This is a genomic window from Bradyrhizobium cajani (genome assembly GCF_009759665.1).
Classification (GTDB): Bacteria; Pseudomonadota; Alphaproteobacteria; order Rhizobiales; family Xanthobacteraceae; genus Bradyrhizobium; species Bradyrhizobium cajani.
In genome coordinates, this window is the sequence record NZ_WQNE01000015.1 from 1 (window position 1) to 56,780 (window position 56,780).

The 56,780-nt window shown below is 64.4% G+C and carries 54 protein-coding genes and 1 pseudogene (1 of these 55 running past the window's edge); 27 read left to right on the forward strand and 28 right to left on the reverse strand.

The annotated features are described in order from the left end of the window. From GPL20_RS18845 to GPL20_RS18905, 13 genes are all read right to left on the reverse strand, one after another. A partial coding sequence (locus GPL20_RS18845; protein WP_246250702.1) for a xanthine dehydrogenase family protein molybdopterin-binding subunit occupies positions 1-1,555 on the reverse strand: 1,555 nt, incomplete at its 3' end. Positions 1,556-1,564: 9 nt separating this feature from the next. Beyond that, entirely contained in the window at positions 1,565-2,041 is a 477-nt protein-coding gene (locus tag GPL20_RS18850; protein WP_157331004.1) for a (2Fe-2S)-binding protein, read from the reverse strand. 17 nt (positions 2,042-2,058) lie between these two features. Continuing rightward, the gene (locus GPL20_RS18855) at positions 2,059-2,877 is read right to left on the reverse strand and encodes an FAD binding domain-containing protein (RefSeq protein ID WP_157331005.1); all 819 of its coding nucleotides are present in this window, start codon (positions 2,875-2,877) and stop codon (positions 2,059-2,061) included. Between the two features lie 2 nt (positions 2,878-2,879). Beyond that, positions 2,880-3,323 (reverse strand): SRPBCC family protein, encoded by a 444-nt coding sequence (locus GPL20_RS18860; RefSeq protein WP_254125321.1) that lies wholly within the window; start codon positions 3,321-3,323, stop codon positions 2,880-2,882. An 87-nt stretch (positions 3,324-3,410) separates the two neighbouring features. Beyond that, positions 3,411-3,848: an SRPBCC family protein gene (locus tag GPL20_RS18865; protein ID WP_157331006.1), complete on the reverse strand. Its 438-nt coding sequence runs from the start codon at positions 3,846-3,848 to the stop codon at positions 3,411-3,413. 10 nt (positions 3,849-3,858) lie between these two features. Continuing rightward, positions 3,859-6,765, reverse strand: a complete 2,907-nt coding sequence (locus GPL20_RS18870; RefSeq protein ID WP_157331007.1) for a flotillin family protein — start codon at positions 6,763-6,765, stop codon at positions 3,859-3,861. Between the two features lie 26 nt (positions 6,766-6,791). Then, entirely contained in the window at positions 6,792-7,625 is an 834-nt protein-coding gene (locus GPL20_RS18875; RefSeq protein ID WP_157331008.1) for a phosphoenolpyruvate hydrolase family protein, read from the reverse strand. 3 nt (positions 7,626-7,628) lie between these two features. Then, entirely contained in the window at positions 7,629-9,839 is a 2,211-nt protein-coding gene (locus tag GPL20_RS18880; RefSeq protein ID WP_157331009.1) for an ABC transporter permease, read from the reverse strand. Next, positions 9,832-10,614: an ABC transporter ATP-binding protein gene (locus GPL20_RS18885; RefSeq protein ID WP_157331010.1), complete on the reverse strand. Its 783-nt coding sequence runs from the start codon at positions 10,612-10,614 to the stop codon at positions 9,832-9,834. Before GPL20_RS18885 ends, GPL20_RS18880 begins: the two co-directional genes overlap by 8 nt. Next, complete coding sequence (locus GPL20_RS18890; RefSeq protein WP_157331011.1) at positions 10,607-11,689, reverse strand: branched-chain amino acid ABC transporter permease; 1,083 nt, start codon at positions 11,687-11,689, stop codon at positions 10,607-10,609. The genes GPL20_RS18885 and GPL20_RS18890 overlap by 8 nt, the downstream gene beginning before the upstream one ends. Position 11,690: 1 nt before the next feature. Further along, entirely contained in the window at positions 11,691-12,701 is a 1,011-nt protein-coding gene (locus GPL20_RS18895; RefSeq protein ID WP_157331012.1) for a branched-chain amino acid ABC transporter permease, read from the reverse strand. Between the two features lie 281 nt (positions 12,702-12,982). Next, positions 12,983-13,810 (reverse strand): AraC family transcriptional regulator, encoded by an 828-nt coding sequence (locus GPL20_RS18900; RefSeq protein WP_157331013.1) that lies wholly within the window; start codon positions 13,808-13,810, stop codon positions 12,983-12,985. A gap of 124 nt (positions 13,811-13,934) precedes the next feature. Next, complete coding sequence (locus GPL20_RS18905) at positions 13,935-15,185, reverse strand: ABC transporter substrate-binding protein (RefSeq protein WP_157331014.1); 1,251 nt, start codon at positions 15,183-15,185, stop codon at positions 13,935-13,937. A gap of 389 nt (positions 15,186-15,574) precedes the next feature. Here GPL20_RS18905 and GPL20_RS18910 point away from each other — a divergent pair, with 389 nt between their 5' ends. Next, a complete protein-coding gene (locus tag GPL20_RS18910; RefSeq protein WP_157331015.1) occupies positions 15,575-17,551 on the forward strand; it encodes a methyl-accepting chemotaxis protein in 1,977 nt (658 codons plus the stop codon). A 47-nt stretch (positions 17,552-17,598) separates the two neighbouring features. Here the strand turns inward: GPL20_RS18910 and GPL20_RS18915 are convergent, their stop codons facing one another. Both GPL20_RS18915 and GPL20_RS18920 read right to left on the reverse strand, forming a co-directional pair. Beyond that, positions 17,599-18,333 carry an SDR family NAD(P)-dependent oxidoreductase gene (locus GPL20_RS18915; protein WP_157331016.1) on the reverse strand — a complete coding sequence of 245 codons (735 nt, stop codon included), beginning with the start codon at positions 18,331-18,333 and terminating at the stop codon, positions 17,599-17,601. A 15-nt stretch (positions 18,334-18,348) separates the two neighbouring features. After that, a complete protein-coding gene (locus GPL20_RS18920; protein WP_157331017.1) occupies positions 18,349-19,383 on the reverse strand; it encodes a LacI family DNA-binding transcriptional regulator in 1,035 nt (344 codons plus the stop codon). A 188-nt stretch (positions 19,384-19,571) separates the two neighbouring features. Here GPL20_RS18920 and GPL20_RS18925 point away from each other — a divergent pair, with 188 nt between their 5' ends. From GPL20_RS18925 to GPL20_RS18960, 8 genes are read left to right on the forward strand one after another with little or no spacing between them, the layout of a single operon-like run. Next, positions 19,572-20,873, forward strand: a complete 1,302-nt coding sequence (locus GPL20_RS18925; RefSeq protein WP_157331018.1) for an ABC transporter substrate-binding protein — start codon at positions 19,572-19,574, stop codon at positions 20,871-20,873. 60 nt (positions 20,874-20,933) lie between these two features. Then, positions 20,934-21,821 carry a carbohydrate ABC transporter permease gene (locus GPL20_RS18930; RefSeq protein ID WP_157331019.1) on the forward strand — a complete coding sequence of 296 codons (888 nt, stop codon included), beginning with the start codon at positions 20,934-20,936 and terminating at the stop codon, positions 21,819-21,821. An 8-nt stretch (positions 21,822-21,829) separates the two neighbouring features. Then, a complete protein-coding gene (locus GPL20_RS18935) occupies positions 21,830-22,657 on the forward strand; it encodes a carbohydrate ABC transporter permease (protein ID WP_157331020.1) in 828 nt (275 codons plus the stop codon). 7 nt (positions 22,658-22,664) lie between these two features. Next, positions 22,665-23,669, forward strand: coding sequence for a zinc-dependent alcohol dehydrogenase family protein (locus tag GPL20_RS18940; RefSeq protein WP_157331021.1), 1,005 nt, complete (start codon positions 22,665-22,667; stop codon positions 23,667-23,669). Between the two features lie 6 nt (positions 23,670-23,675). Beyond that, positions 23,676-24,749: an ABC transporter ATP-binding protein gene (locus GPL20_RS18945; RefSeq protein WP_157331022.1), complete on the forward strand. Its 1,074-nt coding sequence runs from the start codon at positions 23,676-23,678 to the stop codon at positions 24,747-24,749. Beyond that, positions 24,746-25,705 (forward strand): sugar kinase, encoded by a 960-nt coding sequence (locus GPL20_RS18950; protein WP_254125317.1) that lies wholly within the window; start codon positions 24,746-24,748, stop codon positions 25,703-25,705. The genes GPL20_RS18945 and GPL20_RS18950 overlap by 4 nt, the downstream gene beginning before the upstream one ends. Beyond that, entirely contained in the window at positions 25,702-26,739 is a 1,038-nt protein-coding gene (locus GPL20_RS18955; RefSeq protein WP_157331023.1) for a tagatose 1,6-diphosphate aldolase, read from the forward strand. The genes GPL20_RS18950 and GPL20_RS18955 overlap by 4 nt, the downstream gene beginning before the upstream one ends. Before the next feature lie 48 nt (positions 26,740-26,787). Beyond that, on the forward strand, positions 26,788-27,912 hold the full coding sequence (locus GPL20_RS18960) for a mandelate racemase/muconate lactonizing enzyme family protein (protein ID WP_157331024.1): 1,125 nt from the start codon (positions 26,788-26,790) through the stop codon (positions 27,910-27,912). Positions 27,913-27,996: 84 nt separating this feature from the next. Here the strand turns inward: GPL20_RS18960 and GPL20_RS18965 are convergent, their stop codons facing one another. The 3 genes from GPL20_RS18965 to GPL20_RS18975 form a co-directional block, all read right to left on the reverse strand. Then, positions 27,997-30,048, reverse strand: coding sequence for a LuxR C-terminal-related transcriptional regulator (locus GPL20_RS18965; RefSeq protein ID WP_157331025.1), 2,052 nt, complete (start codon positions 30,046-30,048; stop codon positions 27,997-27,999). Between the two features lie 121 nt (positions 30,049-30,169). Continuing rightward, a complete protein-coding gene (locus tag GPL20_RS18970; RefSeq protein WP_157331026.1) occupies positions 30,170-30,322 on the reverse strand; it encodes a hypothetical protein in 153 nt (50 codons plus the stop codon). Between the two features lie 305 nt (positions 30,323-30,627). After that, complete coding sequence (locus GPL20_RS18975) at positions 30,628-31,149, reverse strand: GNAT family N-acetyltransferase (RefSeq protein WP_157331027.1); 522 nt, start codon at positions 31,147-31,149, stop codon at positions 30,628-30,630. Between the two features lie 159 nt (positions 31,150-31,308). Here GPL20_RS18975 and GPL20_RS18980 point away from each other — a divergent pair, with 159 nt between their 5' ends. The 5 genes from GPL20_RS18980 (at position 31,309) to fabI (ending at position 37,680) form a co-directional block, all read left to right on the forward strand. Next, entirely contained in the window at positions 31,309-32,400 is a 1,092-nt protein-coding gene (locus GPL20_RS18980; RefSeq protein WP_157331028.1) for an AI-2E family transporter, read from the forward strand. A 63-nt stretch (positions 32,401-32,463) separates the two neighbouring features. Next, positions 32,464-34,683 carry a DUF3141 domain-containing protein gene (locus GPL20_RS18985; protein ID WP_157331029.1) on the forward strand — a complete coding sequence of 740 codons (2,220 nt, stop codon included), beginning with the start codon at positions 32,464-32,466 and terminating at the stop codon, positions 34,681-34,683. A gap of 29 nt (positions 34,684-34,712) precedes the next feature. Then, the gene (locus GPL20_RS18990) at positions 34,713-35,675 is read left to right on the forward strand and encodes a phosphate acetyltransferase (RefSeq protein WP_157331030.1); all 963 of its coding nucleotides are present in this window, start codon (positions 34,713-34,715) and stop codon (positions 35,673-35,675) included. Between the two features lie 5 nt (positions 35,676-35,680). Beyond that, complete coding sequence (locus GPL20_RS18995; protein ID WP_157331031.1) at positions 35,681-36,895, forward strand: acetate/propionate family kinase; 1,215 nt, start codon at positions 35,681-35,683, stop codon at positions 36,893-36,895. Then, positions 36,892-37,680: an enoyl-ACP reductase FabI gene (fabI, locus tag GPL20_RS19000; RefSeq protein WP_157331032.1), complete on the forward strand. Its 789-nt coding sequence runs from the start codon at positions 36,892-36,894 to the stop codon at positions 37,678-37,680. The genes GPL20_RS18995 and fabI overlap by 4 nt, the downstream gene beginning before the upstream one ends. Positions 37,681-37,861: 181 nt before the next feature. Here the strand turns inward: fabI and GPL20_RS19005 are convergent, their stop codons facing one another. From GPL20_RS19005 to GPL20_RS19025, 5 genes are all read right to left on the reverse strand, one after another. Then, positions 37,862-38,320, reverse strand: a complete 459-nt coding sequence (locus tag GPL20_RS19005; protein ID WP_157331033.1) for a MaoC family dehydratase — start codon at positions 38,318-38,320, stop codon at positions 37,862-37,864. A gap of 11 nt (positions 38,321-38,331) precedes the next feature. Then, positions 38,332-38,982 (reverse strand): 3-oxoacid CoA-transferase subunit B, encoded by a 651-nt coding sequence (locus GPL20_RS19010; protein ID WP_157331034.1) that lies wholly within the window; start codon positions 38,980-38,982, stop codon positions 38,332-38,334. Positions 38,983-38,985: 3 nt separating this feature from the next. Then, the gene (locus GPL20_RS19015) at positions 38,986-39,633 is read right to left on the reverse strand and encodes a CoA transferase subunit A (protein ID WP_157331035.1); all 648 of its coding nucleotides are present in this window, start codon (positions 39,631-39,633) and stop codon (positions 38,986-38,988) included. An 84-nt stretch (positions 39,634-39,717) separates the two neighbouring features. Then, complete coding sequence (locus GPL20_RS19020; protein ID WP_157331036.1) at positions 39,718-40,314, reverse strand: hypothetical protein; 597 nt, start codon at positions 40,312-40,314, stop codon at positions 39,718-39,720. Beyond that, positions 40,311-41,237 carry an alpha/beta fold hydrolase gene (locus tag GPL20_RS19025; protein WP_157331037.1) on the reverse strand — a complete coding sequence of 309 codons (927 nt, stop codon included), beginning with the start codon at positions 41,235-41,237 and terminating at the stop codon, positions 40,311-40,313. Before GPL20_RS19025 ends, GPL20_RS19020 begins: the two co-directional genes overlap by 4 nt. 131 nt (positions 41,238-41,368) lie before the next feature. On the opposite strand from GPL20_RS19025, the gene GPL20_RS19030 reads away from it, so the two are divergent. The 3 genes from GPL20_RS19030 to GPL20_RS19040 all read left to right on the forward strand — a co-directional run bounded on the left by GPL20_RS19030 (position 41,369) and on the right by GPL20_RS19040 (position 45,376). Beyond that, on the forward strand, positions 41,369-43,876 hold the full coding sequence (locus GPL20_RS19030; protein ID WP_157331038.1) for an alpha/beta hydrolase: 2,508 nt from the start codon (positions 41,369-41,371) through the stop codon (positions 43,874-43,876). Between the two features lie 8 nt (positions 43,877-43,884). Further along, complete coding sequence (locus tag GPL20_RS19035; RefSeq protein WP_157331039.1) at positions 43,885-44,748, forward strand: alpha/beta fold hydrolase; 864 nt, start codon at positions 43,885-43,887, stop codon at positions 44,746-44,748. A 169-nt stretch (positions 44,749-44,917) separates the two neighbouring features. After that, positions 44,918-45,376, forward strand: coding sequence for a potassium channel family protein (locus GPL20_RS19040; RefSeq protein WP_157331040.1), 459 nt, complete (start codon positions 44,918-44,920; stop codon positions 45,374-45,376). A 41-nt stretch (positions 45,377-45,417) separates the two neighbouring features. Here the strand turns inward: GPL20_RS19040 and GPL20_RS19045 are convergent, their stop codons facing one another. Then, positions 45,418-46,101, reverse strand: a complete 684-nt coding sequence (locus tag GPL20_RS19045) for a helix-turn-helix domain-containing protein (RefSeq protein WP_157331041.1) — start codon at positions 46,099-46,101, stop codon at positions 45,418-45,420. 315 nt (positions 46,102-46,416) lie between these two features. On the opposite strand from GPL20_RS19045, the gene GPL20_RS19050 reads away from it, so the two are divergent. Further along, positions 46,417-47,040 (forward strand): response regulator transcription factor, encoded by a 624-nt coding sequence (locus GPL20_RS19050; protein ID WP_254125315.1) that lies wholly within the window; start codon positions 46,417-46,419, stop codon positions 47,038-47,040. A 190-nt stretch (positions 47,041-47,230) separates the two neighbouring features. Then, positions 47,231-47,599, forward strand: coding sequence for a response regulator transcription factor (locus GPL20_RS19055; protein ID WP_246250708.1), 369 nt, complete (start codon positions 47,231-47,233; stop codon positions 47,597-47,599). A gap of 14 nt (positions 47,600-47,613) precedes the next feature. On the opposite strand, the gene GPL20_RS19060 is transcribed toward GPL20_RS19055, so the two are convergent. Further along, positions 47,614-48,198, reverse strand: coding sequence for an invasion associated locus B family protein (locus GPL20_RS19060; protein ID WP_157331043.1), 585 nt, complete (start codon positions 48,196-48,198; stop codon positions 47,614-47,616). Between the two features lie 24 nt (positions 48,199-48,222). Beyond that, positions 48,223-49,067, reverse strand: a pseudogene (locus GPL20_RS19065) (alpha/beta hydrolase family protein). 215 nt (positions 49,068-49,282) lie between these two features. On the opposite strand from GPL20_RS19065, the gene GPL20_RS19070 reads away from it, so the two are divergent. From GPL20_RS19070 to GPL20_RS19085, 4 genes are all read left to right on the forward strand, one after another. Then, the gene (locus tag GPL20_RS19070; RefSeq protein ID WP_347340038.1) at positions 49,283-49,522 is read left to right on the forward strand and encodes a YoaK family protein; all 240 of its coding nucleotides are present in this window, start codon (positions 49,283-49,285) and stop codon (positions 49,520-49,522) included. Beyond that, positions 49,519-51,213 carry a SulP family inorganic anion transporter gene (locus GPL20_RS19075; protein WP_157331044.1) on the forward strand — a complete coding sequence of 565 codons (1,695 nt, stop codon included), beginning with the start codon at positions 49,519-49,521 and terminating at the stop codon, positions 51,211-51,213. The genes GPL20_RS19070 and GPL20_RS19075 overlap by 4 nt, the downstream gene beginning before the upstream one ends. A gap of 83 nt (positions 51,214-51,296) precedes the next feature. After that, a complete protein-coding gene (locus tag GPL20_RS19080; RefSeq protein WP_157331045.1) occupies positions 51,297-51,458 on the forward strand; it encodes a hypothetical protein in 162 nt (53 codons plus the stop codon). 20 nt (positions 51,459-51,478) lie between these two features. Beyond that, complete coding sequence (locus tag GPL20_RS19085; RefSeq protein WP_157331046.1) at positions 51,479-51,913, forward strand: hypothetical protein; 435 nt, start codon at positions 51,479-51,481, stop codon at positions 51,911-51,913. A 54-nt stretch (positions 51,914-51,967) separates the two neighbouring features. Here GPL20_RS19085 and ppk2 read toward each other — a convergent pair whose 3' ends face one another. Beyond that, positions 51,968-52,768, reverse strand: coding sequence for a polyphosphate kinase 2 (gene ppk2, locus GPL20_RS19090; protein WP_157331135.1), 801 nt, complete (start codon positions 52,766-52,768; stop codon positions 51,968-51,970). A gap of 8 nt (positions 52,769-52,776) precedes the next feature. Next, positions 52,777-53,232, reverse strand: a complete 456-nt coding sequence (locus GPL20_RS19095) for a hypothetical protein (protein ID WP_157331047.1) — start codon at positions 53,230-53,232, stop codon at positions 52,777-52,779. Between the two features lie 178 nt (positions 53,233-53,410). Here GPL20_RS19095 and GPL20_RS19100 point away from each other — a divergent pair, with 178 nt between their 5' ends. The 4 genes from GPL20_RS19100 to GPL20_RS19115 form a co-directional block, all read left to right on the forward strand. After that, positions 53,411-53,821, forward strand: a complete 411-nt coding sequence (locus tag GPL20_RS19100) for a hypothetical protein (protein WP_157331136.1) — start codon at positions 53,411-53,413, stop codon at positions 53,819-53,821. Beyond that, positions 53,814-55,046: an HlyD family secretion protein gene (locus GPL20_RS19105; protein ID WP_157331048.1), complete on the forward strand. Its 1,233-nt coding sequence runs from the start codon at positions 53,814-53,816 to the stop codon at positions 55,044-55,046. The genes GPL20_RS19100 and GPL20_RS19105 overlap by 8 nt, the downstream gene beginning before the upstream one ends. A 22-nt stretch (positions 55,047-55,068) precedes the next feature. Further along, positions 55,069-55,479 (forward strand): hypothetical protein, encoded by a 411-nt coding sequence (locus GPL20_RS19110; protein ID WP_157331049.1) that lies wholly within the window; start codon positions 55,069-55,071, stop codon positions 55,477-55,479. A 125-nt stretch (positions 55,480-55,604) separates the two neighbouring features. Beyond that, a protein-coding gene (locus GPL20_RS19115; protein WP_157331050.1) for a sensor histidine kinase crosses the window boundary here: on the forward strand, positions 55,605-56,780 show its 5' portion. The gene runs 717 nt beyond the window's last position; the window shows 1,176 of its 1,893 coding nt (coding positions 1-1,176); it begins with the start codon at positions 55,605-55,607; its stop codon lies off the right edge, out of view.

Genomic DNA, 56,780 nt, shown 5'->3' on the forward strand with positions numbered 1-56,780 from the left:
GCGCGGCATCGGCATCGCCGAACCGCAGGCGTTGGTGATCGTAGACGTCGTGATAGATGAAGGCGTTCTTCGGATAGGTCTCGTTGACCACGGGCGCGCGGTCATAGGTCGTGCGCTGCTGCGCTGGCGCGGCGGGCCTTGCGCGCGAATCCGCCGGCGTCGGCGGGATCGCGGCGCGGCTGCCGCCGCCATCCTTGCGGGAGGAGGCGCGCCTGAACTCGTCGCGGATCGGCCATTTGGCCTTTTCGGCGGCGACCTGGACGCATTCGATCAGCGCGGTGTTCTTGGCCTCGCGCCGGTGCGCCTTCATGTCGCCGTCGCGATAGGCGTTCAGAATCCGGAACTCCATCGGGTCCATGCCGACGAGGTTTGCGAGCTTGTCCATCTGGCATTCGATGGCGAAGTCCATCGCGGTGACACCGAAGCCGCGCATGGCGGTTGCGGGGGTGCGGTTGGTGAAGACGCAGTAGACGTCGCCATAGACGTTCGGGATGGTGTAGGGGCCGGGCAGGTGCGCGGCGCATTTCACCGCGGCATAGCTCGACAGCCGCGTATAAGCGCCGCTGTCGAAATAGGCGCGGATCTTGCGTGCGACGATGCGGCCGTCCCGCATCACGCCGTCCTTGATGTAGATGCGTTCGGCACCACGCGGCGGGCCGTACTGCATCTCCTCCTCGCGTCCAAACACATAGCGCACGGGACGTCCGGTCAGCATCGCGCCGAGGATCGCGAGCGGCTCGGTCAAGGTATCCACCTTGCCGCCGAACCCGCCGCCGACGGTGCCGCCGATGAAGTGGAAGGTGTTGGAGGGCACGTCCAGGATCTTGGCGCAGGTGTCGACCGAGAAGAACAGCGCCTGGGTCGAGGTGTAGACGACATAGCGGCCGTTGGTGTCGGGTGCTGCGATGGCGCCATTGGTTTCGGTCGGCGCATGCTCGATCGGCGACATCTGGTAGCGCTGTTCGAGCACGTGGTCGGCACTAGCGAGCGCGGCATCGGCATCGCCGAACCGCAGGCGTTGGTGATCGTAGACGTCGTGATAGATGAAGGCGTTCTTCGGATAGGTCTCGTTGACCACGGGCGCGCCGGGCTTGAGCGCATCCTCGACGTCGAACACGGTCGGCAGCGGCTCGTAGTCGACCCTGACCTTTGCGATGGCCTCAAAGGCTTCGCGCTCGCTGTCGGCGACGATGGCGACGATCGGCTCGCCCTTGTAGCGAACCTTGTCGACGGCAAGCGACGGCTCGTCGTCCTTGCCGAAGTTGATCAGGCTCAAGAGCGTGTTGAGATTGACCGGCACATCGGTGCCGCGAATGATCCGGCGTGCGCCGGCCGAGCGTTCCGCATCCGTGGTGTCGATGCGGCGCAGCCTTGCATGGGCCTGGGTCGAGCGCACGACCTTGAGGTGCAGCATGCCCTGGAGCTTGTGATCGCCAAAATAGCTCGACGTGCCCGTGATGTGGCCGAGCATGTCCTGGCGCTGCGTGCCCTTGCCGATTTCCTTGAGATTGTCGTCGCGCTCGTCGGCGAAGATGTCCTTGCGTAGTTCCAGCATGGTCTGACCTCAGGCGCTGGCCCGGCCGCCCGCGGCGGCGAGGATGGCATTGATGATCGGCTCGTAGCCGGTGCAGCGGCAGATGTTGCCGGAGATCGCCTCGATCACGTCGGCCCGGCTCGGGGAGGGATTGCGATCGAGTAGCGCCTTCGCGGCCATCAGCATGCCCGGCGTGCAATAGCCGCATTGGGCGGCAAAATTGTCGGCGAACGCACGCTGCAGCGGATGCAGGTTCGGTCCCTGCTTGAGACCATCGAGCGTCTCGACGGAGCGGCCGGCGACCGTCTCGGCGAGCGTCAGGCAGGAGAGGTGGAGTTCCCCGTCGATCAGCACGCTGCAAGTGCCGCAGCCGCCCTGGCCACAGCCGAATTTCGGCGTCATGTCGCCGATCAGTTCGCGCAGGGCGACCAGCAGATTGGTGCCGCCGTCGACGAAGATCGCGACGTCGCGGCCGTTGTGACGAAATTGCAGAGGCGTCTTGGACATGGCGGCCTATTCCTCGGCTATTCCTGACCGGACAAGAGGCGGCGCAGGTGCACGCCGATGATCTCGCGGCGATACCAGGCGCTGCCGAGCGCGTTGTCGGCGGGCGATGTTCCTTCGGTCGCAGCAGAGGCGGCCGCATCGATCGTTGCGGAATCGAGCACGCGTCCTTCGAGCGCACGTTCCGCCCCCTTGGCGCGGATCTGGATCGGCGCCATCGATCCCAGCGCAACGCGAGCACCAGCAATGCGCCCCCCGCTGATCGGCAGGTGTGCGGCCAGCGTGATGACCGAGCCGCCCTTCGGCTTGATGCGGGCGATCTTGCGATAGCGAAATGCCTCCGCGCTGGCCGGCCGGGTGCAGGAGATCGACAGCACCAGCGCACCGGACTGCCGCTCGCGCGATTGCAGGAACTCCTCGATCGCGATGTCACGGGCACCGAAGCCGCCTTGCACGGCGACCGTGGCGTCGAGCGCCAGCAGCGCCACGGTGAAATCGCCATAAGGGTTTGGCGCGAAGAGATTGCCGCCGACCGTGCCCATGTTGCGCACGGCGGGCCCCCCGATCGAGCGGGCCGGCGCATGCAGGAAAGCGAGGTCGCGTTCGGCAAGGACGCGCGCGAAGGTGACGCCGGCGCCCAGCGTGACACGCGGGCCGGACGCATCGACCCGGGTCAGCGCCTGGTCGTTGGCGCGAACGACGGTCGAGATCGAGACGTCGCCCTCGTTGAGCGCCCGCATCACCAGCGTGCCGCCGCCGAGATAGCGCGCACTGCGATCTGAAGATAGTGCCCCGGCAGCTTCGCCGGCGCTGGCAAAGGTCTTTACGGTCACAGCCATGGCTAGGCGGCCTCCTTCAGATGGCGACGGATCGCCTCGAATCCCGCCTGGTAGATGTCTTCAGCGACCATGTGGGTGATGCGGTCCCTGTCCTCGGTCTTCGTGGTGAAGCGCGATTCCCAATGCCAGAAGGTGCGGTCACCATCGGTCACGGGCAGCAGGCGGACATGCGCGACGTAATTGAACATCGGGATCGGCGTATCGAGCAGGCAGTAGCTGAAGGTCTGTTCGAGGTCGGACAGCGCGAGCAACTGTTCGCGCAACTCGGAGCCATCCTTGAGCTTGAAGCGCCTGACGCAGCCGATCTTGTCGGAGGCCTGCGCGCGTTCGATCGAGGAGGTCGCAACCGCCGGATGCCAGCGGTCGTGACCGTTGAAATCGCGCAGCACATTCCACACCGCATCGGTCGGCGCGTCCAGGATGGTGCTTTTGACGATATGCGGCACGTCTAGGCCTCGGTTGTTTTCTTCACCTCGCCCCGCTTGCGGGGAGAGGGGGCGCAGTGTGACTTGATGGACGCGGCTGGGATCATTTCAGCCTCCGAACACACGCTTCAGGGCGTCGAAGCCGCCCTGGAACACGCCGCCGCCGATATTGTTGACGAGCTCGGTTTCCCGCTCCGGCGCGCAGTCGAACTCGGCGGTCCATTCCATGAAGGTCTGGTCGCCGTCGGTGACGGGCGTCAGCCGCAGCGTTGCGACGTAGTTCTCGACGCCCATCGGGGATTCCAGGATCGAATAGGTGCAGAACATGTCGTAGTCGGAGAGGCCCAAGAGCTTCTCGCGGATGCGGTCGCCGTTGCGGAGGCGGAAATCCCTGACGCAGCCGATCTTGTCGGAGGGCTCGCCGCCCTCGATGCGGCTTTCGGCGATCGCCGGATGCCAGTTCGGCATCCCATTGAAATCGCGCACCCGCGCCCAGACGCGATCGTTACGGGCGTTGACGACGGTGGAGACGTAGACGCGGGCCATGGGTCAGACCTCAGCTCTTCTTCCGCGGGCCACGCTCGGCCGGCGGCTCGCCACCTTCGGCCGCAGGCGGGGAGGCCGCCGGCTTGTCGCCGCCACCGCCGCTCTTGCGCGCGGAATCCTTGATGCCCTGCATGTCGCGGGCCTCCCGGATCAGGCCCGGCATCTTCGCGAGACTGCCGCCCTCGACGCCGATGTCGGACAGGATGGAATCGATCAGCGGTGCCTGGACGCGGTAGCGCAGCGCCGAGTCGATCACCTCATCGGTGGCGCTGCGGCCGCCATTGCCACCTCCGTGTCCGTTGCCGTTGAGGCCGTCGACCTGAAGGATGCGGATGCCCTCGATCTTCTCCATCGGCTTGACGCTCTCGCGGACGATGCCCTCGATGCGGTCGAGCAGCTTGCGGCGGAACAGCGAGTAGCGCGCCTGATCCGTCAGCACGTTCTCGGCCTCGTTGAGCATGCGCTGCGCCTCGGCCTCGACCGCGGCGCGCACCCGCTCGGCTTCCGCGGCAATTCGGGTCTCCTCGGCCTGTTTCTCGGCGAGCAGCACTTCGACGGTCTTGCGGCGCTTTGCGATCTCGCTCTCGCGCGCAGTGACCACGCGCTCGGTGGCTTCCGTTGCGCGAATCCGCGCCTCCTCGGCGGCGGCGCGTGCCGCCGACTCCTCCAGCGACTTCTGGTGGATCGCGATGGCTTTCTCCATCAGGACCGTCTCGACCTCCTTTTCGCGATTGACTTCGAGCTTGCGCAGCTCGCGTTCGCGGCCGATCCGGGCCTCGTCCAGGCCGCGGTCGGAGGCGATGCGGGCCCGCTCGACCTCCTCGCGTGAGGCGATTTCAGCCTCCTGGAGCGACTGGACGCGGGCGACCTCGAGCTGCTCGACCGCGCGGCGGCGTTCGATGCGGGCGGCTTCCAGCGCCTGCTCGCGCGAGACGTCGGTGGTCTCGACGTCCTTCCGCGCGACGATCTCGGCCTGCTTGACCTGGCGATCGGCATCGATGCGTTCGGAGCGCTTTGCGGAGAGTGCGATGACGCGGTCCTCGTCGGCGATCTCGATCACCTTCTTGTGCTCGATGTTCAGCACCTCGCGCGTCCGCGACGAACTGATCCGTTCGGCTTCGAGTGCGAGATCGACGCCGATGCGCTGGCGCTCGATCGCGTCACGCCGCTTCAGCTCGGCCGCCTCCAAGACGCCGGTCCGTTCGATCTCCAGCGCGCGGGTTTCGCGCTCGGCCTGGATACGCTCGGCCGCAACCGCCTTTTCCTGGGCGATGCGGGCCGCCTCGATGGCCTCGCGCGAGGCGATATCGGCTTCCTCGACGGCGCGGTTGCGGGCGATCTCCAGCGAGCGCACGCGTTCCTCCTGGGCGATGCGCGTCGCCTCCGTGGTCTCGCGCGCTGCGATGCCGGCGACGTCCAGCGTCTGGTTACGCTCGATCTCGAGTTGCCGCGTGTTCTGCTCGGCGGCGATGCGTTCGGCGGCGAGCGTCCGCTCGCGGGCGATGCGGGCGGCCTCGACCGCGCGCTGCGCCTCGATCTCGGCCTCCTGGATGGTGCGCACCTGCTGGATCTCCAGCGCGCGGGTGCGCTCGTCGGAGGAGATGCGCTCGACATTGACCGTCATGGTCTGGGCGATGCGGGCCTTTTCCGTGGCCTCGCGAGCGGCGATCTCGGCCTCGTCGACCGCGCGCGTCCGCTCGATCTCGCGGCGCCGCGTCTCCTCCTCGTTGGCGATGCGGGCGTCGGTGACGACACGATCCTGCTGTATCCGCGCCTTCTCGATCGCCTCGCGCGCGGCGATCTCGGCTTCCTCGACCGTGCGCATCCGCTCGATCTCGCGCTGGCGGACCTCGCGCTCCGAGGCGATGCGGGTGGTGTCGATCGAGCGCTGGTTGGCGATCCTTGTCTTCTCGATCTCCTCGCGTGCCAGCAGCTCCTTCTCCTCGATGGTGCGGGTCCGTTCGATCTCCTTCTGGCGGGTCTCGCGCTCGGAGGCGATGCGGGCCTCGGCGATCGCCTGATCATTGGCGATGCGGGCGCGTTCGATCGCCTCGCGGGCGGAAATCTGCGCCTGTTCGGCCTCGGTTTCGCGGAGCGCGCGTTCGCGGGCGACTTCCGTGCGCTGGAGGGCGCGGCGCATCTCGATGTCGCGCTCCTGCTCCAGTCGCGCGGTCTCGCTCTCGCGCTCGATCTCGAGCGCCTGCCGCTCGGCTTCCAGATTGCGCGAGCGGATCTTGATCATCGAGTCCTGCTCGATGTCGTTGCGCAGCTTTCGTTTTGCCTCGATGTCCTCCATCAGGCGGGTGAGACCCTCGGCATCGAACCGGTTCGATGGGTTGAAGAACTCCAGGTCGGTCTGGTCGAGGTCGGTGATCGCGACCGATTCCAGCTCGAGGCCGTTCTGGGCGAGGGCCTCGGCCGCATTGGTCTTGACCCGCGCGACATAGTCGCCGCGCCGCTCGTGCATCTCCTCAAGGGTCATTTCGGAGGCGACCGAGCGGATCGCGGAGATGAACTTGCCGGCGAGGAGTGCGTGGAGTTGTTCGGGCTCCATGGTGCGGCGGCCGAGCGTGGCGGCCGCGATCGACACGGCTTCGCGGGTCGCCTGTACGCGGACATAGAAGTCGGCCTCGATGTCGACGCGCATGCGGTCGCGCGTGATCACGGCATCCTGCCTGGAGCGGACGATGCCCATCGGCAGCACGTTCATGTTCACGGGGGTGTAGTCGTGGATGAACGGCAGCACGAAGGCGCCGCCATTGATCACCACGCGTTCGCCGAGGAAGCCGGTCCGGACGAACGAGACCTCCTTGGAGGAGCGATGATAGAGCCAGTTCACGATATAGACACCGACCACGATCACGATGATCGCGACGATCAGCCAGAGGATCAATTCACCGACCAAAATCCCTGACATCTTTCCCTCCCTCGAACCGTCCGGCGTTACCGCGCGCCGATCGCCTTGAATTGACGCACCTGATCCGTCAGCGCCCGCTCCACGGGCAATCGCTCCATCGAGGACGCGCCGTAGAAGCCGTGGCAATGGCGGGTGTTCTTCATGATGAAATCGGCATCGGCGGGATCAGCGATCGGGCCGCCGTGAGCCAGCACCAGGATGTCCGGATTGACGCTGAGGGCTGCGGAAGCCCATGTGTCGATCTGCGCGGGGCAGTCCTTGAGCTTTAGCGCGGTCTGCGCGCCGATTGTGCCGCCGGTGGTCAGACCCATGTGACAGACGATGATATCGGCGCCGGCGATCGCCATCGCGGCGGCCTCTTTCTCGCTGAACACATAGGGCGTGGTCAGCATGTCCTTGTCGTGTGCCTTCGCGATCATATCGATCTCCAGCGCATAGGACATCCCGGTCTCTTCGAGGTTGGCGCGGAAGGTGCCGTCGATCAGGCCAACGGTCGGAAAGTTCTGGACGCCGGCAAATCCGAGCGCCTTCAACTGGTCGAGGAACGCGTCCATGTCGCGGAACGGATCGGTGCCGTTGACGCCCGCAAGCACGGGCGTCCTGGTGACCACGGGCAGAACTTCGTTCGCCATTTCGAGCACGATCGCGTTGGCATCGCCGTAAGCCATCAGGCCGGCGAGCGAGCCGCGGCCGGCCATCCGGTAGCGGCCGGAATTGTAGATGACGATCAGATCGACCCCGCCGGCCTCTTCGCATTTGGCTGACAGCCCGGTGCCGGCGCCGCCGCCGACGATCGGCTCGCCGCGCCGCGCCATGTCGCGAAACCGCTTCAGAAGAGCCGTGCGTTCAAACCTGGCCATCGGTCACCTCGCTAGTCTTCGGCGCGCCCCGGCGCGGCCGAACAGGGTCCGGAACGCACTGACAACGGCGGCGGCGAACTCGGGATCGTTGATGTTCTTGGGGATTCGAATGAGCTGGCGGTTGCCGGTCTGCCGCACCGTGCGCTCCAGCGCGCGGAACAACGCGGCGTCGGCGTCCGGATCCCAGAAGGACTGGCCCCGCGCATCAAGCGCGGAGACACCGCCCTCGGGCAGCAGGAAGCGTACCGGACCGTCCATCTGGTTGAGCCGCTCGCCGAGCCAGCGGCCCATGCGCTCGTTCTCCTCGACTGTGGTCCGCATCAACGTCACCTGCGGATTGTGGACGTGGAATTTGCGGCCGCGGTAGCGCTCCGGAATGGTCTCGGGCGCGCCGAAATTGACCATGTCGAGCGCGCCGACCGAGCCGACATAGGGCAGGCGGCTGCGAATGATCGCGCCGAGGCGGTCTTCCGTCGCAGGAAATACGCCGCCCACGAGCAGATCGCAGATCTCGGTCGTGGTGAGGTCGATGACACCGGCAAGCTGGCCGGACTCGACCAGCTTCTCCATCGACCGTCCGCCGACCCCGGTGGCATGGAAGACCAGGCATTCGAAATCGCCGCGCAAATCGGATGCGATCCTCTGCACCGCCGGCGTGGTGACGCCGAACATGGTGATGCCGACCGCGGGCAGGCCGCCGGCCTCGCGCGCCGTAGCAGCGCGTGCATCGAGCCGCGCCTTGACCATGCCGGCGAGCGCATTGGCGCCGTTGGCCAGCACCACGCGCGAGATCGAGTTCAGGCCCTGCACGTCGGTGACCGAGTACATCATCGTGATATCGGCCGGGCCGACATAGGGCCCGACATCGCCCGAGGCGACGGAGGAGATGATCAGCTTGGGCACGCCGACGGGGAGGGCGCGCATGCCCGGCGCAACCAGCGACGCGGCGCCCGAGCCGCCGGCCGAGATCACGCCGGCGACATTGCCCTGGCGCCGCAGCCAGTTGGCGAAGGCATCGGCCATCGCCGTCACGGCGGCCCCGCGATCGGGGCCGAACACGGCGGCTCCGCCGCGGCCATGGTTCAGGGCGATCTCCTGCGCGGAGACATCGCAGGCCGAATGCTTGCCGCTGGTCGAGACGTCGACCAGGCGCGTGCGCAGGCCGCTTGCCGCGATGATGTCGCGGATGAAGCGCAGCTCGAGGCCCTTGGTATCGAGCGTGCCGACGACCAGCACGACGGGTGGGCCTGCGGCCTGTGCCGCCACGGGTTCGCGCTGGCGCCGCACCGTCTCGTCGAGCCGGCTCACCTGCGTCGAGATCGTGCGCGCTGCCACCTCGATGCGGGCGATCGGCACCGGTTGCGACCATCGTGTCGGGAGCGTCGGGTTGGAGATGTAGATGCGGATCGGTCCGTCGCGGCGCGGCGCCGGCGCAGGCTTGGCTTCGACACCGGACGCAGCGACGTCGATATCCGGCTCGAGCTCGGCGTGAAGCCCGACGCCGAGCAGGCGCTGCTGCAGCTCGCGGTCGGCGGCCAGGCGCGCGGAATCGATGATGCGGTTGATGCGGCCATTGACCATGATCGCGACGTTGCGCGAGATCGCGGTGGCGACGCCGATGTTCTGCTCGATCACGAGCACGGACATGTCCTCGTCCTCACCTAACCGCAGCAGCATTTCCTCGACCTGCGCGACGATGACGGGCGCGAGGCCTTCGGTCGGCTCGTCCATGATCAACAGATGCGGGTTGGTGAGCAGCGCGCGCGAGATCGCCAGCATCTGCTGCTCGCCGCCGGAGAGCTGGCCACCACCGTGGTCCTTGCGCTCGGCGAGGCGCGGGAAGGTGTCGTAGATGCGCTCGACGGTCCAGGCGCCGGAGCGCATGCCGGCGGCAAGCCGCAAATGCTCGTCGACGCTGAGCGAGCGCCACAGGCGACGACCCTGCGGCACGTAGCCGACGCCGAGCCGGGCGATGTGAGCCGGCGGCCGCCGCGTGATGTCCTCGCCGCGGACGCGGATCGATCCGCCGCTCACCGCCACCAGCCCCATGATCGCCTTGCACAGGGTGGTCTTGCCCATGCCGTTGCGGCCGACCACGGAGAACACGCCGCTCTCCAAAGTGAGGTCGACGCCTTGCAGGGCGTGCGAATGACCGTAGTAGACGTCGAGGCCGCGGACCTCGAGCGCGGCGCTGGTGCGGCGGGCCTCATTCATGGCCGCCTCCGAGATAGAGCTCCTGCACCTCGGGATCGGACTGGATCTCCTGCGGCAGGCCTTCCTTGAAGACGCGGCCGTTGTGCATCATCGTGACGCTCTCGACCACGCGCAGCGCCACGTCCATGTCGTGCTCGATGATGATGTAGCCGATATGCGCAGGCAGCGAGGTCAGGATCTCGATCAGCTCGGCCCGCTCGGTCGGCGACAGGCCCGCGGCCGGTTCGTCGAACAGGACGAAGCGCGGCGCGCCGGCGAGCGCGAGCGCGATCTCGAGCTGGCGCTGCTGTCCATGCGCGAGCTCGGCCACGCGCTGGTCCTTCACGGCGGCCAGGTGAACGGCCTGCACGAGGTTGTCGGCCGCATGCATCAGGGCGTCGTTCTGCCCGGGACGCAGGAACGAGAAGCGGCCGCGCGAGACGCCGCGACAGGCGAGATAGACGTTGTCCTGCACGGTGAGGCCGGGGAACAGCGCCGAGATCTGGTAGGTTCGGCGCAGCCCGCGGCGGATGCGTTCATAGGGCGGGAAGTGCGTGACGTCTTCGCCAAAGAAGCGGATGGTGCCGGAGGAGGGCGGGAAGTCGCCGGTGATGCAGTTGAACAGCGTGGTCTTGCCGGCGCCGTTCGAGCCGAGCACGGCGCGCCGCTCGCCGGGACGCACGGTGATGGTGACGTCGGTCAGGGCCGCCAGCGCACCGAACATGCGCGTCACGCCGCGCAGCTCGAGCGCTGCGGCGGCGCCGACCGCGGAGAGGCGATGGGCGACGCTATCCATGGCGCCGCCCTCCGCGTGAGGATGGCGCGTTAAGACCCTGACGCTGGCGCCAGCGCTGCCACAGTCCGATGACGCCGTCCGAGGACCAGAACACGATGGCGAGAAAGCCGAGCCCGATCAGCAGGCGGAAGCGGTTGCCGTCGAGCCCGAGCCTGACCAGGAAGTCGAGTGCGAAGGTGCGCAGCAGCACGAAGATCAGCGCGCCGATGAAGGGACCGATCGGGCGGGTGATGCCGCCGACGACGGCGATGATCAGGATGTCGATGCAGGCTCCGACGCTGACCGAGCCCGGCGAGATCTGGCGGTAGTTCCAGACCTGGAGCACGCCCGCGAGCGCGGCCACGAACGAGGCGAAAGCGTAGGCGGCGACGCGGTGCGCATTGACGTTGAAGCCGAGCGCGGCCATGCGCCGCGGATTGTCGCGCACGCCCTGAAGGGCAAGGCCGAACGGTGCGCGCGAGAGATATTCGACTGCGAAGTAGCAGAACGCGGCGACCGCGAGCACGACATAGTAAAACGGAATGTCGGCGCGCCAGTTCACGCCCCAGAAATGCGGCGTTGCCACGGTGTTGATGCCGGTATGGCCATTGAAGATCGCCCAGTTCTGGTTGGTGAAATAGTAGAAGGCCGCGCCGATCGCGAGCGTGATCATGATGGTGTAGATGCCCTCGGTGCGCACCGCCAGCGCGCCGCCGAGCGTTCCGAAGGCGGTTGCCAGCGTCAGCGCCATCGGGACCGCGAGCCACCATGGCCAGCCGAGGCTGATATTGGTGTTGGCGCTGACGCCGAACACGGCGACCATGTAGGCCGAGAAGCCCGCGATGGTGAGCTGCATCAGGCTGACCATGCCGCCATAGCCGGCGAGGAACATCAGGCTCAACGCTATCGTGCCGAGGATCAGCGTGGTGGCGAAGATCTCGATCAGGAAGAAGCTGTTGGCGATCAGTGGCATGATCAGGAGAATGACCGCGACGATCCAGGCGGCGGGATTGTTGACCTCGGGCCACGCCCGTGCCGGGCGCTGCGCCATTGTGGCGGGCCGTACGGTAACGCGGGCATCGTGGGCGAGTGACATCTCAGCGCCTCGCCAATAGGCCTTGCGGCCGGATGGCCAGCACCAGCACCATGATCAGGAAGGTCACGACGATGGCGTAGGTCGGGATGTAGACCGAGCCGAGCTGTTCGGCGAGTCCGATGATGAGCGCGCCGAGCGCGGCACCGGGGATCGAGCCCATGCCGCCGACGATCACGACGACGAGGGACGCGAGCAGGAAGCGGATGTCCTCGCCGGGCGACAATGACTGGAAGGTGCCGCCGACCACGCCGGCGATGCCGGCAAGCCCCGCGCCGAAGGCGAACACCAGCACGAAGACGAGCTGGATGCGCACGCCGGTTGCGGCGAGGATATCGCGATCATCGACGCCGGCGCGGATGATCATGCCGATCCGGGTGCGGTTGAGCGCGAGCCACATGCCGGCGCCGATCACGACAGAGGCCGCAAAGATCACGAGGCGCACCAGCGGATATCGGAGATAGACCGGCTCGCCGGAGGATTTGATCGCCGTGATCAGCGGCAGGTCCACGGGACCGATCAGCCAGCTCGGCGTCTGGATCTGGTAGAAGTCGCCGCCGCAGGCCCACAGCATGAGGTCGGCGAACACGATCGAAAGCCCGATCGTCACCATGGTCTGCCGCAGATCCTGTCCCTCCATCCGGCGAAACACGATCACCTGGAGCAGGACGCCGACCATGGCCGTCAGGATGAAGGCGACGATGAAGCTGAGGATCCAGGAGCCGGTCGAGGCGCTGATGGCGTAGCCGACATAGCCGCCGAACAGATAGAGCGAGCCGTGCGCGAGGTTGACGTTGCGCATCAGGCCGAAAATCAACGTGAAGCCGCTGGCGACGAGGAAGTAGAGGCCGCCGAGGGTGATGCCGTTGAAGACGGCGTTGAGAAAGACGCGCTTGCGGCCGATCGCCTCTTCAAGGCCCGGCGGCCAGATCGCGAAGATCAGCCAGAGCGCGATGGCAACGGCGATGATGACGATCAGCGCCCAGGCCGGGTGACGTTCGACAAAGCGCGTCATGATCTCACCCCGCCCCCGCTTGCGGGGAGAGGTCGCGCTGAAGGCGCTGGTGAGGGGGAGTCTCCGCGAGTCGAACTGCCACCGACTTCGCGGAGACTCCACCGCACCCAACCCTCTCTCCGCAAGCGGGGCGAGGGGGCATGCAAGCCGTTGCCGGCTGCGAGCCTGCCATGGACGAACGTCCTCCCTGGACTCGCGACCCTCTTTCGGGATCGCGTTGCGTCCATCCTAGCGGGGCGGCGAGACCGGTGTTTGATCGTGAGTATCTTTTCGCGCAGCGGTCAGGCGCGCAAAACCTTGGCGGCGCGACGATAATCGGTCGGGGCCATCCCGACATTGGCGGCGAAGAAGCGGGTGAAGCCGCTCTGCGAGGAGAAGCCGAGATCGAAGCCGATATCGGCGATCGGCGCTTCGCTTGCCACCAGCGCTTCGAGCGCCTGTTCCATGATCAGCGTGTTGAGATAGAGGTTCGGCGTGACGCCGGTCTGGACGCGGAACAGCCGGTAGAAATGCGGCCGAGACAGGCCGGATTCCCGCGCGATAGTATCGAGCTCCACCTCGGCCCCGGGACTCTCCGACATCATCTTGATGCATTTGCGCACGCGGAAGTCGGTCACGGCGCCGCCGGCGCGCGCATCGCGCGCGATCTCGGCCTGCTGCCAGCTCTCGTCGTAGCAGATGTCGATCAGCCGCCGCAGCTCGGAATCAAGGCTGGACAACGATGGTGCGCCGCACACGAGCGCAGCGGTCCGCCTGATGTGCTTGTCGAGTGCGGGCGTGCGCCTGAACTGGGTGCGGCCGAAACGCAGACGGTCGGAGCCGGAGGCGTCCGGCGCAAACCATTCGGCATTGACGTAGAGCACGAAGAAGATCGCGCCGCCGTCGAGATCAGTCGGCAGGAAGTTGTGCGGCTCCCAGGGATTGACGGCAACGACGGAGGATTCGGTGAGATCGTAGTGTCCGTCGGAAACATCGATGCATGCCGACATCCCGCCGACATGGAAGATCAGATGACCTTCACGATGGGCGTGGATATTGAAAGGGCGGTTCAACTGATAAACCGTCGCCCGACCGAACCGGCCATGGAAGACGGCGAGCGCACGGCTCATGCCTTCCCCTCCCGAATGTTCTTGTCTTTTCAGCCAGCGTTCAACAACCGGGAAGAGATTGCAAGAGCGGAGAGCGTCCGCGTCAGCAAGTCGCTCCCCGGTCCTGCGTTGCTCGTATGATGCGTCAGTATTTCTTACATTCCGGCACGGTGCGGCTCGGCAGCCCGATCTTCGAGAACACAGCCGGATCGTAGCCTAGCGTCTGGTTCACGTTCGGGATCACCTTCACTACCTTGCTGAACAGTGCTCCCTTGCCGTCATCGACGACTTCGGTGACGAAGTTCGTGCCGATCGCCTGGCGATTGGAGTCGAGCTTGATCTTGCCGTTCGGCGCATCGAGCTCGATCTTCGCCAGTGCTTCCCTGAACTTCGCCTGATTGTTCGAGAGGTCGCCATTGACCTGACGCAGTGCGAGGATCAGCGCCATGGTTGAATCATAGTAGTTGGTGGCGAGCAGTGACGGGCTCGGAAAGCGCTTGTTGGGCGGGAAGGCGTCCTGATAGGCCTTCACGAACTTCTGCCAGCCCGGATCCTCCCAGGTGTCTGCCTGGCCGCTCGCCGCGATGGTGCCAATCAGGGCGTTCTTGGCGTTGCCCTTTGACGACAGGATGGTCTGGTCGATCATGATGGAACCGCCCATCAGATGCGCCTTGCCGCCGGCCTGCTGGTACTGGTTGAGGAAGTTGACGGCATCCGCACCGCCAAGCCCGAGATAGATGGCGTCGACATCGTCGGGCAGGGCGGCGATGACGGAGGCGAAATCCTTGGTGCCGAGCGGCACCCATTGCCGGTTGGTGACCTGTCCGCCGGCGCCGCAGAATTCGAGCACGAGCCCGAACACCTGGGTGTAGATGAAGGAATAGTCCTCGCCGACCGTCGCGATCTTGCGATACTTCTTCTCGTCATAGGCGTATTTGCCGAGGCCCACCTGCCACTGCGCGCCGTCCATGTTGTAGCGGAAGAAGTTCGGGGCAGGATCGACATAGGTGGTTTCCTGCGCGCCGGAGGCCGCATTGATGAAGGTCAGCTCGGGATGGGTCTTGGCGAAGTTCTTCACCGCGATGCCTTCGTCGCCGGAGAGCGGCGAGAGCAGGATCTGCACCTTGTCCTGCTCGATCAGCTTGCGCACGGCGCGCACGGCCGAATCCGGCGTGGCGTCGGTGGACGCGACGATGAATTCGAGTTCCTTGTCGCCGACCTTCTTGCCCAGCACGTTGAGCGCCGTCTGATGGCCGCGCATGCCGTCCTCGCCGAGCACCGTATAGGTGCCTTCGAGGGTTGCGGTCACGCCGACCTTGATCTTTTCCTGGGCGAATGCGGCGCTTGAAAGAAGCAGGCCGCTCAGCGCGATCAGTCCCACACTGCACTTCGACATTGGACTCCTCCCTGTTCATTGCTTTGTCGCCGCGCTGAGCCAGCGCGACGCCCGTGGCTCTCGTTAAGGCTCGCGGTTTTGGAGGGAGGCTAACCGAAGTCGGATGCGGTGCACGCGTCGGCACCTCGTTCGGCTTGACCGGCAGTCTCATTTTTGAATATTGCGCCGCAAATATCTTCGCGGTGCAGCAGGCGGCGGCCGGCCTTCGGAAGCCTCCGCCCGGTGCCACCAAGAATCTCACATTCTGCCGGCCCTCGGCCGAAACGGCCTGTCGCAGCCCCGGTTCGGCTTCGATCCCGGGTGTCCCCAAAAGGTAACCTTTACGCCGGTTTAAGCAGTTTTCCGTAGTGGTATGGGGCTGCCGGGCAGGCGCTGGGGGAATTTTTTCGATGTGGGGAGCTCTGGGCAATTTCCGCCTGCGAACGCGGGTGACCGCGGCGCTGGCGCTTTCGGCCACGGGCACCGCGTTGTTTGTGCTGATCGGCGTGCTCTGGGTCATCCACGACATCGTCGACCAGGCGGACGAGCGCGAGCTGCGCTCGCACTATTCAGCCCTGCAGTCGCAGCTGCTCCAGGAGTCCCATCGCGCCGCCGCGATGAGCGCGGTCGTGGCCGGAATTCCGCAAGTGACCGACGCCCTGGCGCGCGGCGATCGCGAAGCGCTCAAGAGCCTGTTCGTGCCGGGATTTGCCGGGCTGAAGGGCAGCTACAACGTCGAGCAGTTCCAGTTTCATACGCCGCCGGCGACGTCGTTCCTCCGGGTGCATCAGCCCGAGAAGTTCGGTGACGATCTGTCGTCCTTCCGCAAGACGGTCGTGGAGTCCAACAACGGCAAGACGACGATCGTGGGCCTCGAAGGCGGCGTAGCAGGATTGGGCATTCGCGGCGTGGTGCCCCTGAGTTCGGGTGGCCGTCATCTCGGATCGGTCGAGTTCGGCCTTTCCTTCGGGCAGCAGTTCTTCGAGCAGTTCAAGAAGACGCGCGGCATCGACATCGCTTTCCACCTCGCCGGCAAGGACGGCTTCAAGACCTTTGGCAGCACGCTGGGCGGCAAGACGTTCTTCGACGGTGCCGACTATCGCTCCGCCACGGGCGGCAAGTATGTGATCCAGAAGGGCGATATGGCGGGTGTGCCGGTGGCGGCGCTGCTCGGCCCGATCATCGACTTCTCCGGCCAGTCGATCGGCGCGGTCGAGATCGTGATGGACAACAGCGGTTACGCTGCGCTGATCAGGCGCGCGCAGACGCTGGCGATCGGAACGGCCGTCGGTGCGACCCTGATCGCATGCATCGTCGGCCTGCTTCTGGCGCGAGGCATTTCCCGTCCCATCCAGACCATCACCGATGCGATGAGGCAGCTTGCCGAAGGACGTCACGACGTCGACATTCCCAATCGCGACCGCCGCGACGAGGTCGGCGACATGGCGCATGCGGTCGAAGTGTTCAAGAGCAACGCCATTCGCGTTGCCGGCCTACAGGCCGAGCAGGAGCAGAACAAGCAGCAGGCCGAGCTGGAGAAGAAGCGCGCGATGGCGGAGATTGCCGATCGCTTCGAGGCGAGCGTCCAGCGCGTCGCCGCCGCGGTGTCATCATCCGCGACCGAGATGAAGTCGACCGCGCAGTCGATGTCGGAAACCACCGACCGGGCGCGGCACCAATCCGGCGCCGTCGCGACGGCATCGGAAGAGACGTCGGCGAGCGTCCAGACTGTTGCGGCGGCGGCAGAGGAGCTTTCCTCCTCGATTGCCGAGATCACGCGCCAGGTCAATCATTCCTCAGCGATCATTGCCCGCGCCGCCGAGGAGCGCGAGCGCACCCGGAGCACGGTCGAAGGTCTTGCCGTGGCCGCGCAGAGGATCGGAGAAGTCATCGAGCTGATCAACGGCATCGCCAGCCAGACCAACCTGCTGGCCCTGAACGCAACGATCGAGGCGGCACGCGCCGGCGAGGCGGGCAGAGGATTTGCGGTCGTCGCGAGTGAAGTGAAGGCGCTCGCAACCCAGACCGCCAAGGCGACTGACGAGATCGGTAGTCAGATAGCGGTCATCCAGAAGGAGACGGCGCTTGCCGTCGACGCCATCCAGTCGATTTCGCAGACCATCAGCGAGGTCAGCGGCATCTCGGCTTCGATCGGCCAGGCGGTGATGGAGCAGGGGACCGCAACGAAGGAAATCGCACACAGCGTTCAGGTCGCCGCCTCCGGGACCGACCAGGTGACCCGCGACATCGCTGGCGTCAGCCTGGCCGTTGCCGACGCCGGCGCGTCAGCCGATCACGTGCTGAAATCGGCGGATCAGGTGACGCAGCAGTCGAGCATCTTGCGCGAAGAGGTCCATCAGTTCCTGGTCTCGATTCGAGCCGCCTGACGTCTCCCTGATTGCAGCCTTGGCGGAGTGCGCGTCTGCCAACGGCGCTATCCCGCGAGAAATCCGCCATCGACCGCGACCACCGTTCCGGTCGCGTATTGCGAAGCCGGCATGCAGAGGAAGGCGACCGCACCGGCGATGTCTTCCGGCTGCCCCCATCGCTTGAACGCGGTACGGTCGGCAATGCGCTGATAATGCGCGCGATCGGTGCGGCCCGCGGCATTGATCGCCGTCTCGATGTAGCCGGGCGCAACCGCATTGACGCGGATGCCGTCCTCGGCCCAGGCTAGTGCAAGCGCCTTGGTCAGCATCACGACGCCGCCTTTGCTGGCGCAATAGGCGGGAATGCGTGGCAAGGCCAGCGTGGCGTTCATCGAGGCGATGTTGACGACCGATCCCTTGCTATCAGCCAGGAGCGGGCGAAACGCCATGCAGGTCCGGAAGGTGCCGGTGAGATTGACATCGAGAACCTTCATGAAGGTCTCGATCTCGTATTCCTTGTCGCGCGCCAGGATGCCGGCGCAATTGACCAGTGCGTCGACGCGGTCGTGGCGCTCGGCGAATGACGTGACCTCGGCGTCATTGGTGACGTCGAGCGTCGCGAGCGTGAGGCCGGCGCGCGGTGCGAGCAGGGATCGTGCAAGATCGGCGTCATCGAGGCCCGTTGCAGTCACCGTCGCACCGAGATCGCAGAACTGATTGCTGATGGCAGCGCCGATATCGCCGGCGCCGCCAATCACGACGGCATGGAATCCGGAGGCCAGAGAAAAATTGGACTTCATCGGGATCCTTTTCCTTCAAGTGCCTGAAGGCGGCGCCGTCGACTCACGAACGACCAGCGAGTAGTCGACCTCGTGATGCATGATGGTCTGTTCGCCCGCGAGGCTTCGGACCAGATATTCGCCGGCGCGCTGCCAGGTTTCGCCGGTGGGAACGTGAATGGTGGTCAGGCTCGGCCGCAGATGGCGACTCCAGTCGAGATCGTCGAAACCAACGACCGACAGGTCACGCGGCACCGAAAAGCCGCTGCGCTCCGCCTCGAGCAGCACGCCATAGGCGATGACGTCGTTGCCGCAGACCACCGCCGTGGGCCGGTCTTCCAGGCTGAGGAGATAGCGCGCGGCTTCCCTCGCATCGTCGAGCGTGTAGGGCACTTCGACATGCCATTGCGAGGGAAGTGTCAGCCCGGTCTCGGTCAACGCCCGGCGGAACCCGGCGACTCGCGCGCTTGCGCGGTCGTTGTTGCGCTGGAGAGCGGACACGATCCCGATCCGGCGATGGCCGAGCTCGATGACGTGCATCGCGGCACGATGCGCCGCGGCCTCGTTGTTGGTGCCGACGCAAGGGTAGGGCCGATCCGGCTGATAGATGCCGACGTTGATGAAGGGCACCGCATTGTCCGCGAGCAGCTTGCGCAGTCCGTCGTGATGGCAATCGCCACGAAGCACCAGGCCGTCGACGCCGCGCCCGATCAGATTGCGCGCCTGCTGCAGCTCGACGTCGAGATCGTAGCCGCTCGTGGTGAGGAACAGCATGTACCCCACCGACGAGAGATATTTTTGCAGCGAAGCGATGCCGCGCGCGAACATGGTGTTGTCGATCGTCGGTACGATCGCGCCGAGCGTACGTGACCGTCGCGACGACAGGATGCGGGCCGGCGCATGCGGGATGTAACCGACGGCCTCGATCGCCTGCGCGATGCGCGCGCGCAGCGACGGGCTCACCGCGTCGGGGTTATTGAGCGCACGTGAGACCGAAGCCGTCGACACGCCGGCCCGGGCCGCGACGGCGCGGATGCCTTGCTTTGCTGATCTGGCAGCCGGCAGATCCATGGATGTAACGTTACAGTCGCGGTTCGAGGTTCGCAGAAGCAAAATTTCTACGATGATGCCGCAGTCTGGACAGATTGTCCATCGCTTGACAGAGGTGAGATGAAGTTTAGGATGTAACCGTTTTCAGAAGGGTGCTGTCAGAACGGCGCTGCCGGGTAGGCGGACAAGCCGGGTCAGGGAGGAGTTCAATGAACGCCAGGATGTTTGCGGCGCGCGTCGCGTTGCCGGCCCTTGCGGTCTTCGCAGTCTGCAGCGATGGGCGCGCGGCGGATTTCGACTGGAAGAAATTCCAGGGCAAGACCGTCACGTTTCTCGCCAACAACAATCCGGTCGCGCAGGCGCTGCTCGCCTACAAGGACGATTTCGAGAAGCAGACCGGCATGACCTTGAAGGTCGACGGCTACCAGGAGCAGCAGATGCGCCAGCGCCTGGTCACCGTGATGAACGCGCATAGCGACGAGGTCGACGTGTTCATGACGCTGCCCTCGCGCGAGGGCGAGCAGTTCGCCGCGGCCGGCTGGTATGCCGATCTCTCGGCCATGGCGAAGAACGACGTGGCGAAGGAGTACGATCCGGCCGGACTGAGCCAGGCCCTGCTCAAGGCGGCGACCTTCGGCGGCAAGCTGACCAGCATGCCGATGAACATCGAGGGGCCGATCTTCTATTACCGCACCGACATCTTCAAGAAGTGCGGAATCGAGCAGCCGAAGACGATCAAGGATGTTCAGGCGGCAGCCGAGAAGATCAAGGCGTGCGACAGCTCGGTCACGCCATTCGTCTCGCGTGGCCTGAAGCCGGCGATCGCCTACACCTTCAGCAACATGCTGCACAATATCGGCGGCAGCTATGTCGCCGGCGGCAAGTCGAACCTCTGCTCGGCCAAGGGCAAGGAGGCGCTCGACACCTATAGCCGGCTGTTGCGCGACTTCGGCCCGCCCGGTGTCGTCAACTACAGCTTCCAGCAGATCTCGGCGCTCTATCGCAGCGGCCGGGCGGCGATGTCGTTCGAATCCTCCAACGAGCTGCGCACCGTGATGGACGGCGGCGCCCGCCTCAAGGATACCGCCCTGATCCCATTCCCGGCCGGCGAGGCCGGGCAGGTGCCGACCGTGATCGGGTGGGGCATGGCCGTTTCCTCGCACAGCAAGCAGCCGGATGCGGCCTGGTACTTCGTGCAATGGGCGACAAGCCCGGCCGTCCAGAAGAAGATGGCGCTCCAGGGCATTGCGCCGCCGCGGCCCTCGGTCGCGAGCGATCCCGAATACCGCAAGTGGATCGACGAGGAGCCGGTGCGCAAGGAGTGGCAGGCGGCGCTCGACGTGCTCGCAACGAAGGGCTCCTCCGAGGTCGGCTATCCCATCGTCGCCAATCCCGAGTCGCGCGAATTCATCGGCCAGGCCGTGCAGGACCTGATCCTGAAGCAGAAGACCGTCGATCAGGCCTGCGCGGACGCCGACAAGGCGCTCGATGCACTGATTGCGCAGAAGTAACGGCAGCGAACGCCGGCCGCCTTCACGCGGCCGGCGCCGATTGAATCGAGGAATGCAGGTATGTCGGACGCGGCTGCGACATTGACGCACGACCGGCAAAGGCTGGAACTGTCGGCGCTCTCGGCGCCGGCGGTGGTCTTCACTGTCGCGATGATCGCGTTTCCGGTGATCTATACCGTCTGGCTCGGCTTCCAGAGCTTTTCGTCGACCGGCAAGCAATCCTATGTCGGCCTGGCGAACTACGCCAGGCTCGTATCCGACCATGAGTTCTGGCACGGCCTCTGGGTGACCATTGCTCTCTATGTGCTCTCGCTGGCGCTGCAACTCGTGCTCGGCGTCTGGCTCGCCCTGGTCCTGTTCCACGCCAAGCGCCTGCCGGGCATCGTGCGCTCGCTGTTCATCTCGCCCTTCATGATGCCGCCGGTGGTCGCGGGCATGATGTGGCTTGTCATCCTCGATCCGTCGCTCGGCGCGGCCAACTACATCCTGCAATCGCTCGGCCTGCCGCCGTCCGAATGGCTGGCGTCGCCGACCTGGGTCATTCCGACGGTCGCGCTGATCGATACCTGGCAGTGGACGCCCTACGTCGCGCTGATCGTGCTCGGCGGCCTCCAGTCGCTGCCGCCCAGCGTCTACGAGGCGGCGCAGATCGACGGCGCGTCCCCGTTCAAGACCTTCCAGCGGATCACGCTGCCGCTGCTGCTGCCGACCATCGTCACCGCGGCGATCCTGCGCAGCGTCGACTTGCTGCGCTTCTTCGACATCATCTACATCACGACCCAGGGTGGCCCCGGCAACGCGTCGAATACGCTCAACATCTACGGCTTCCGGGTCGGATTCGAATTCTTCAACATCGGCTATGCCAGCGCCTTGATGCTGACCCTGACCGCGATCGTGTTCGGCGCGGTGCTCGCCTGCAACCGCCTGCGCGGCGCGGTCGCCTGGTAGGTGGAACGATGATGGATGCGCCCACCACCGACCGCTGGATCCGCCGTCTCAACCTGCTGCAGCTGGTGCTGGCGGGGATCATCATCATGACGCCGACGGTCTGGATGGTCCTGTCGTCGCTCAAACCCTCCTTCGAGGTCACGGCCTATCCGCCGACGCTGGTGTTCACGCCGACACTGGACAACTATGTCGAGCTGACGAAGACCACGCCGTTCCTGAGCTACGCCCTCAACAGCCTCATTGTCACCATCGGCTCGACGGCGCTCGGGTTGCTGTTCGGTATCCCGGCAGCCTTCACGGTCTCCTGGACGCGGATCTCCTGGCCGGCGATCCTGACGCTGGCGGCACGAATGGCGCCGGGCACGCTGTTCCTGCTGCCGTGGTACGTGATGTTCCGGCAGATCGGCATGATCGGCTCGTACACCGCGTTGATCCTCAGCCACGCGGTGATCACGTTGCCGATCGTGATCTGGGTGCTGCTGCCGTCGTTCGACGGCATCCCGCGCAGCGTCTTCGAGGCGGCGCAGGTCGACGGATGCAGCGTCACGCGCATCCTCTGGCGGATCGCGCTGCCGCTGGTCGCCTCCGGCATCGCGGTCTCGGCAATCCTCGCCTTCGTGTTTTCCTGGAACTACTTCCTGTTTGCGCTGGTGCTGTCGAATGGCGACAGCAAGACGCTGATCGCGGCGGCCTTCAACTTCATCGGCGAAGGTTCGACGCAATGGGGTGCGCTGATGGCGGCTGCGACGCTGATCGCGTTGCCGCCGCTGGTGCTGGCGGCTCTCGTGCAGCGCTGGCTGGTGTCCGGGCTGACGCTCGGTGCGGTGAAAGGCTAGTTATCTGATGAATGTATCACCCCGTCCGAATGCGATCATGGAGGCCGCGGTCTTCCACGGCAACGACCGCATCACCATCGAGCGTGTGGCGATGCCGGACGTCGGCACCGGCGAGGTGCTGGTGCGGGTCTCGCGCACCGCGCTGTGCGGTTCGGACTTCAAGCTCTGGCACAAGGGCGCCGAATTCACTGCCGGCCACGAGATCTTCGGCGTGGTCGAGCAGCCCGGCCACCGACTGCATGGCCGCCGCTGCGCGGTCTATATTCCACTGCACTGCGACCACTGCGCCGCCTGCAAGCGCGGCGATACCCAGATGTGCCTGGAGGTCTCCAGCCTGATCGGCTGGAACAGGCCCGGCGGTTATGCCGAATACGTGCCGGTGCCGGAAAACTGTCTGCTGCCGGTGCCCGACGACATCGAGGACAGCCTTGCACCGCTGCTGCTCGACACCATCGGCACGTCCGGCCACGCCGTGCGCTTCGTCAACCGCGTGGTGCCGCCGGGCGAGGCAGGGCCGGTGCTGGTGATGGGTGCGGGGCCTGTCGGCCTCGGCGTCGTGCTGGCGCTTCGCGCGCTCGGCTACGATGACATCTACGCCGTCGATCCGAACGCATCGCGCCTGAAGATCGCCCAGTCCTTCGGCGCGAAGGCGCATCCGGTGGGCGATACCTCGAAGCGCTTCGCGCTCATCATGGAATGCTCCGGCGCCCATGCCGCGCGCAATCTCGGCATCGAGCTCGTCCTGCCGCGCGGCGCGCTGGTGCTGGTCGGCGAGAACGCCGCGCCCTGGACCATCGAGGAAGGCAAGGTGTTCCGCCGCAAGGACTTCTACATGATCCGCACCTTCTACTTCCCGGTCTCGGATTTCGAGCCGAATGTCGAGCTGCTGCGCAAGTACAGGGACCAATACCGCGTCCTCGTCGACGGCGAGTTCGGCCTGTCGGCTCTGCCGGAGAATTTCGCGCGCTTCGCCAGGGGCGAGCTCATCAAGCCCGTTCTGGCACTGGACTGAGCGATCATGGCCTCGATCTCGATCCGCAACCTCGTCAAGCGCTACGGCAATTTCACCGTGATCCCCGATCTCAACCTGGAGATCGCGGACCATGAATTCGTCGTCTTCGTCGGCCCGTCCGGCTGCGGCAAGTCGACCCTGCTGCGGATCATTGCGGGCCTCGAGCCGATCTCGTCCGGCGACCTCTATATCGGCGACAAGCGCGTCAACGGCGTTCAGGCCGCACAGCGCGACATCGCGATGGTGTTCCAGGATTATGCGCTCTATCCGCACATGCGCGTCTACGACAACATGTCCTTTGCGCTGGAGCTGCGGGGCACGCCGAAAGCGGAGATCGACGCGCGGGTGAAGCGCGCGGCGGCGCTGCTGCACATCGAGCCGTATCTCGACCGCAAGCCGAAGGAATTGTCCGGCGGTCAGCGCCAGCGCGTCGCGATGGGGCGCGCGATCGTCCGCAATCCGAAGGCGTTTCTGTTCGACGAGCCGCTGTCCAACCTCGACGCGAAGCTGCGCGGGCAGGTGCGCGCCGAGATCAAGGCGCTGTCGCAGGAGCTCAAGACCACCATGGTCTTCGTCACCCACGACCAGATCGAGGCCATGACCATGGCCGACCGGATCGTGGTGCTCCAGAGCGGCACGATCCAGCAATACGACACGCCGGAGACGGTCTACGAGCGGCCCGCCAACCAGTTCGTCGCCGGCTTCATCGGCTCACCGGCGATGAACTTCTTCCCGGTCGAGTGGCGGCAGGAGCGCGCGATCCTTTCACAGGGCGGAACGGTACTGCCGCTCAATGGCGAGGCCGCAGCGCTGCTGCGGCAGGCGGGTAGCGCCGTGCTCGGAATTCGTCCTGAACATTTTGCGGTGGCCCCTGACGCGACCGACGGCATAGCCATCAACGTCAAGCTGGTCGAACCGCTCGGCTCGGATACGCTGATCCACTTCGATCTCGCCGGCGCCTCCGCCATCGCACGGGTCGATCCGGCGCTGCGGCCGAAAGTCGGCGATCGGCTCAGCCTGCGCCCGCAACCGGGCAAGACGCATTTGTTCGACGCTGCCAATGGACAGGTTCTGCGGTGAGCCCGGCATCGAGCATCGGCGATCTGTCGGCGTTGGCGGATGTGGCGTCCGGGACGAAGCCCGTGCACGTGATCTGCCTCGGGCTGTCCGCGCTCGACCAGGTCTGGCGCGTCGATCGTCTGTTCGCGGGGCAAAGCGAGAAGATCAAGGCCACCGGATACGGCACGCTCGGCGGCGGAATGGCCGCCAATGCCGCGGTCGCGGTGGCGCGGCTCGGCGCCTCCGTCGCGTTCTGGGGGCGGGCAGGAAACGATGCCGCTGGCCATGAGATGAATTCGGCCTTCGTCTCCGAAGGCGTCGATGTCGAGAATTTCCGGCTGTTTGCCGATGGCCGTTCGTCGGTCTCCGGGATCATCGTCGACAGCTCAGGTGAGCGCCAGATCGTCAACTTCCGCGGCCTTTACCCGGAAGCCGCGGACTGGCTTCCGCTCGAAGCCGTCGCGCGCGCATCTGCCGTGCTGGCCGATCCGCGCTGGGTCGAAGGTGCCGCGACCTTGTTCCGCGAGGCGCGGGCGCGCGGCATTCCGACGGTGCTCGACGGTGACGTGGCCGACGCGGAGGTGTTCGAGCGGTTGCTGCCCTTGACCGACCACGCGATCTTCTCCGAGCCGGCACTCACATCTTTCGCCGGATCGGCTCAGGACGAATCTCTCTCAGCCCTCGCGCGCTTCGGCTGCCGCGTCATCGCCGTCACCCGCGGCGAGGGAGGCGTGAGCTGGTACGGGAACGGCCAGCTGCATCGGCAGGCCGCTTATACCGTCGACGTCGTCGACACCACGGGTGCCGGCGACGTCTTCCACGGTGCCTATGCGCTCGCGATCGGGGCCGGCCTCGATGTGCGTGAAGCCATGGCGTTTTCGGCGGCGACGGCCGCGATGAAATGCCGCCATGCCGGCGGACGCAACGGAATCCCCACCATCAACGAGTGTCTTGCATTCATGAGGACGAAGCCATGAGAACGATTGGAAAGAACCGCGGCCTGGCGCGTCTGGCTGATGCGGATGGTCACTTCCGCATGGTCGCGCTGGATCAGCGGCCACCGCTGTTCGATGCCATCGCGAAAGCAAAGGGCATCACGCGGGATCAGGTCGAATATTCCGACGTCACGGCGGCCAAGCGCCTCCTCGTCGAGAACCTCGCCCCGCATTGCAGCTCGATGCTGTTCGACCCGAACTTTGCGGTGCCGGCGGCGATCGATCTGTTGCCGCCGCGCTGCGGTCTCATAATGACGCTCGAGGAGCACCGCGTCGAGGAGACGCCGGGCGGCCGCAAGTCGCGCGCGATCACCAATTGGAGCGTGGAGAAGATCCGCGCCATGGGCGGCGACGCCGTCAAGGTGCTGGCGTGGTATCGGCCGGATGCCGATCCCGCCGTGAACGAGCATCAGAAGCGCTTTGTCCAGGAGATCGGGCAGGATTGCGCCCGCCACGACATTCCCTATGTCCTGGAACTGCTGGTCTATCCGTTCCTCGGCAGTGCCAATCACACCGCCGATTATGTGGAATCGCCGGGCAAGCTTCCGGGTCTGGTGATCGAGAGCGTGCGCGAATTTGCCAAGCCGGAATATGGCGTTGATCTCCTCAAGCTGGAGAGCCCGCTTGCGGCCAACAGTCTGCCCGCCCGTGACGGCAGCGAGGCAGCCAAAGCCGCACAGAAGGAGTTCGACGCGATCGGCGACATCTGCCGCGAACGCAGCATCCCCTGGGTGTTGCTGTCGGGCGGCGCCGCGCCGGAGAAATTCGAGCGCGTGCTCGAGTACTCCTATGCCGCAGGCGCCAGCGGCTTCCTCGCCGGCCGCACCATCTGGCTCGACGCCGTCCTGAAGAATTTCCCGGATCGCGCGGCGGTCTCGGCAAGCCTGCGCAAGGATGGCCTCGGCGTGCTGGAGCGCCTCAACAAATTGACGACGGCCAAGGGCACGCCATGGAAGGCGCGCTTTCCGGGGTTTGCTGATATCAAGCAGGAAGGTGACTTCGCGCGCGCCTACTGAGATGGTGGCGGCTTCGCATGGTCTCATCCCGGTCGCAGGATCCGCAACATGACTGACAGCTTCACGATCCGTTCGGTCGAGGCGTTCTGTTATCGCTATCCCCTGGCGACGCCGGTGGTGACGTCGTTCGGCAAGATGCTCAATCGTCCCGCCGTCTTCGTTCGCGTCATCGACGAAGACGGCGTCGAGGGATGGGGTGAAGCCTGGTCCAACTTCCCAGCGCCGGGCGCGGAGCATCGCTCGCGCCTGATCAACGAGGTGCTGGCGCCGGGCCTCGTCGGACGCAAATTCGACGGCCCCGCCGAGGCCTTCGAGGCTCTGACCGAGGGCACCGAGGTGCTCGCGCTTCAATGCGGCGAGCCGGGTCCGTTCGCGCAGGCGATTGCGGGGATCGATCTCGCGCTATGGGATATCGCGGCGCGCCGCCAGCGCTTGCCATTGTGGCGGCTCCTCGGCGGCCGGTCGAGCAAGATCAAGGTCTATGCCAGCGGCATCAATCCCGGCGGCGCCGCGCGAACGGCCGAAGCCGCGCTCGCGCGTGGCCACCGGGCATTGAAGCTGAAGGTCGGGTTCGGCGCCGAGACCGACCTTGCTAATCTCACCGCACTGCGCGCGATCGCCGGCGCCGGCATGCTTGCCGCCGACGCCAATCAGGGCTGGTCGGTCGTGCAGGCGCTCGAGATGCTGCCGCGGCTGGCCGACTTCGATCTGCGCTGGCTGGAGGAGCCCATCCGGGCCGATCGGCCGCGCGAGGAGTGGCGCAAGCTGCGCGCCGGCGCGACAATGCCGATCGCCGCCGGCGAAAACATCTCGAGCGCCGAAGGCTTCAGGCAGGTTCTGGCCGAAGATGTGCTCGGCGTGGTTCAGCCCGATATCGCGAAATGGGGCGGCCTCAGTGTCTGCGCTCCACTGGCGCGCGACATTCTGAAGGCGGGCAAGACGTTCTGTCCGCACTATCTCGGCGGAGGCCTTGGCCTGCTTGCGTCCGCGCATCTTCTCGCCGGTGCTGGTGGTGACGGCTGGCTGGAGGTCGATGCCAACGACAACCCGTTGCGTGATCTGCTTTGTGGCCCGGTCCTCAATGTGAGGGAAGGCACGGTCGAATTGGACCAGGCACCGGGCCTCGGAATAGTGCCTGATCTTTCGTCGATCGAGCGCTATCGCAGCATCTAGGGCGTGTTACTCATAAACCCGCGCCGGTCGGAAAAACGCTCGAACCCGAGTACCGATGCTGGTGTGCCGGGGGAGTCCAGCCGGCTAGACCAAATAATCATGCATCGGATGGTGCTCAGCACCTCTTGCGTGATCAACGGCGCTTTGCTCGGCGTGTGAGGGGGCAATCAGGTCTGCATCCTGGATCAGCGCCAGTCCAGTATGTCCGGCATTGTGCAGCCCATTTTCATCGGTATGCGGCCCGTGGTTATCCTCAAGATGATCCGAATGCTTGGTCTCTGCCATGTCATTCTTGAAATGAAAGGAATCTCCGAGCTCGGGCGCAGCCGCCGTTTGTGTCGGACCGGAGTCATCGGTAGCTTGGCTATTGCCACCGGCATTCTCGCTCGCGTGCAGATTTTCAGAAGCGTTTGAATGCGCCTTGTGCAAGTCGGGTTGCGACTTGTGGGAATTGCTATGGCTACCCAGTGCATCATCCTTGACATGCTTCTTGCCGGCTTCGGAGGCGTCCTTTGAAGCGTCTACATCGCCATGCAATTGTCCACGATTGGATTCGCGCTCCGGTGGCCCGTGCTCGGCATGCGGCTTGCCTTTTGCGGCTCCTTCCTCCGAAACATGCAAGTCACGCTGCGATTGCCTTTGAGTGGGATCCTGTCCCGGCGGCTCGTGCTGAGCATGCGGCTTGCCCTTTGCTGCGCCTTCTTCCGAAGCATGCAAATCACGCTGCGATTGCCCGTGATTGAATCCTTCTACTTCGGTCGCCTGTGTGGTGCCGCATTCAGCGCTCCTCGACGGGTCCGTTCCGCCCGCCTGTTCCAAGCCGCCGTGATCAACCAGAGCGTCGAGCGCACCGGCTCCAACGTGAGGGGTGCCGCTGCCCTTACTGTCCTCGTTCACGGCTGCATCAATGATCTGAAAGTCGTCGCCGCTTCCGACGGCATCGCCTCGGGCACCCTCGAAGACGAATGATTCACCGTGTATTTCGGAATTGAGCCAGGCCGGGTTGTCGAAGCCATTGAGGCTTGCATCGACGCCGCCAGCGATATTGAGAGCTGCAAATTCGCTGGTAGCATTTGCGGCATCCGATGCTAAGAAATCGCTCGGGCTATCGGAAAAGGTGAACGCCTGCGCGGGGCTGGCAAGGAGTTCGTAAATCGAGACTCCGATCGCCATCAATACCAACGTACCAAAACTGCTTATGCCCAGCCTTGGAGTGGTGGTCGTCGGCAACGTGATCGTGCTGGGGGCAATGTCGGTACGGGATTCGATGAGCTTGCTGGCCCGCGTCGGACTGTCAGCTACAGAATTCTCAACGCGGCCGGTTTTGCCCCCGGCTCTGGCCGTTTTGTCTGGAGCAGTGGTCGTCTTCTGGGGGAGGATTTTGATGGTCACGACCGCGCCGGTACCGTCTGTGGTCGTCACCGTGACAGTATCGGTATATGCGTGATCAACTGCGCCCGCGCTTGCGGGTTGAGCGTCATCTAGCACTGCCCAAATCAGGGCTGCAAGCGCGCCGACCCCGCCGTACAGGCGCGACAGGGCGAACGTCGCGAGCTCTCTGCGGTTTTTGATCTCAAGCTGTGCAGATAGGTGATCGACTCGCGCGTTGATGGTGCCTGTGGCGACCTTGAGGTGGCGTGCAATCTCCTTGTTCGACATACCGCAGGCGACCAGACGCATGATCTGGCGCTCCAGATCCGTCAGCGCTGTCAGCCCATTGTCGCCAAACGTGCCATGGCGTGCCTTGCGGGCAGCCACCCGGTCCGCGGCCGGTGCCACCAGCCTCAGGGCCTGCATCAAGGCTTCGGGCTCCTCGCGCATCGGAATCCCAGCGCAGGCACCCGCTGCGATGGCGGCAGCGAGATCGCCCCGCGCAATGGATGCGGTGTAGAAGACCAGTCGTGTGGGAAGGTTTTCGGTATTGACGGCGGCGAGCATCTCAGACGCCGTCACGTCAGAAAATCCGTCCTCTACAAGCGCGACATCTGGCGTCAATCTCCGAACTGCATCGAGGCAGTCGGCTCCGTTATTGCAAGACGCAACGACCTCGAAGTCACCCTCCGCCGCAAATAGCGGCGCAAAACCCTGCAGCACGATCGGACGGCGATCTGCTATCACGAGTCGGATACGAAGCATCTGCTTCACCTACCCCCGCGTTCCGTCGCCTGGTAAGGGCGACCTAGATTCACAGGTCACTTTCAAGAGCAGCGCAGCAACGCACAGTACCAACCCTTGGTTCCGGTAGAAAGGGAGGGGCTTAGTGCTGTTCAAGGGCTCTGAGGTCGTCGACGATGGCGGCTTCAATCTGGCGCAGGTGCTCTGCGGTCAGGCCGTTCGGAAAGTCCTTGGAGAGCTGCCGGCAGCGCTCCAGGCGCTCTTCCAATATTCGCTTTTCCCGGTCCTTGTTCATGGACGAGAATAATCCAATCGCGTGAAGTCAGCGTCCTTCGTGTCGACTAACGAAGGATCGATCTATGCGTTCCAAGCGCACGTTAAGATAGTGCTGGGCAGATTGAGCAGTCGAAGTCTAAGCCTGATGTTAGGGGCACGTCCATCCGCTGGATGCTGAACCTGCGATCGTCCGCTTCGGGTCCGCCGATCACGCTCAAGGTGGGAGACTTCCGCTTTGTGTAGGTAAGCTGACGTTTATGAGTACACGTCCCAGGCTTGCGGGAGGCCCATTGGCCTCCGACATCTTCAGAAGGACGATCCCGATCAGGACAGCACCAACCTCAAATGAACCGTCTCCGGGTCATGCCTTGCCGCGGGCTTGAAGCCGAGCTTGTCGAACACGCGGCGCATTGCGGTGTTCTCCGCCAGCACGTCGGCGATCAGTTCGTTCAAGCCGGCCTCCCGCGCGAGCGCGACGAGGTCATGTGCCAGCATCGCGCCGATCCCGCGGCCTTGCCAGGAATCGATCACGACGAAGGCAAGCTCGGCGCAGCCGGGCTCCGATACGATATAGCGGCCGCCACCGACGATGACGCTCCGGCCGGCATCTTCCACGCAAGCGACCAGCGCGACATGCGCCTTGAAATCGACCTCCATGAAGAAGGTGCGCTCTCGCTCGGAGAAGTGGCGTTTTGGCGTGAAGAAGCGGCGCTGGAGCGATCGCATGCTGGTTTGCTCGAGCGCAGCCAGCATCGCAGCCTCGTCCTCCGGGCGGAGCGCCCGGATCAGGACCGGCGTGCCATCACGCAGCCGGTCCCGGCGTGTGTAACTCGCTGTCGGGCACATGGGGCACAACTGCAATCGGCGGCGAAGCGACTGTTCGCGAGGCCTGGCCGATCAGGCCGTTTCGCGCGGCTTGCCGCTTGATCTGGATCAAGCTTTCCGCGCGAACAAGGCCGCTACTTTTTCCCGGCGAGACGTTCCACGGGACACGGACTTCACGGCTTGAAGAGGCTCCACCAGCTCCTGTCCACCGACGGCGTCATCCAGCTGGTGATCCGGCTCGGATTGCTGGCGCTGCTGATCCTCTGGACCTTCCTCATCATCAAGCCCTTCGTGGCGATCCTGACCTGGAGCGCCGTGCTTGCAGTGGCTTTCTATCCGGCGTTCGGCTGGCTCGCCAAACGTCTCGGCGGCCGGCCCCGGACCGCCGCGGCCATTCTCACCTTCGTCACCCTCGCAATGATCATCGGTCCGGCCGCGTGGCTCGGCCTCAGCGCTGTCGAAGGGATCAGGGACCTCGCGACCCAGATCGGCAGCGGCGATCTCGTGCTTCAGGCCGCCCCCGATCAGATCAAGGGCTGGCCGTTGATCGGCCCATGGCTCCACGATTTCTGGAACGAGGCTTACACCAATATCCGCGCCGCACTGCGCGAAGTGGCGCCGTATCTGAAGCCGCTTGCCGGGATGATGCTGTCCTTTGCCGGCGATGCCGGGATCGGGACGCTCCAGTTCCTGCTCTCGGTGTTCGTTGCCGGCTTCCTGTTCCCTCACGGCCCGCAGCTCGTCGGTGCGGTCCGCGGCCTCCTGTTTCGCATCGTGCCGGAGCAGGGCGAACATTTTCTGGAGCTTGCCGGCGCGACGATCCGCGCGGTCGCCCAGGGCGTGATCGGCGTTGCCGTCGTGCAAGCACTTCTGGCCGGTATCGGCTTCAAGTTCGCCGGTCTTCCGAGCGCCGGCCTCCTGGCGATCATCGTGCTGTTGCTGTCGATTGTGCAGATCGGCGCCGCGCTCGTGCTTGTTCCGGTGCTCGTCTGGATCTGGATGGACAAGGACGTCACCACCGCGTTGCTGCTCACAGTCTATCTCGTCGCCGTCGGTCTCCTCGATAACGTGCTGAAACCGCTGGTCATGGGCCGCGGCCTCACCACCCCGACACTGGTCATCCTGATCGGGGTCATCGGTGGAACCCTCGCGCACGGGATCATCGGCCTCTTCATCGGCCCGATCATCCTGTCGGTCGCGTGGGAGCTGGGGGCTGCCTGGATTCGGATCGATCGCACGGCGCCGATCGTGCACAACATTGCCGACCATTGACCTAAATCAACGTCGGCCGCGACCCGCCTCCTTGAATGACGACCTGTCACGGCGAGGTCGAACATGGCAATGGAAAACCTGAAACTGCCTGATGGCCCGCTGTCTGGCCTCGTTGCCTCCGCTGTCGAATACATGGTCGATGCGGGACAGCGCAGTGTGCTGTTTCTGGACATCATGCGCCGACGTGGCGATCAGTATCGCGAGCACGTCGCGCAGACCGCGCCGCATGTCCTGCAATATGCCGCCGAATTAATCACCGATGGCCGCACGCTGGACGAGCCGGTCAATTACGCGCTGGTGCGAATCGTTCCGCCCAAGGATGTCGAGATCGACATGAAGCGGCGGCCGTTCGTCGTGGTCGATCCGCGTGCCGGCCACGGCCCGGGCATTGGCGGCTTCAAGGCGGACAGCGAGATCGGCGTCGCGATGAATGCCGGACATCCCTGTTATTTCATCGGCTTCCTGCCCGAGCCTATGCCCGGCCAGACGATCGAGCGCATCGCGCGCGCGGAGGCGAAGTTCATCGAGACGGTCATCAGCCGCCATCCCGACGCCGACGGCAAGCCCTGCGTGATCGGCAATTGCCAGGCGGGCTGGGCCGTCATGATCCTGGCATCGCTGCGCCCCGAGCTGTTCGGACCCTTGATCATCGCCGGCGCGCCGCTGGCCTATTGGGCCGGCGTGCACGGCAAATATCCGATGCGTTACTCCGGCGGCCTGCTCGGCGGAAGCTGGCTCACGGCGCTTACGAGCGACCTCGGCGCCGGCAAGTTCGACGGCGCCTGGCTGGTTCAGAATTTCGAGAACCAGAACCCGTCGAACACGCTCTGGACCAAGCAATACAACGTCTATTCCAAGGTCGATACCGAGGCCGAGCGCTATCTGGATTTCGAACGCTGGTGGGGCGGGCACGTCAACCTCAATGCCGAGGAGATCCAGTTCATCGTCGACGAGCTGTTCATCGGCAACAATCTCGCCGCCGGCCGGATCGAGATGTCGGACGGCCAGAAGGTCGATCTGCGCAACATCCGCTCGCCGATCGTGGTGTTCTGCTCCAAGGGCGACAACGTCACCCCGCCGCAGCAGGCGCTGGACTGGATTCTGGATTGCTACGCCGATGTCAACGAGATCAGGGCCTATGGCCAGACCATCGTCTATACTGTTCACGAGAGCATCGGCCACCTCGGCATCTTCGTCTCCGGCGGCGTCGCGAAGAAGGAGCATGCGGAGTTCTCCAGCAATATCGATTTGATCGACGTGCTGCCGCCGGGCCTTTATGAAGCCACGTTCGAGGCCCGCGGCGACGAGACGATCAATGCCGATCTGGCGGCAGGCCAGTGGGTGATGCGCTGCGAAGCCCGTACCCTGGACGATATCCGCGCCATGGGCGGCAATTCGCCGGAGGATGAGCGGCGCTTTGCTGCGGCCAAGCGTATCTCGGAGCTCAATCTCGCGGCCTATCAGAAGTTCGTCCAGCCCTGGGTCAAGCGCATGGTGACGCCGCAAATGGCGGATCTGGCGCGCAACATGCATCCGTTACGGCTGCAATATGAAGCCTTCAGCAGCCAGAACCCCTGGATGTCCGGCATCAAGTCGGCCGCTGATCGTATCGAGGACAATCGCAGGCCGGCCTCGAAGGACAATCCGTTCCTGGCGTTCCAGGAGCAGATGTCGAAGCAGATCGTCCATGCCCTCGATAGCTGGCGCGACGCGCAGGAGGCGTTGAGCGAGACCATGTTCCTGAATGTCTATGGCTCGCCGGTGCTCCAGGCGGCCGTCGGCATCGATCCGAATTCCGTGCCCTCGCGTCTTCGCGAGATGTCGCCGGAGCATCGCGCGCTGCTCGAGGCGCGGATCGCCGAGTTGAAATCGCACATCGGCCAGGGCGGACTGCGCGAAGCGGCCCTCCGTGCGCTACTCTATGTCGGCTCCGCCCGCGGCATGGTGGACGAGCGCAGCATCGAGGCGTTGCGGCAGGTGCGGCGCGACCATGGCGTCCGCATGACGCTTTCGGAATTCAAGCTGCTGGTGCGCGAACAGTTCTTCATGCTGCTGCTGGACCGGGACGGCGCGCTGGCCGCCATCCCGAAACTATTGCCCGACGACATGAGCCAGCGCCGAGCCGCCTTCGCAGCGATGCGCGAGGTGCTGTCGGCGAGCGAGGACGTCACCGGAGAGCGCGCCAATCGTCTCGAGCGCGTCGCAGGGCTTTTTGGCCTGGACGGTGAGGGGGAATCGACGTCGAACGTCGCCCCTTTCGACTCCAAGGCACGAGCGTCGTAACGCGGATTGGCAGGATCGGGAGTGACATCATGTCGGCTGACACGACGCAAGGCCAGTCCGGCACCAAGTATGATCGGCTGATCGCGGCGGCGAAAGCCGTGCCGCCGACGCCAACCGTCGTGGTGCACCCCTGCGACGAGACGTCACTGCGCGGCGCCGTCGACAGCGCAAGCGCAGGGATCATCCGGCCAATACTGGTCGGCCCCGAGAGGAAGATCAGAGACACCGGCGCGAGGTTCGATCTCGACGTTTCCAAGTTCGAGATCGTCGATGCCGCGCATAGCGACGCCGCCGCGGCCAAGGGCGTCGAGCTCATTCATGCCGCCAAGGGCGAACTGCTGATGAAGGGCAGCCTGCATACCGATGAGCTGATGCGGGCCGTGACCGCCAAGGTCGGCGGCCTGCGTACCGACCGGCGCATCAGCCATGTCTTCATCATGGACGTACCGGCCTATGCCGAGACCATCTTCGTCACGGATGCCGCGATCAACATCTTCCCCGATCTGGACGCCAAGCGCGACATCATCCAGAACGCGATCGATCTCTACAACTTGACGGGTTTCGGCAAGGCGCCGCGGGTTGCGATCCTGTCGGCGGTGGAGACGGTGACTTCGAAAATCCCGTCCACGATCGAAGCCGCGGCTCTCTGCAAGATGGCCGATCGCGGGCAGATCACCGGCGGACTGCTCGATGGACCGCTGGCCTTCGACAACGCCATCGACCCGGAAGCGGCCCGGATCAAGGGGATCGTATCCGAGGTCGCCGGCCGCGCGCAGATCCTGGTCGTTCCGGACCTGGAGTCCGGCAACATGCTCGCGAAGAACCTCGCCTATTTCGCCAAGGCCGACGGTGCGGGCATCGTGCTCGGCGCTCGCGTTCCGGTCGTCCTGACGTCCCGCGCGGATTCGCCGCGCGCGCGAATGGCGTCCTGCGCGGTGGCAGCCCTCTACGCAAACGCGCGGCGCCAGAATGCACCGACAGTTGCCGCGTGATCGCCATGGATACGATCCTCGTCGTCAATGCCGGCTCCTCCAGCGTCAAGTTCCAGGTCTATTCGGTCGAAGGCGAGGGTACGCTTCGCCGGCAGATCAAGGGACAGATGGACGGCATCGGCAGCCGGCCGCGCCTGCGGGCAAGCGGGGCAAGCGGCGATCCATTGGCCGATCGCGCCTACCCCATCGAGGCCGTGTCTGACGTTCCGACGGCCATGGCCGTTGCCGGCGACTGGCTGCGGGACGAGCTGCGCGTCACGCCGATCGCGGTCGGTCATCGCGTCGTGCATGGTGGCCCGGACTATTCGAAGCCGGTGCTGATCGACCATGGTGTCGTGTGCCGGCTCGAACGTTTTGTATCCCTGGCGCCGCTGCATCAGCCCCACAATCTCGCGCCGATCCATTCGCTGCTGGAGAATTTTCCGAAGCTGCCGCAGGTTGCGTGCTTCGACACGGCCTTTCACCGCACCCATGACGCCGTCGCCGACCACTATGCCATCCCGCATCAGCTCCATGCCGAAGGGGTAAGACGCTACGGGTTTCACGGGCTGTCCTACGAGTACATCGCCCGAACCCTGCCTGGGGTCGCGTCCGGCATCGCGAAGGGACGGGTGATCGTTGCGCATCTCGGCAGCGGCGCCTCGATGTGCGCGCTCAAGGACGGACGCAGCGTCGAGAGCACGATGGGGTTCACGGCACTCGATGGCCTGCCGATGGGAACGCGTCCGGGACAGATCGATCCCGGCGTGGTGCTCTATCTGATGTCCGAGAAGGGCATGTCGGCCGCAAGGGTGCAGGACTTCTTCTACCGCGAATGCGGATTGAAGGGCCTCTCTGGCGTCAGCAACGACATGCGCGAACTCGAGGCAAGCGTGGACCCGTATGCAAGGCTTGCGATCGACCATTTCGTCTACCGGATCGGCCTCAATGCCGGCCTGCTCGCCGCCGCCTTGCAAGGCCTGGACGCTTTCGTGTTCACGGCCGGCATCGGCGAGAACTCCGCGTCGATCCGCGCGCGTATCGTTGCGCAGCTCGAATGGCTCGGTGCCGTGCTTGATCCCGACGAGAACGCCCGTCACGCGAGGCTGATCTCGCACGCCGGCAGCCGCGTCCCCGTCTATGTCATTCCGACCGACGAGGAGCTGATGATCGCGCGGCACACGCTGGCGCTATTGATGAACGGACAATCCCACAACACGCGATCAGAGAGGGTGTCATGATCCCCGTATTCCCGGACAGCAAGGTGGCCCTCAAGGGAAAGAAGGGCCTGATTGTCGGTATCGCCAACGACCAGTCCATCGCCTGGGGCTGCGCGCGGGCATTTCGCGCGCTCGGCGCCGATCTCGCGGTCACATATCTGAACGATCGGGCCAAAAAACATGTCGAGCCGCTCGCGCAGGCACTGGAGACGACGATCTTCATGCCGCTCGATGTCATGGTCGAGGGGCAGACCGAGGCGGTGTTCGAGCGCATCGCGAACGAATGGGGGCAGCTCGATTTCCTGCTGCATTCGATCGCCTTCTCGCCGAAGGACGCGCTCCACGGACGCGTGGTCGACGTCGGTCGCGACGGCTTTCTCAAGACCATGGATGTCTCCTGCTGGTCGTTCCTGCGCATGGCCCATCTGGCCGAGCCGCTGATGAAGAACGGTGGCACCCTGTTCACGATGACCTATTACGGCAGTCAAATGGTCGTGGAGAACTACAACATCATGGGCGTGGCGAAAGCAGCGCTCGAAGCGGCCGTTCGCTATGCCGCGGCCGAGCTCGGGCCGAAGGGAATCCGCGTGCACGCGATCTCTCCGGGCCCGCTGGCAACGCGTGCGGCCTCAGGTATTCCGGAGTTCGACGAGCTCATGGACAAGGCGCAATCCAAGGCACCGGCACGGAGCCTCGTCAGCATCGACGACGTCGGCAATGCCACCGCATTCCTGGCTCTCGATGGCGCAAAGCTGATGACCGGCGGCGTGCTTTACATCGACGGCGGCTACCACATCATCGATTGACGCGAGATCGACCGTAACCGGGAGGCGCCCCGTCGGCGCACGCAGCCTGGAACGGTTGCGGCTGATGATGGCAGTTTGCCAGTGTGTTGCCCGACGTGTCAAACGCGCTTGGCCGATTGAAAACCGTTGTGTCGCCAAGCCCTTGGCTACTGTGCATGGGGTTGTTTTTCGACTTTTTTGTTCAGCGGTAGTGCAGGGCGATCAGCTCGGCGACGCAGGCGGGCTTCTTGCCGCCTTCGATCTCGATCACGAGATGGTAGTTCACGCGCAGCCCGTCCGGCGGCACGTCCTCGGCTTCGGCGACCGTAACGCGGCCGCGCAGTTTCGAGCCCGCCGGCACCGGCGCCAGATATCTGATCCGGTCGGCGCCGTAGTTCAGCGTGTTGCGCAGACCCTTCAGGCCGATCACCGAGCGGATGAAGAGCGGGGCGAGCGCGAGCGACAGCAAGCCGTGGGCGATGGTCTTGCCGCCCGGCATCTCCTTGCTGGCGCGTTCCTGGTCGACATGGATCCACTGCTCGTCGCAGGTCGCTTCCGCGAACTGGTTGATGCGATCCTGCGACACCTCGACCCAGTCGCTGACGCCGATCTCGGTGCCAATGGCGGATTTGATCTCGTTGAAATCGCCGAATACCCGCATGGTCAGCCTCGTCAGAGTTTCATTTCCGGCACGCTGTCGGGAACGGCGAGCTCGGCCTCCGTCACCGCCAGCACCTCGCCGATGCTCGTGCCCGGTGCGGTTTCCAGGAGCGTTGCCTTGCCGTCGGGAAAGCCGATGACGGCCATGTCGGTGACGACGAGGTCCACCGGCCGCGACGACGTCAGCGGCAGCGTGCACTTGGCGACGATCTTCGACTTGCCCTTGGCCGCATGCTGCATGGCGACGATGACGCGCTTGGCGCCGCTGACGAGGTCCATCGCGCCGCCCATGCCCGGCACCATCTTACCCGGGATCATCCAGTTGGCGAGAAGACCGTGTGCATCGACCTGAAGCCCGCCGAGTACGGTGATATCGACATGGCCGCCACGGATCAGTCCGAACGACATCGCGCTATCGAAGGTGGCCGCTCCCGGCAATGCGCTGATCGGGCGGCCGCCGGCATCGGTGAGCAGGGGATGCGCCATTCCCTGTTCCGGAATGGGCCCGGTGCCGATCAGGCCATTCTCGGACTGAAAGAAGACCTTGAGATCGGACGGGACGTAGTTGGCCACCAGCGTTGGAATGCCGATGCCGAGATTGACGAGATTGCCGCTGCGCAGTTCCTTGGCGACGCGGCGTGCGATGATGATCTGCGGGTCCATGGGTCACCCGTTCGCAATGAGGTAATCGACCAGCGGCGCCGGCGTCACGACATGATCGGGCGCGATGACCCCGACCGGCACGATATGCTCTGCCGTCACGATCACCGTGTCGGCTGCCATCGCCATGATCGGATTGAAATTGCGCGCGGTCAGCGCATAGGAGAGGTTTCCGAGGTAATCTGCGAGAAAGGCGTGCACTAGGGCGAACTGGGCATGAATGGCGGTTTCCAGCAGGAACGCCTTGCCGTCGACTTCGATCTGACGTTTGCCTTCCGCGACCAGCGTGCCGACGCCGGTTGGTGTCAGCACACCGCCGAGGCCGCAGCCGCCCGCGCGGATACGTTCGACGAAAGTGCCCTGCGGGACCAGATCGACCTTGATCTGGCTCGCCAGCATCTGCTGCTGCGCCTTCGGGTTGAGCCCGATATGCGTCGCGGTCAGCTGCGACACCAGTGCCGCATCGAACAGCTTGCCGACGCCCTTGCCCGGTATCGCGGCATCGTTGCAGATCAGCGACAGGCCGGATTTCTGCTGCCGCACCATTTCGTCGAGCAGGCGCTCCGGTGTCCCGACACCCATGAAACCGCCGACCATGACGCTCGCGCCGGCCGGGATCATCGCAACGGCTTCTTCGACGGAAACGGCCTTCATGGTCGGGGGCTCCGGTCGGTGAAGTTTGCATGGATGTTGGGGGCGAGCTGTCTCGCAGCTTTGATCTGCGTCAAGGCTGCCGGCTCATTCGCACGAGACGATTCCGATGCTTTCCAGGGTCTCGCGCCAGAGCCTGCGCACCTCGGCATGCCGCCGTTCGAGCGCCGCGCTGACCGCATCGCGGAACGGCAGGAGGTCAGGCCCCTTCAGGAACAGGATCTGCGCCTGCAACTGCCGGCCGCTTTCGAATTCGATGCGGCGCAGCGCCATCACGAAAGGATCGCTCGCGTTCGCTTCGGTCGGCAGCAGGGCCGCCGGCCGTATTCCGGCGTGAACGGCATGCGCGAGGGTCGAAAGCTGAATGGCCTGCGCGAGGGGATGGTCGGCAATGCCGTCGACCGGCGCGGGGAGCCAGGCCATTTCCCAGGATACGGTCATGTGGGAGAGCGCGAGGTCGGGGACCCATGCGGTCGCACGCATGAGCAGCGAAACGATCTCGCTCTCGCGATAGAACTGCGCGTTCAGTTCAGCCTGCCAGGCGGCATCGAACCTGGCGGGGAGGGCGAGCGCGAATTGCCGGGCCAGCGCGCCGTGGGCGGAGATCAGGAATGCGGCGGCGCGCGTCTGCTGACGCGGCGGCACCCGCCCGTCGGCTTCCAGCGGTCCGAAGAACGCACTCATGTCGCCGTCCTCTGCACCGGGATCGCGCGCAGATGGTCGTACCCGGCCGGGAACGGCGAAAACTCTCCACCGGCATCCTCCGGTGCGATCAAGACCTGCTTGTTGCCCTGCCAGCGGCCGGCCATCACGTCCTCGGCGAAGCGCGCCAGGAGGTCGGCGGTGAGCGCGGCCTTCTCGAGCGTGAAGGCGTGATAGGCCCTGGGGATGATGACAAGCGCACTGTTGGGAATTTCCACACGCAGGGTCTCGTGCAGCGCGCGCGGCGTGAGGAAGTCGAACTCGCCGTTCAGGATCATGGTCGGCGTGGCGATTGCGGAGAGAAGCGGCGTCAGCGGCGTGAAGTCGAGGAAGGACTCCATCAGGTTTTGCAGGGCGTAGACGTCGTTGACCAGCCAGCCCTGCCGTTTCACGCTGTCGAGATTGTCCAGCAGTGGTTTCAGCCATTGGTCGGACAGGTTCATCGGCAGCAGCAGATCCTGGAGGTAGCCGGTGCCGCCGAGGATCAGCCCGGTCCGCAACGCATTGCCGATCAGGAGCAGCTGCGGTGAAAGCTCCGCAAAGCAGCTCATCGGCACAAGGCCGGACAGCCGCGCGCCATGCTCGATGGCGTAGCGCAGCGCGATCAGGCCACCGAAGCTGATGCCGCTGAGGAAGATCGGACCGTCGCCAAGCTCGCCGATCAGGCGGTGCAGCACGGCCACGTGGTCGTCCTGATTGATGAAGAGCGCCGGCTTGTCGGAGATACCCTGGCCGAGCAGGTCGAAGGTCGCGACACGAAAGCCTCGCGCGATCAGCGCGTCGCGGTAGCTGCCCCAGAGCTCCGAATATTGCGTCAGTCCGTTGACGAGCACATAGGCCGGCGTGTCCGCCGGTCCATCGAGCTCATAGCGGATCCGATATGAGCCATGGCGGAGAAAAGGCATTGCGAGGACCGGCCAGCGTGATGATGGCGCAATCCTCAACGCGGGGTGCAAGATTCCATTGAGCTAAATCAAACATCGCCACGATGCGCCGCCTAGCTTTCGCGCAAAACACCGCCAGGAGGGAGTCCGTCATGACCGGGAATCACGCTTTCAAGCGTTGCTTTGTCAGCCTGATCTTGTTGCTGGTTGGCACCGCGCTTGCGGTCGCGCAGCCGTATACGCGCCGTTCGTCGCAGATGCAGCATGACGGACTCAAGAAGACCTACGAGATCGCGAACTTCCGCCTCGGCGGGAAGTACGATCTGGCCAATCCGTCCAAATGGGAGAATGGCGGCGAGGGCGGGGTGACGCTGGAATCGCTCGGCGGCGGCAAGCTGCGCACCGGCTACATCGCGATCGGTAACGCCCGGCGCAATGCGAGCGGCGAGATCACCAATGCGGTCGTGATCAATTCCTATTATTCCGGCGACTCCACCGATATGTACGAGCAGTGGGTCAAGGGCGCTGCCCTGTCGGGCGGCGTTCCCATCATCGGCCCGGGCCGGCCGATCGACACCGACCGCTACTACGTCATCATGGTCGACCCGCTCGGCACCTGGGGGGCGAGCAAGCCGTCCGACGGTCTCGGTGTCAAATTTCCGCAGTACAGCTATTACGACATGGTGCAGGCGAACTACCGCCTGCTGCGCGACGAGCTGAAGGTCGCACGCGTCGCGCTGGTCACGGGTGTCTCCATGGGCGGCACGCAGACCTATGTCTGGGGTGTCATGCACCCCGAATATATCGGCGGCCTGATGCCGATCGGCGGCACCACGCAGTCGGACGGCGACGACCCCGTCGGCAACTGGACGTTCCAGATGATGACGGCCGCGATCGAAGGCGATCCGGTCTGGCAGGCAACCAAGGGGGACTATTACAAGCTGCCCAAGGAGAAGCATCCGGTGCCCGGCGTGGCGTTCGGATGGTCGATCCTCGGCATGACGGGCTACGACTTCGCCTATCGCACGGGCCAGAACTGGGCTGCCGTGCAACCCGAAATCTTCTATTGGGATCCGCCGAACGAGAAGGCGGGCCTGAACGTCACCAACCGTGCAAAACTCTATGACGCGGTTGACCTCGTCTGGCGCAACCGGGTCGGCGAGACCCACAACATCAATCCCTACCTCGGCCGCATCCAGGCGCGCACGCTGGTGATGCACATCACCAACGACCTCTGGCTCAACTTCAAGCTGGCCCAGAAGGCGGTCGACCGCGTGCCCGGCGCCGATCTGATTGCTCAGGAAAGCCCGGTCGCCCACTACGGGGTGTTCCCGATCATCAACCAGCGCAAGAACGATCCGAAGTTCGTCGCCTTCATGGACGACGTTGCGAGCCTCGACCGCGCGCAGAAGTTCGCCGACAAGAATTATCGCGTGCCCGGCGTTGCCGAAAAGATCGATCCGCAAAAGTCGTTCTGGAAGGACTTCGTGATCTATCCCTATCCGGTCAAATTCGCCAACGCCAAGGACAAGAGCGGCAACGCCTGGCAGATCGGCTACATGGATGAATATGCCGGTACCGACAAGGACCCGAAGATCCTCGTCATCATCCACGGCAAGGGCGCATTCGGCGGGCACTACGGCAACGTCATGCAACATGCGCTGCGAAGCGGCCTGCGCGTGATCGTGCCCGACCTGCCGCACTACGGCATGTCCGGACCGGGCAATCTCGACAAGAGCCCGGCGCGCACCATGCAGGACATGCGCGAGGTGATCTATGACCTCGTCGTCAACCAGCTCGGCGTCAAGAAAGCCTATTATCTCGGCCATTCGCTCGGTGGCCAGTTCGTGACAGGCTATGCGCTGACCTGGCCGGATGCGGTGCAGGGGCTCGCGCTCGAGGCGCCGTCGGGCCTCGAAGAATATCCGCGGGAGATAACCATCGCCAAGGACAAGAAGGTGAAGCTTTTTGACCCCGCCTTCGGGCACGATTTCGACAAGTGGAAGTCTGCGTGGGACCAGACTGGCATTCTCGCAGCCGAGAAAGGCCGTTCGGAGCAGAACATTCGCGACTTCTTCTACTTCAAGAAGCGGGACGCTGACACCGGCGCGGTGTCGGCCGCCAAAAGCGGATATTTCTTCAACGACAGCGAATATGCCCGCTTCCATACCGAGCAGCGCGTCGGGCTGACCAAGGGCAATCCCAAGGAGCTCGAGCAATGGTGCAACGTCTTCATCTACGACATTCACACCATCGGCGCCGAGGTTCAGCAGGACGATCCGAAGAACCTCTATGAGAGAGTCACCCAGATCAAGGCGCCGATCTTCCTGGCGTTCGGCGACAAGGAGCCCTTCATCCCGACGCCTGCCTTCAACGGACTGACGGATCTCGGGCGCGACGTGATCTCGCCGTTCATGACGCGGATGACCAACGCCGGCAACCGGCCGATCCTCAAGATCTATCCGGAGACCGGTCATTTCATCCACACGGACAATCCGGTCGAATTCCCGGTCGACGTCGTGGATTTCGTGACCAAAGGTAGCGTCGATACCTCGTCGCCGCTGGGCATCGACCGCATGATCAAGGGAGCAGTGGTCTCGGCGTTGCCGGTAGCGCCGACTCCGGCCGGAGCTGCGCCTACGGCCGGCCTCAACAAATAGGGCCGCTCATGGCGCGCGTACTGGCAGGTGAGGTCCAGCTCGGCTGGCGGGAGTGGGGACGAGGCGACGTCACCGTCGTATTCATTCACGGCAATCTCGCCAGCAAGGACTGGATCGAGCTCGCTGCGCCCATGTTTCCAACGGGACTGCGCGTCATCGCCATCGACTGGCGCGGTTGCGGCGACAGCGACCGGCCGATACCGGCGGCGGATTACGCCAACTACTCGATGCAGCAGCATGCCGAGGACATGCTGGCGGCGCTCGATACGCTCGACATCGGCTATTGCCATCTCGCCACGCACTCGACCGGCGGCATCATCGCGGCGCGCATGCTCTTGATGCAGCCGCAGCGCTTCGGTCGCGTGTTCGCGCTCGATCCGGTGACGCCGCTCGGCATGGCCTTCAATGCCGATCAGATCGGCCTGTTCCGCGCGATGATGGCGAGCAAGGAGCTGACGCGGACGATCATGGCGACTGCGGCATCCTCGCTGTTCGTGCCGGAGAGCATGGCGCCGAATGCCGTTCCGCGTTTCCGTGAGGGGCTTGGCGAGATCCCGGCTCTGTTCGACCGCATCATCGAGCAGACCTTTGGCGTCTCCGAGGGAATATGGATCGGAACGCCGGTCAACCTGACGCTGGAGAAGGAAAGCCGCGAGCTGGAGCGCCGCATGCCGGAGCTGCGGCATCCGCATCTGGTGTTGTGGGGCGAATGGGACGGCTGGATTCCGCCGGCCGACCTCCGCGCCATGGCGGACGCGATGCCGGCTTGCCGGCTCGTGGTCGTGCCCCGCGTCGGGCATTCGATGAATCTCGAATTGCCGGCCCTTTATGCCGGCTATTTCGGCGCCTGGTTCGGAGGACTTCCGGCGTGACCGCCCACCCGTCAAAGGAGAGATGTCATGGTGGAGATGAATGCCTCGGTCGAAGGTGTCCGTACGACACCGGCCCAGGCACCCGGGAGCCGGATCAAGCGTAGGCGCGCGCAGAGATCGCGCCTCGAGCGGCCTCAGGGCAAGAGCAAGTGAGAACCGGCCACATCCAATGCTGATTCAGTTTCTGGTTGGCATGCTGGTCAGCGTGGTCAATATCGGGATCCATGCGCTTGTGACCGTCGTGGCTATTTCGATTGCCCGCAGCGCCGGGCTGCGACATACGAAACGACCGAGGCTTCACCTGATGGGCGTCATGATCGCGGCGGTTGCGGTGCTGAATGTCGCGCACACGCTGGAAGTTCTGGTGTGGGCCTGGACCTACCACATCGTCCAGGCTGCCGCTTCCGGCAGCGAGCTGCTCTATTTCGCCTTCGTCAACTACACCACGCTTGGCTATGGCGATATCACGCCGGTGCCGCAATGGCGGCTGTTCGGACCGTTGACCGCCATGAACGGCGTCCTGTTGTTCGGCTGGTCCGCGGCGATCCTGTTCGAGGTCCTGCGCAAGACCCTCGATCATCTCGGACTAACTGACGCATCGACGCCCAAAAACAGGCCGCAGCCGTAGCGACCCAATCGTTGCGATCGGATGCGCCAGTTCAGTCGCAGTCAGGGCTGCAGATCCAGGCTTGCCAGTTGATTCCGGTCGAGCAGTATGATCTGGCGCTGGGTGTTGCCGACGAAGCCGAGGATACCGAGGTCATGCAATCGCGAGAGAGCTCGGGATACCGTCTCCAGGGTCAGGCCGAGATAATCGGCGATATCGCGCCGCGACATGGGAAGCGCGATGACGCCCGAGGCCGTCAGCCGGTTGTCCATCTCCAGCAGGAAGGCCGCGACCCGTTCCAGCGAGGTCTTGCGGCCGAGAAGCAGCATGTGGTCTTCGGCGTGCTGGAGATTGTTGGTCGTCATGCTGAGCAGGTTCTTGGCCACCAAAGCATCGCTCTCGGCCACGATTTCGAGGCTTTGCCGTCTGACCAGACGGACCGTGGTATCGACGATCGCTTCGGTTGTAAACCGGTGCTCTGCGCCGTTGGCCAGACCGAAGATGTCGCCGGTGAGGTGGAACGCCCCGATTTGACGGCGGCCGTCCGACAGCAGTTTGTAACTCCGAACCGCTCCGGATTTGACCTGATAGACGTATTCGGCGGGCTCTTTCTCGCCGTAGATTTCGGTGCCCTTCTTATAGGAAAATTCGCTTAAACTGACGAGCGCATTTGATTCACTGGTCAGGCCGAGGTCACGGAGGGAATTAGGGCGCAGTGCGGAATCCGCTGTGATGCGAACAAACATAGGCCAACTCCTCAGCTCACCCGCCGAATTGGTCTGTCAGACGAACGATTCATGACTGGGAGCGCGCCGCGCCGTCGCCCTCCCACCGAGGGTTGATTTACGACCAAGGCGGTATTTCAATCCATTGTCCCAAGGTTCATTGTACCAAGGGACAGCAAGGACACTCGCGGATTGTTTAGTGCGCTGATTGAGAATCGTTGCCGCTGCCGGGTCCTGCCTCATGGCAAAGGAGATATTGCGGATTGCGATCTGTTCGAAGCCCTGCAAAGTGAGAGCACTCCGATGGTCCATTGTTCAACTGGCCAGAGTTGAAACGTGCCTGGCCTCATTCACGTGGTCGACGACGACGAGTCTTTTCGAACGGCAATCGGCCGCCGGCTGAAGCTCGCCGGCTATGACGTCCAGACTTATGCGTCGGCGCAGGAGTTGCTGAATGCCACGCCAGACGACGAGCGGCCTGGGTGCATTCTGCTCGATGTGCGGATACCGGGCCTGAGCGGCCCGGAACTGCAAACCCGATTGATTGCATCGGGTTCGACGCTGCCCATCGTCTTTCTGACCGGACACGCCGACACGCCAACAACGGTGCGGGCGATGAAGGCGGGGGCGGAGGATTTCCTGACCAAGCCGATATCCTCCGAGCAGTTGATCGACGCGATCGAGCGTGCCCTGGCGCGCCAGAGCGCCGCGCAGGCGCAGCGCAGGCGATTGGACATATTCCGCGTCCACCTGGGAGCACTGACGCAGCGCGAGCGCCAGGTCTTCGATCTGATCGTGCGCGGCAGGATCAACAAGCAGATCGCGCATCAGCTTGGAACGACCGAGCGCACCGTCAAGGCGCACCGCCATCAGGTGATGGAAAAGATGCAGGCCCATTCGCTTGCGGAACTCGTTTCGATCGCGGAACGGCTTGGAATGCTCGATGCGAGCGACGATTAGCTGCCGCGCGAAACCGAGGCGGTTTCATCGATGTCATTGCCCTAGAGTACAATAACAAGGGTTATTGACACCGCGCGCCATGCGGTGCGCAATGCCGTCATGGGTATCTGCAGTGCTGCAAGGAACGCAGCATCTGCCCATCCCAGCTTCCGTCGTTGCAATTTCGTTCGTCTCGAGAAGGTCGACTGTCTTGCCGGCACGCGAACTTGTTTTTGTTGTGGATGACGATCCGTCCATGCGGACCAGCATGAGCAGGCTGCTGCGCGAGCACGGTTTCCTGACTGCGCTGTTCGAGTCGTCAAGCGCGTTGCTGACATGCGGCAATTTCGACAACGTGCTCTGCTTCGTCATCGACATCAATCTAAACGGGACGTCGGGTATCGACCTGCGACAGGAACTGGCAGGAGCGGGCGTCACTGCGCCGGTGATCTACATTACCGGAAACGACAGTGCCGCAAGTCGCGCCGCTGCGATTGCGTCCGGTTGCATTGCCTACCTGACCAAGCCCTTCACGGCACGGTCCCTGATCGATTCGGTCGAACGCGCCGGCGTCATGTAGCGCCGCAAGAGCCGTCATTCGTCGATATGCTGTTCGAGCGTCCTGGCGGGTGCGCCCTTGTAGACGGAAGCAAACTGCGCCAGCGGGACCGACGTCGTCAGCGCGAGAAGGTTCGAATCGACCAGCTCGAGTGCCAGCGCCTTTCCGGATTCCATCTCTCGGATGATTCTCGGCGGAGCCACGTCGGCCGCGATGCACAGATTGGTAAGGCACCAATTGTAGGGCACACGCAGGGGCGTCCCCTGGTCGACGGTCAGCTTGGCTGGCTGTTGCAGATACATGCCGACAGGGACGAACAACTGGAGCCGTACCGTAGGCGCGTCCTCGCGCTCGATCAGATCCATCCGAACGGCGGTCTGGCCCGTCGCGAATTTTCCGGTGATGGAGGTCCGGCACAGCTTCGGAGCGCCACCCGCTTTGAAGCACAGTTTTTGCCAGTCCCCGTAGACGATGTCCTTCGCTTCGCGTTGGCCGCGCGTTGGAACTTCGCTCGCCTTTCCGGCTCGGGCGACCTTCGATTCGGTCTGGCCGGCGAATGCTGCGGTTCCGGCGACTGCGGCGGCCAGAAGAGGAGCAAGACAATCACGGGGACGGGGCATGATCGTGCCTCCAGGGCTTCGGCGTTATTTCTGTGCGTCGAGGAACGTTGTTACAATCGGTGACCGGAGCGGGACCGCGTCCGGCGAGCCGATGAAGAAGTGGCCTTCGCTTCCGAAAGCAGGCATCAAATGGTACTCGGCCCGGCCGCCGGCTGCGGTGAAGGCCGCATGCATGCGCTTCGACAGATCTGGTCCGAAGAACGTGTCGTTATCGATATAGATCCAGAGCATCGGCACGCGTGAGGTGCGGCCAAAATCCGCGGTGGCCTCAACCAGCTTGTCCGGCGCGCAATTGTTGTTGGGCCTGCCGCCGACGCGCCCGCCGCGTCCGGCGGCGAAGACAATGATGGCCTTCACCTGTGACGGGCTCATGCTCGACAACGCGATCGAGGCCCAGCCTCCGGCGGATTGTCCGACCACGATGACGTCTTTCGGGGTGATGCGCTTCTCTGCCGCCAGGTATTCGATGATCCAGAGATCGACCAGTGCGACCGCAAGGCCTGCGTCGCGGAAGTTGGGATTGGTGCACTTGCCGATCTTGGAAAAAAACGGCCCGTAGATGCCGCGCTCCGGAATGTCGATCGCGGCTGCTCCATAGCCGGTCCCGACCGGGGCCACCACGAGATATCCACGCTTTGCGAACCATTCGCGGCATCGCGGAATTCGACGAGAGGAAAGAAGCTCCGGTCGGTGGGATTGAGTGACACGCCATGGTTCATGATCACGAGGGGAAATGGGCCGTCACCCACCGGGCGCACGAGGTAGGCGAACATCGGCAGCGGCGAGGGGAGCACCCAGATCTCTTGCTGGATGCGAACCTCGTCCTCGGCGCTGGCGGGCGCAGCGAGAGCTATCAACGCGAGCAACATCAGCGCGAAAGACTTGGTGGCTGAGCGGACCGGCCGTCGCATCCCGAGGATGCTGCCGATGGCAACGGCCAGCAGCAGAAAAACTTCCGGACCGGCGGAGATGATCCACCTGACGGTATCCATGGTGTTCCCCCGGTGCGTTGCCGTGATCTGACTCTCGAAATCTCGGCATTGCTTGATCCAGATCAAGTGTCGCCGCCGACAGGGTCCCGCCTATGAACCCATGCAGATTTGCGACGATCCGCATCGCCAATATGAGCACTCTTGACCTCGCAGCCGGCGCGATGCGCCGATTAGGTATTTTCTTCACCCTATGCGCGGTGTTTGGTCTCGGCGCGGCGGTGGGAGCTTTCGCCACCAAGAGTGTCCCCAACCTCGCGCTCGGCATTTCCGTCATCGCGCTGCTGGTGGTGTTGCTGCGTTGCGAAGTCCCCCGTCACCAGGAACTGCGATGAGCGCGCCGTCCGCGCCGGGACGGCTCCGGTTCTTCCCACCAACCGGCTGGCTCGCCGCATACCGGCTCGAGTGGCTGTCTTCCGATGCCATTGCCGGCATCACGCTTGCCGCCTACGCCATTCCGGTGTCGCTTGCCTATGCGGCGCTGGCAGGTCTGCCACCGCAGGTCGGCGTCTACGGCTACCTGCTCGGTGGCCTCGGCTACGCGCTGCTCGGGTCGTCGCGGCAACTGGCGGTCGGGCCGACCTCCGCGATCTCCCTGATGATCGCCAGCACGATCGGTGCACTCGCGGGTGGCGATGCGATGCGCTATGCGCAGATCGCAAGCCTCACCGCTTTCGCGGTGGCGGTGCTGTGCCTGATCGCCTGGCTATTCAAGCTCAGCGTGCTGGTCCGCCTCGTCAGCGACAGTATTCTGGTCGGCTTCAAGGCCGGTGCCGGGCTCACCATCATCATGAGTCAGTTGCCGAGCCTGCTCGGTGTCCCCGGCGGCGGCCACAATTTCTTCGACCGCGCCATCAAGCTGGCAGGGCAGTTGGGTCAGACCGAAATATTGGTGCTCGCGATCGGTGCGATTGCGCTGCTGTGTCTCCTGCTTGGCGAGCGGCTCCTTCCAGGCAAGCCGGTCGGCATCACCGTCGTCGCGGTGTCAATCGTGATGGCGACGCTTCTTGGTCTTCCGGGCCTCGGTGTGCCCGTTACCGGACAGATACCCGAGGGGCTGCCCGGGCTGGGACTGCCGACATTCGGCCTCCTGGAATTTGACGATCTGTTCCCGCTCGCCGCCGGATGCGTGCTGCTGGCCTATATCGAAGGCGTCTCGGCGGCCCGCAGCTTTGCCGCCAAGCACGGTTACGCCCTCGACACCCGGCAGGAATTTCTGGGGCTTGGTGCGGCGAACCTCGCCGCGGCTTTCGGTCATGGCTATCCGGTCGCCGGCGGCCTGTCGCAGTCGGCCGTCAACGACAACGCCGGCGCCCGGACGCCGCTGGCTCTGGTGATCTGCTCGGTGACGCTCGGGCTCTGCCTGCTGTTCTTCACGGGGCTGTTGACCAACCTGCCAAAGGCGGTGCTCGCAGCCATCGTCTTCGCCGCCGTCTACAGGCTGGTGGACTTCCGAGCGCTGCTGCGGATGTGGCAGGTCAGCCGGATCGACTTCTACGCTGCGGCGATCGCACTGTTGGCGGTGTTGCTGCTCGGGATTCTCCAGGGCGTTCTGCTGGCGTCGATTGCGTCGATCTTCCTGCTGCTGGCGCGGGCCTCGCAGCCGAACGTGGCCTTCCTCGGCCGTCTGCCCGGCACGGGCCGCTACTCCGACAGTGCAAGGCATGAAGGGATCGAACCATTGGTCGGCATCATCGCGTTCCGCCCCGAAGCCTCGCTGCTCTATATCAACGCCGAGACGATCCTCGAGACGGTCCTGGTCGCGCTCCGGAGGTCGGCTGACGTCCGGCTGGTGGCCTGCGATCTCTCCGCATCCCCTTACATCGATCTTGCCGGAGCGCGCATGCTGCATGATCTCCACGACGAGCTTGCGGAACGCCGGGTCACGTTCTGCATCGTCGGCGCGCACGCGCAGCTGCGCGATCTCCGCGCCGAGGGGCTGGCGGAGAAGACCGACAGCGATCAATGGCTGCGCTCGCTCGACAGCGTTCTCGGCGGCAGCCACACCGATACGGCCGCGCGGTAGCCTGGGGAAGGCGTGTTGCGATGCGAAGCGCTTCGCCGCGGCGACGTGCTCGGGAGAATGCCCGCGACCGTTGACTTGGATCAATGGAGCACCCGGCACCGCACTCACATTGTGCATCGCCGATCGGCTACCACGTTTTCAAGATCAACCCGGCGGTGCTGATGGGCGGCGTTGCCGGCGCCGGCTCACATTCGGGCATCCTGCTCACCGTGTTCGGCTACTTCGCGATGATCCTGGCGCAATAACAGAAGGGGAAAGAAGCATCATGAGGAAATTTGCCATCGGCGCTGTTCTGGTTGCCTCGCTTGCATCCGTTGCCGGTTTCAGCACGCCGTCGCGCGCCGAGACCGGCGAGGTCGCCGTCGTCTTCACCAAGGGCGGATTCATCGTCGGCGTCGGAGGCGGCGAGGGTGTTCTCCTTCTCAGGGGCAAGAAATATCCCTTCACGGTCTCCGGCATGAGCGTCGGCCTCACCGTCGGGGCGTCAACCACGAAGTTCGTCGGCCGTGCGCTCAATTTGAAGGGGCCTGCGTCGATCGAAGGCTCGTATGCCGTTGGCGGAGCGGGCGGCGCGGTTGCGGCGGGCGCCGGTGCCGTTCAGTTGCAGAACGCCAATGGCGTGATCCTCCAGCTGAGCGGGCCGAAGGTCGGCGCGGAAGTGTCGGCCGCGGTCGGCGGCGTCACGATTCGCCTGAAATAGATCCGGCAGCTGGATCTGATCGGATGGGCTGCCTCGCCGCAGCCCATTCGCATTTCAGTAGCGCTCAGTCACGAAGTTCATGCCCTTCAGGCCGACTTGATCGTTGTAGCGGCCCTTGTTCGAGCGCTTCGGCAGCTTGATTTTGTTTTTCTTGATGCGCTTGTAGGGGATCGCGCTCAACAAGTGCGCGATGCAATTGAGCCGCGCCCGGCGCTTGTCGTCGGAGCGGATGATGTACCACGGCGCGTGCTTGGTGCTCGTCTTCTTGAGCATGACGTCGCGGGCCTTTGAATAGTCGTACCAACGCCGATAGGATTCCAGATCCATCGGGCTCAGCTTCCATTGCCGCACGGGATCGTCGATGCGCGCCTTGAACCGGCGCTCCTGCTCGTCCATCCCGACCTCGAGCCAGATCTTGATCAGGATGATGCCGCCGTCGATGACATATTGCTCCATCTGCGGACACAGCGCGAGAAAGCGGTCGCGCTCGGCGGGGGGAGAGAAGCCCATCACGTACTCGACGCCGGCGCGGTTGTACCAGCTCCGGTCGAAGATCACGATCTCACCGCCTGCGGGAAACCGTTCCATGTAGCGCTGGAAGAAGAGCTGCGTCTTCTCACGGTCCGACGGGGCCGGCAGCGCGACCACGCGAAACACGCGTGGGCTGACCTTCTCCGTGATGGCCTTGATCGTTCCGCCTTTGCCGGCCGCATCGCGACCCTCGAACAGGACGATGACGCGGAGCTTGGTCTCCCTCACAAAGTCCTGGAGGTGGCAGAGCTCGACCTGGAGCTTCTCCAGCTCCTTCTCATAGTCCTTTCGCTTCATCCGTTCGGCGGCGCGCTCGTTCGCCATGCTCATCGTCAATCGTCTCCCCAGGAAATGATCACGCCGATGTCGCCGGGCACGCCGCCTGGAAAATCGATGATCTGGTAGGCGATGCGATAGCCGCGGGGCTTCAGATAATCGGTCCAGAGCTGGAAGATCTCCTTGGGGATGCCGGTCAACGTATTTTCCCAGCCCTTCTCCTGCTGGTTGATGGCGCGGCCCTTGTCCGTGGTGAGCGTATTGGGGAAGCGATAAACCTGGACCTGGGTCAGTCCGTTGCGGACAGCCCGCTGGATGATCGTCGCGGCGAGCTGGATTTTCTCCTCCTCGGTCTTTCCCGATGGTTTGCTCAACCGTTCGATCAGGGCATGCTTCTCGGCCTCGGCACTGGCGGCGAGGCGCGCATATTCTTCGGCTTTCTCGGCTTCCTTGAGCGCGGCTTCTTTCCGGATCTGGGTGGCATTGGGAATGAGATCGTCGAGGCCAGGCATGGCTGCGGCTCCTGAGGGGCGATGAGGCGGTTCGATCTTTGCGGAAGCTAGGTCCGGTGGGGGGCATTCCCTTGATTCAAATCAACCAAATCTCGGACCTGCCCGCTCACTGTGCCGCAGGCACTCTGTGCGAGGCGCGTCCTGACGGGAGAGACACGTGAACGACCAGCTTCATCCGATGGGCCCCCATCATCTGCCGTTCTATCTCGCGCCGGGAAGCGGGACCGATACGCTGACGTTGGTGATGGGCGTGTTCCTGGTCGGGACCCTGCTCTGGGTCGGCACGCTCTATTGGAAGCTGCACAGCCTGCCGGAGCGGATGGCGCACAAGTCGCAGAAGCTCCAGTTCGAGTTGGTCGCCGTGCTCGGCCTGATCTCGCTGTTCACGCACATGCACATCTTCTGGGTCGCGGGCCTCCTGCTCGCATTGATCGATATCCCGGATTTCGGCACGCCGCTGCGCAGCATCGCCGATTCCGTCGAGAAGATCGCCGACGCTGCACCGGGGGAAGGCGCCGAGCCGCCTTCGGCAACCCCGCCGCCGACGGACAGGCCGGATATCGCCAGGAAGGAGCACAGCCATGCTTGAGCTCATGATTTGCTCCCTGGTGACGATCCTGCCCGATTACCTTTACCGGCGATACGTCCAGGGCAAGCGCTTCGGCAAGGAGATCACGTTCTTTTCGATCTGGTATGAGCTCCGCTGGGGCATCACCGCCTGCCTGATGCTGACGGTGTCGCTGATCACCATGATCTTCTACTTCCACCCGTCCACGTCGTCCGCGACGCTCTATTTCCGCACCGTGCCGATCCTGCCCGAGGGCTCGGGCCGTGTCGCAGACGTCAAGGTCGGCTTCACCGCCCCCGTGAAGAAGGGCGACGTGCTGTTCACGCTCGACAGCTCGAAACAGCAGGCTGCGGCAGAGACCGCCAAGCGAAAGGTCGCGGAGGTCGATGCCGCCATGCAGACGGCACAGGCGGACGTCGTCAAGGCGGAAGCGCAGATCGGGGAGGCGAAAGCCAACTACCAGCAGGCCAAGGACGAGCTCGAGGTCAAGACCGAGCTCCAGCGCCGCAATCCCGGCATCGTCCCGCAGCGCGACATCGAGAAGCTTCAGGTCCTGGTCGATCAGCGCCAGGCCGGCATCGACGCCGCGAGTGCCGCAAAACAAGCAGCAAGCCTACAGGTATCGGTACTGCTTCCGGCGCAGAAGGCCAGCGCCGAAGCTGCGCTTGACCAGGCCCAGGTCGACCTCGACAAGACCATTGTCCGGGCCGGCGTCGACGGGCGGGTCGAGCAATTCCTGGTCCGGCCCGGCGATGTCGTCAACCAGCTGATGCGTCCGGCGGGCGTCCTCATTCCGGAGGGCGCTGGCCGGAAGGCGCTTCAGGCCGGTTTCGGTCAGATCGAGGCGCAGGTGATGAAGACGGGCATGGTGGCCGAGGCGACCTGCATCTCAAAGCCCTGGATCATCATCCCCATGGTGATCACGACCGTCCAGGACTACATCGCCGCCGGACAATTCCGCTCCGGCGAGCAGTTGATCGATCCGCAGAACGCCGTCCGCCCTGGCACGATCCTGGTATTTCTGGAGCCGCTCTACAAGGGCGGCCTCGACGGCGTGACGCCGGGCAGTAGCTGCATCGTCAATGCCTACACCAGCAATCACGAGGAAATCTCGGCGAAGGACACACCGACCAGCCGAAAGATCGTGCTCCACGTCGTCGACGGCGTCGGCCTCGTGCATGCGCTTCTGCTGCGGATCCAGGCGCTGTTGCTGCCGATCCAGACGCTCGTGTTGAGCGGTCATTGAACGGCTAGGAAGGGGTGACGACATGGGCTCACGGAAGGTCGTCGTGCTCGGTGCGACTCTGGTTTCGCTGATCCTTCTGGGCGGCAGCGCCAAAGCTCTCGACCTCAACGGTGCGTGGGTCAGCGATGCCGACAATTGCACCAAGGTGTTCGCGCGGAAGGGGGCGCAGCTCGGCTTCACCGACATGTCGGACGTCTATGGCGGCGGTTTCATCGTCGACGGCGATCAGATCGTCGGCAAGTTCGCACGCTGCAGGATCAGGGCCAGGAAGGACACCGGACCGAACGTCAACCTGATCGCCTCCTGCGCGACCGACATGATGCTCTCGAGCGTCCAGTTCAGCCTGAAGGAGCTGGATGCAAATAGCCTCATTCGGCTGTTCCCGGGCATGGAGGACATGGAGATCCGCTATCACCGATGCGCGGCGCCTTAGCATTGTTTGCGGTCGGCATGGTGCTGCCGCTGGCTGCTGAGGCGAGGCCTTGCGGGCTGTCCGTCCTCCGCATTTCGCGCTAGGATTGTCCGGAAAGCAGCCGTTGAAAGCTGCGAGGATGGAGCATGAGAGGACGGCGCACGTCCACTGACTCGGTCGGGCCCTGGCCGGCCGCATTGTTGTGCCTGGGCCTGTTCGTTGCCATGTGCGTTTCGCCTGAACGAGCGGGCGCCGTCGAGCGGAGCCTGCGCGGCGAGCTCAAGCGCGTGCTGGTGCTGCATTCCTTCGGCCGCGAGTTTCGGCCGTGGAGCGAGTATGCGCGCGACATCAAGTCCGAGCTCGAGCGGCAATCGCCCTGGCCGCTCGACATCCAGGAGCATGCGCTGCTCACGGCGCGTTTCAACAATCCCGGTCCCGAGGCGCCATTCGTCGAGTATCTGCACTCGCTCTACCAGGGCGCACAGCCCGACATCGTATTGAGCATCGGCGCTCCGGCCGCCCGGTTCGTGCAGCGATACCGCGCGAGACTTTTCCCCGACACGCCGTTGATTCTGTCCGCGGTCGAGTACCGCCTGATCAACCGCGCCGATCTCACCGACAACGACGTCGTCGTGGCGATCCGCAACGATTTCGTGGCCGCATTCGGCAACATCCTTCAGCTCCTGCCGGACACCAGGATGGTCGCGGTCGTGATCGGCGCCTCGCCGCTCGAGAAGTTCTGGCTGGAGGAGGTGAAGCGGGAGCTGAAACCTTTCGGCGAGCGGCTCGAGCTCGTCTGGTTTTCGGACTTGTCATTCGAGGAGATATTGAAACGCGCATCGAATCTGCCGCCGCACTCCGCGCTGTTCTGGGGGCTGATGTCGGTCGATGCGGCCGGGGTCGTCCACGAGAGCGACATCGCCCTGCGCAGCCTGCATGCCGTCGCGAATGCTCCGATCTTTTCCTATCAGGAGCCGTTCTTCGGCGGCAGCGCCGTCGGCGGCCCGATGCACTCGGTCGCGGAAACGAGTTCGAGGACCGTGAGTGCCGCGATCCGCATACTGGGCGGCGAAAAACCGGCGAGCATCAATTATGAGCCGCTCAGCTTCGGGCCGCCGAGATATGATTGGCGGGAATTGCAGCGCTGGGGCATCAGCGAGAGTCGTTTGCCTCCCGGCAGCGAAATCCGGTATCGCGAATCGAATGCCTGGGAACGTTATCGCTGGCAGATGTTGCTGATCACATCCGTATTCCTGGTGCAGGCGGGTCTCATCAGCGGGTTGCTGCACGAGCGCCGCCGCCGCCGGCTCGCCGAAGTGGAG

Coding starts and splice junctions, on each gene's coding strand:
- GPL20_RS18850 (WP_157331004.1), bottom strand. CDS start 2,041: ATGTCCAAGACGCCTCTGCAATTTCGTCACAACGGCCGCGACGTCGCG.
- GPL20_RS18855 (WP_157331005.1), bottom strand. CDS start 2,877: ATGGCTGTGACCGTAAAGACCTTTGCCAGCGCCGGCGAAGCTGCCGGG.
- GPL20_RS18865 (WP_157331006.1), bottom strand. CDS start 3,848: ATGGCCCGCGTCTACGTCTCCACCGTCGTCAACGCCCGTAACGATCGC.
- GPL20_RS18870 (WP_157331007.1), bottom strand. CDS start 6,765: ATGTCAGGGATTTTGGTCGGTGAATTGATCCTCTGGCTGATCGTCGCG.
- GPL20_RS18875 (WP_157331008.1), bottom strand. CDS start 7,625: ATGGCCAGGTTTGAACGCACGGCTCTTCTGAAGCGGTTTCGCGACATG.
- GPL20_RS18880 (WP_157331009.1), bottom strand. CDS start 9,839: ATGAATGAGGCCCGCCGCACCAGCGCCGCGCTCGAGGTCCGCGGCCTC.
- GPL20_RS18885 (WP_157331010.1), bottom strand. CDS start 10,614: ATGGATAGCGTCGCCCATCGCCTCTCCGCGGTCGGCGCCGCCGCAGCG.
- GPL20_RS18890 (WP_157331011.1), bottom strand. CDS start 11,689: ATGTCACTCGCCCACGATGCCCGCGTTACCGTACGGCCCGCCACAATG.
- GPL20_RS18895 (WP_157331012.1), bottom strand. CDS start 12,701: ATGACGCGCTTTGTCGAACGTCACCCGGCCTGGGCGCTGATCGTCATC.
- GPL20_RS18900 (WP_157331013.1), bottom strand. CDS start 13,810: ATGAGCCGTGCGCTCGCCGTCTTCCATGGCCGGTTCGGTCGGGCGACG.
- GPL20_RS18905 (WP_157331014.1), bottom strand. CDS start 15,185: ATGTCGAAGTGCAGTGTGGGACTGATCGCGCTGAGCGGCCTGCTTCTT.
- GPL20_RS18910 (WP_157331015.1), top strand. CDS start 15,575: ATGTGGGGAGCTCTGGGCAATTTCCGCCTGCGAACGCGGGTGACCGCG.
- GPL20_RS18915 (WP_157331016.1), bottom strand. CDS start 18,333: ATGAAGTCCAATTTTTCTCTGGCCTCCGGATTCCATGCCGTCGTGATT.
- GPL20_RS18920 (WP_157331017.1), bottom strand. CDS start 19,383: ATGGATCTGCCGGCTGCCAGATCAGCAAAGCAAGGCATCCGCGCCGTC.
- GPL20_RS18925 (WP_157331018.1), top strand. CDS start 19,572: ATGAACGCCAGGATGTTTGCGGCGCGCGTCGCGTTGCCGGCCCTTGCG.
- GPL20_RS18930 (WP_157331019.1), top strand. CDS start 20,934: ATGTCGGACGCGGCTGCGACATTGACGCACGACCGGCAAAGGCTGGAA.
- GPL20_RS18935 (WP_157331020.1), top strand. CDS start 21,830: ATGATGGATGCGCCCACCACCGACCGCTGGATCCGCCGTCTCAACCTG.
- GPL20_RS18940 (WP_157331021.1), top strand. CDS start 22,665: ATGAATGTATCACCCCGTCCGAATGCGATCATGGAGGCCGCGGTCTTC.
- GPL20_RS18945 (WP_157331022.1), top strand. CDS start 23,676: ATGGCCTCGATCTCGATCCGCAACCTCGTCAAGCGCTACGGCAATTTC.
- GPL20_RS18955 (WP_157331023.1), top strand. CDS start 25,702: ATGAGAACGATTGGAAAGAACCGCGGCCTGGCGCGTCTGGCTGATGCG.
- GPL20_RS18960 (WP_157331024.1), top strand. CDS start 26,788: ATGACTGACAGCTTCACGATCCGTTCGGTCGAGGCGTTCTGTTATCGC.
- GPL20_RS18965 (WP_157331025.1), bottom strand. CDS start 30,048: ATGCTTCGTATCCGACTCGTGATAGCAGATCGCCGTCCGATCGTGCTG.
- GPL20_RS18970 (WP_157331026.1), bottom strand. CDS start 30,322: ATGAACAAGGACCGGGAAAAGCGAATATTGGAAGAGCGCCTGGAGCGC.
- GPL20_RS18975 (WP_157331027.1), bottom strand. CDS start 31,149: ATGTGCCCGACAGCGAGTTACACACGCCGGGACCGGCTGCGTGATGGC.
- GPL20_RS18985 (WP_157331029.1), top strand. CDS start 32,464: ATGGCAATGGAAAACCTGAAACTGCCTGATGGCCCGCTGTCTGGCCTC.
- GPL20_RS18990 (WP_157331030.1), top strand. CDS start 34,713: ATGTCGGCTGACACGACGCAAGGCCAGTCCGGCACCAAGTATGATCGG.
- GPL20_RS18995 (WP_157331031.1), top strand. CDS start 35,681: ATGGATACGATCCTCGTCGTCAATGCCGGCTCCTCCAGCGTCAAGTTC.
- fabI (WP_157331032.1), top strand. CDS start 36,892: ATGATCCCCGTATTCCCGGACAGCAAGGTGGCCCTCAAGGGAAAGAAG.
- GPL20_RS19005 (WP_157331033.1), bottom strand. CDS start 38,320: ATGCGGGTATTCGGCGATTTCAACGAGATCAAATCCGCCATTGGCACC.
- GPL20_RS19010 (WP_157331034.1), bottom strand. CDS start 38,982: ATGGACCCGCAGATCATCATCGCACGCCGCGTCGCCAAGGAACTGCGC.
- GPL20_RS19015 (WP_157331035.1), bottom strand. CDS start 39,633: ATGAAGGCCGTTTCCGTCGAAGAAGCCGTTGCGATGATCCCGGCCGGC.
- GPL20_RS19020 (WP_157331036.1), bottom strand. CDS start 40,314: ATGAGTGCGTTCTTCGGACCGCTGGAAGCCGACGGGCGGGTGCCGCCG.
- GPL20_RS19025 (WP_157331037.1), bottom strand. CDS start 41,237: ATGCCTTTTCTCCGCCATGGCTCATATCGGATCCGCTATGAGCTCGAT.
- GPL20_RS19030 (WP_157331038.1), top strand. CDS start 41,369: ATGACCGGGAATCACGCTTTCAAGCGTTGCTTTGTCAGCCTGATCTTG.
- GPL20_RS19035 (WP_157331039.1), top strand. CDS start 43,885: ATGGCGCGCGTACTGGCAGGTGAGGTCCAGCTCGGCTGGCGGGAGTGG.
- GPL20_RS19040 (WP_157331040.1), top strand. CDS start 44,918: ATGCTGATTCAGTTTCTGGTTGGCATGCTGGTCAGCGTGGTCAATATC.
- GPL20_RS19045 (WP_157331041.1), bottom strand. CDS start 46,101: ATGTTTGTTCGCATCACAGCGGATTCCGCACTGCGCCCTAATTCCCTC.
- GPL20_RS19060 (WP_157331043.1), bottom strand. CDS start 48,198: ATGCCCCGTCCCCGTGATTGTCTTGCTCCTCTTCTGGCCGCCGCAGTC.
- GPL20_RS19070 (WP_347340038.1), top strand. CDS start 49,283: ATGAACCCATGCAGATTTGCGACGATCCGCATCGCCAATATGAGCACT.
- GPL20_RS19075 (WP_157331044.1), top strand. CDS start 49,519: ATGAGCGCGCCGTCCGCGCCGGGACGGCTCCGGTTCTTCCCACCAACC.
- GPL20_RS19080 (WP_157331045.1), top strand. CDS start 51,297: ATGGAGCACCCGGCACCGCACTCACATTGTGCATCGCCGATCGGCTAC.
- GPL20_RS19085 (WP_157331046.1), top strand. CDS start 51,479: ATGAGGAAATTTGCCATCGGCGCTGTTCTGGTTGCCTCGCTTGCATCC.
- ppk2 (WP_157331135.1), bottom strand. CDS start 52,768: ATGGCGAACGAGCGCGCCGCCGAACGGATGAAGCGAAAGGACTATGAG.
- GPL20_RS19095 (WP_157331047.1), bottom strand. CDS start 53,232: ATGCCTGGCCTCGACGATCTCATTCCCAATGCCACCCAGATCCGGAAA.
- GPL20_RS19100 (WP_157331136.1), top strand. CDS start 53,411: ATGGGCCCCCATCATCTGCCGTTCTATCTCGCGCCGGGAAGCGGGACC.
- GPL20_RS19105 (WP_157331048.1), top strand. CDS start 53,814: ATGCTTGAGCTCATGATTTGCTCCCTGGTGACGATCCTGCCCGATTAC.
- GPL20_RS19110 (WP_157331049.1), top strand. CDS start 55,069: ATGGGCTCACGGAAGGTCGTCGTGCTCGGTGCGACTCTGGTTTCGCTG.